Genomic DNA, 57671 nt, shown 5'->3' on the forward strand with positions numbered 1-57671 from the left:
GTCAGTGGACCGGGTTCCGGCGGCTTGCGCGGCGCGTTCGGATCGGGCGGGGACTGCGGCGTGTCGCGCGCCTCGCGCGTCTCCTCCTTGGGCGGCGGCGGGGGCGGACGCCACAGGCGGAAACAGTCGGTGAAGGTGGCTTCCTTGCAGGCTTTCAGCAGCTCCTTCGGGTCCGGCGCCACGACCAGCGGGCTGAACGGGGCGGGCGGAAACGCCGCGGGCTCCGGCGGCAGAGGGTCTTCCGGTGCGACCGGCGGCTCCTCCACGAATCCCGGTGGCAACACCCGCTCGGCGGCGGTGGCGGCGGTGCCCGCGAAGGCCAGAAACGCCAGGGACAGGAGAGCGATCGGGACGCGCAAGGGAATCCGGAAAAAGAAAGCGGGCCGAGCGTCCATTATGGCGCCCTGCCCGCTGCATAGCCACGGACAAATCCTTGCCCCGGCACACCCGCCTCCGTCAGGAGCGCGGCAGGCTGTCGCTCGGGGTGGCGTGCAGCGCCCAAGCGGCCAGTTCGGACCGCAGGGCGGCAATCTTGCTGCTTTCCGTCGGGTTGGTTTCCTTGCGCCAGGCGTCGCTGATGATTTCCAGAAGACGGGCGCGGCCGGCGTTGTCGCGCGACAGCTCCTGGATGCGCAGCACCGCGGCACCGGGCGACAACTGCTCCTGCCGGGCGACCAGGGTCACCTGATCGGCCAGGAAGGCGGTGATCGAAAAGTGTGTTGGATCGGTCTGCAAACGCATAGGCGGGCCTCCTCCCGGGGATAACCCATCGGCTCCCCATGTCGAATATCGGGGGCGCGTTGGGAAAAGGCTACACCTCGGACGTCGTAGGCCGGGTCTGAAATCGGGCGCGTCATGTCGTCGCATGTGCACGAACGAATTATGACGCGCCCAACTCCTTTATGGCGAAAGATCAGCCGTGCACGAACCGTTTCTCGAAACGGGCCAGATCCGCCGGGTCGATGGCCACCTGGATGTGGGCCTGGACCTCGTCGTCCCGCCGTTCCAACACCTCACCTTTTTCATAGAGCCACGCGAGCGCCGCCCCGTCCCCCAACTCCACGGACAGGTCCACCACATGGCGGTGGGCGTTCATCCGCTGGTCGAGCAGCCGGTCGAGATCGGCGATCCCCGCCCCCGACAGGGCGGACACCGCCACGGCGCGCGGGTTGCGGGCCGTCTGGGCCAGGATCGCCTCGCGGGATTCCTCGTCGAGCGCGTCGATCTTGTTCAGCACCTCGATCACGCGGTCGTCGGCGTCCGGGTCGATGCCCATGTCGCTCATGACCTCGTGCACGTCGGCCTTCTGGGCCTCGCTGTCCTGGTGGGAGACGTCGCGGACGTGCAGGATGATGTCGGCGGCGTCGACCTCCTCCAGCGTGGCGCGGAAGGCGGCGACGAGGCCGTGCGGCAGGTCGGAGATGAAACCCACCGTGTCCGACAGGATCACCTTGCGGCCGGACGGCAGGGTCACCTGACGCATCGTCGGGTCCAGCGTGGCGAACAGCAGGTCCTTGGCGAAGACGTCGGCGTTGGCCAGCCGGTTGAACAGCGTCGACTTGCCGGCGTTGGTGTAGCCGACCAGAGCCACCACCGGGTACGGCACCTTGGCGCGGGCCTTGCGGTGCAAGCCGCGGGTGCGGCGGACCTCCTCCAGCTCCTTCTTGATCTTGACGATGCGGTCGCCGATCAGGCGGCGGTCCATCTCAAGCTGGGATTCGCCGGGACCGCCGAGGAAGCCGAAGCCGCCGCGCTGGCGTTCCAGGTGGGTCCAGGAACGGACGAGGCGCGATTTCTGGTAGGTCAGGGCAGCCAGCTCGACCTGGAGCATGCCTTCGCGCGTGCGGGCGCGGGCGCCGAAGATCTCCAGGATCAGGCCGGTGCGGTCGATGACCTTGACCTTGAGGGCTTTTTCCAGATTGCGCTGCTGCACCGGCGACAGCGCGTGGTCGAGGATGACGAGGGACGCCTCCGTCTCCTCCACGATCTGGGCAAAATGCTCCACCGTCCCCGACCCGAGTAGGATCGAAGGCTGCGGGCGGTTCACCCGCGCGCATTCGGCGTGCACGACCTCCAGATCGATGGCGCGGGCAAGGCCCACCGCCTCGTCCAGGCAGGATTCGGGATGGCGCAGGACCCCGTCCGCCTCATTGCGGAGGACGGGGTGGACCACGATGGCGCGGCCGGAGGCATCAGGCGTCCGGCCGTTGCCATTGGTCGAAAAATCAGACGTTTTCACCTTCCTTGGGCGGCTCGAAAAGTTGGATCGGATGCGCGGGCATCACGGTGGAGATGGCGTGCTTGTAGACGAGCTGCGAATGCGCATCGCGCCGCAGCAGTACCGAGAAGTTGTCGAACCAGGTGATGATTCCCTGAAGTTTAACACCGTTCACGAGGAACACGGTCACGGGAGTCTTGTTCTTGCGGACGTGGTTGAGGAACACGTCCTGCACATTTTGGCTTTTTTCAGACATTTTATGTCGCCCCCTTCTTCAGTGTTTTTTGGGGCCCCTTGTTGGAAGCCCGCCCCCTGCAGCGATAAGGTCATGGTTGGTCGCAACCGTCTCGACTACTGGTCATCCGATATGGTGTCACCACCGCTGCCCACCAAGCCGCACAATGCATGGCACGTGTCGTACCGATGGGCCGGAGGGAAGCGGGTGAAGCCGCTGCCCTCGCCCGCCCCTATTAGCACCGGGACCATTCCCGCGCCATGGGCACATTCCATGTCGATGTCGGCGTCCCCCACGAACCAGACGTCCGGGCCCGGCGGAATGTTCGCCGGTTCCAGAGCCATCAGCACCGGCGCGCTGTGCGGCTTGTCGAATTCGGCGTCATGGGCACCGACCAGACGGCCGAAAAATCCGGTCCAGCCCAGCGCGTCGGCTTCCGCCCGCAGGAAACGGCCGGTCTTGTTCGACACCACCGCCTGATAGATCCCGCGCTCGGCGAAGCCGCGCAGCAGGGATTCCGCGCCTGGCAGGGGCCGGAGATGCTCCAGGTGATGCGCCTCGAAATAGGCGTAGAAAAGGTCGCGCGCGTCGGTCCAGCGCTCGCCGAAGATGCGGGGGAAACTGTCGCGCAGCGACTGCTTGATGCGCTCCCGCGCCTCCTCCTCGGTCCAGGCCGGATGGCCGAAGGTGACCAGGGCGTGGTTCAGCGCGGCGCGCACGGTGCCCCAGTTGTCGACCAGCGTGTTGTCCCAGTCGTAGAGGACGGCGCGCGGCAGAACGGGCAGACGGTCGATGACGGCGGCGGCGGCGTCGCTCATGACGGCACCCCGGCGGCCACGTAATCGAGATAGGCCTGCCGCAGCATCCGGGTGACCGGCCCCGGCCTGCCCTCGCCCACCGGCTTGCCGTCGATGCGGGTCACCGGCAGAGCGAAGGTGCCGGCCGAGGACACGAAGGCCTCGCGGGCGGCGAGCGCCTCCGCCACCGTGAAGCTGCGCTCCTCCACCGGGATGCCGCGCTCCCCGGCCAGCCGCAGGAGCGACTGGCGGGTGATGCCGTTGAGGATCTTTTGCGACGGGGCGCGGGTCACCAGCACGCCGTCCTGCGTGACGATCCAGGCGTTGGAGGAGGAGCCCTCCGTCACCGTGCCGTCCTCGTCGACCAGCCACGCCTCGTAGGCGCCCGATTCGGCGGCCTGCTGCTTGGCCAGCACCGGGGCGAGCAGGCCGACCGTCTTGATGTCGCACCGGCCCCAACGGATGTCGGGCGCCGTGACCACGGCCACGCCCTTCTCAAGCTGCTCCGGCTTGGCGAAGGCGCTAACCCGCTTGACGGTCATCACCAGGGTCGAGGGGACGTTCGCCGGGAACTTGAAGTCACGCGGGGCGGCGCCGCGGGTGACCTGGAGGTACAGCGACCCGTTGCGGACGCCGTTCCGCCGCACCAGTTCGTGGGCGATCATCGTGACGACGCGCGGGGCCGCCGGCCAGTCCATGCGCAGCTCCGACAGGCTGCGGCCCAGACGCTCCATATGGCCGTCCAGGTCCGCGAAGCGCCCGTCGAGGAGGGTGACCACCTCATAGACGCCGTCGGCGAACTGGAAGCCGCGGTCTTCCACATGAACCGCCGCCTGCCGGTGCGGCAGGTAACGGCCGTTGACGTATGCCCATCGAGCCATGGAGGTTCTTTTTGTTGGTGCCAAAAACGATACGGGAGGCGATCAGAAGAATTCAAGCCGGACGGCGAACATCTTTTCCACCTTTTTCACCTGACCGGCGGTGGCCAGGATGATGACGCGGTCCTTTGGACGGATCACCGTGGCCGGGCGCGGGATGATGACCTCGTCGCCGCGCACGATCGCTCCGACGATGACCCCGGAGGGCAGCTTCACCTCGCGCAGCGGTGTGTTCACCACCGCGGAGGTTTCCAGCGCCTCCGCCTCGATGACCTCGGCGAAGCCGTCGCGCAGGCTGTGCACCGCACGGATGCGGCCGCGCCGGACGTGCTGGAGGATGTTCGACACGGTGATGGCGCGCGGGCTGACCACCGCGTCGATCCCCAGCGGCGACACCAGCGAGGTGTAGGACGCCTTGTTGATCAGTGTGATGGCGCGCTTCGCCCCGTGCCGCTTGGCGAGCAGCGAGGAGAGGATGTTGCCCTCGTCGTCGTTGGTCACGGCGACCACCGTCTCGGTGGCGCGGACGTTGGCCTCCTCCAGGATTTCCGGGTCCAGCCCGTCGCCGTGCAGCACCATGGTGCGCGACAGGCGCTGCGCCACGAACTGGGCGCGGCTGCGGTTCATCTCGATGATGCGGGCGGTGACCTGGGGGTGCTTCGCCTCCAGCTCCTCCGCCAGACAGAGCCCGATGTTGCCGCCGCCCAGGATGATGATGCGGCGGGCCTCCACCTCCTCGTGGCCGAAGGCGGCCATGGCGCGGTTCAGATGGCGGTTGTCGCAGGCGAAATAGACCTCGTCGCCGGGCAGCATCTGGTCGTCGCCACCGGGGATGAAGGAGCGGTCGTTGCGGATGATCGCCACCACCTCCAGCCCGAGGTCGGGGAACAGGCCGGTCAATTGGCGCAGCGGCGTGTGCAGCACCGGGCAGGTTTCGGTGCAGAGCACGCCGACGACGCGGACCTTGCCGTCCGCCAGCGGGATCATGTCGAAGGCGCCCGGCACCTGGAGCCGGCGGGCGATGGCCCGCGCCACCGCGATCTCCGGCGAGATGATGACATCGATCGGCATGTGGTCGCGGCTGAACAGGTCCGCCCAGATCGGCTTCAGATAGCTCTGGTTGCGCACGCGGGCGATCTTGGTCGGCACCTTGAACAGGGCGTGCGCGACCTCGCAGGCGACCATGTTGATCTCGTCGATCTGGGTGACCGCGATGATCATGTCGGTCTCGCCCGCCCCCGCCGCCTCCAGCACGTCGGGGTGCGACGCGTGGCCGACCATGGCCTGCACGTCGAGCGTGTCGCTGATCCGCTGGATGAGTTCCGGCGAATGGTCGATCACCGTGACGTTGTTGCCCTCGGACGCCAGATAGCGCGCGATGTTCGAGCCGACCTGCCCGGCTCCGCAAACGATGACCTTCACGGCCTTTGCACCCTTCCCCGCCCATTTTCCAGGCACTTAGGACAGGGACCTTATCATTTTGCGGCAGGACGCACCAACTCTATGTTCGCGAAGGGAAATACGGGCCAACCTGCCGACGTCGACCGGAAGAGGGATGATGGGTGCGCCCTGCCCCATCACCCTCCCCCCGTCGGTCACCGCGCGGCGGAGACCCGTCTGCCGGGCTTGGCGTCAGCTGTTGTCGATCGTGTAATAGAACTGCGTGACGACGCCTTCCGGAGCACCGTCCTTGCGGGTGTCGAAGTTGAAGTCCTGCGACCGGCCGTCGATGTTGACCGATCCCTGGACGTGGGCCGGCCCGCTGAAGTTCACACCGATCAGAAGAAGCTGATTCACGCCGGGCTGGAGATTGCCGGTCAGCACGACCTGTTCGTTGATCGATTCGCCACCGCCAATGCGGTTGTAAACCTGAGCGCCGTTCAGATAAGCAACAAGCTGGTTGTCGGTGTAATTGACCGTCAGGACAGCAGTGGTCGCCATATTGTGATTCCTCCTCATAAAAGAAAATTGTGTTTGTTGTTAAGCGCGCTCACGAGATAATAAATATTTAGGCAATTACCTTCAATCAACGCCAAAAGCGTTACTCGGTATTTCACAAAATATATAAATACAATGGTATTTAACGTTCGCTTGAGTAAAGCAGGATGGTTCATCAAGAGGCATCGGGAATGATGGACTTATCGAAACACAATTCCAGACGACGCATCCATGACACACGCTGACAGGCACCGCTTCCCGACAAAATAAAAGCAGGCTCCCATGCCGCCCGCGTTCGGGACATGCTCGGGAAGCCTGCTTCAGGAGAAAAGACGGCGCCTCGTGCTGGACGATGTGCTGGGAAAGTCTACTCGACGAACAGCTTGCCCTTCTCGCTGCCGTGCACGCCAAGCGACTTCAGCTTCCGGTGCAAGGCGGAACGCTCCATACCCACGAAGGAGGCGGTGCGGGAGATGTTGCCGCCGAAGCGCGTCACCTGGGCCAGCAGATACTCGCGCTCGAACACTTCGCGGGCCTCGCGGAGCGGCAGGCCCATGATCTCGCCACCCTTGTCCCATTTCAGGACCGTGGGGGTGATGGCGCCGATTTCCGGCGGGAGCTGGTCGGCGCGGATCGGCTCCTTGGGGTCGCCCTGCGCCATGATGAGCAGCCAATCCACCACATTGCGCAGCTGGCGCACGTTGCCCGGCCAGTCGTAGGCCTGAAGCGCGGCCATGGCGTCCTCACCGAAGTCGCGGGCCGGCAGTCCGGCGGCCTCAGCCGAGCGCTGCATGAAGTGGCGGGCCAGCAACGGGATGTCCTCGCGCCGCTCGGCCAGCGAGGGCACGCGGATCGGCACCACGGCGAGACGATAGAACAGGTCCTGACGGAAGCGGCCCTGGTCGATCTCCGCCTGGAGGTCGCGGTTGGAGGTGGCGACGACGCGCACATCGACCTCGACCCGCTGGCCGCCGCCGACCCGCTCGAACACCTGCTCCTGCAGGGCGCGAACGATCTTGCCCTGGGTCTCCAGCGGCATGTCGGCCACCTCGTCGAGCAGCAGCGTGCCGCCGTGCGCCTGCTCGAAGGTGCCGATCTTGCGCCCGCCTCCGTCCACCCCGGCCTCGGTCCCGAACAGCTCCATCTCCAGCCGGTCGGGGCGCATGGTGGCGCAGTTCAGCCCGACGAAGGGACCGCCGGCGCGGCGCGACCGGGCGTGAATCAGCCGGGCCACCACCTCCTTGCCGGAACCGGCGGGGCCGGTGACGAGGACGCGGCTGCCGGTCGGCGCCACCTTCTCGATGCTCTGGCGGACGTGGTTGACGGCGGCGGACCGGCCGATCAGTTCGACCTCGCCGCCGGCCCGCAGCTTCAGCTCCTCGTTCTCGCGCTTCAGCCGGGCGGCCTCGATGGCGCGGTCCACCATCAGCAGCAGCCGGTCGGCCTTGAAGGGCTTTTCGATGAAGTCGTAGGCGCCGATCTTGATGGCCGAAACCGCGGTCTCGATGTTGCCGTGGCCCGAGATCATGATGACCGGCAGGTTCCGGTGGTCGCGCATCAGCTGTTCGAGGATCTGAAGCCCGTCAAGTCGGCTGCCCTGCAGCCAGATGTCCAGAACCACGAGGCTCGGACGGCGCGCGGAGACCTGGGCGAACGCCTGATCGGCGTCGGCGGCCTCGCGCGTCTTCATGCCTTCGTCGTTCAGGATGCCGGCGATCAGCATCCGGATGTCCGCTTCGTCGTCGACGATCAGAATGTCATGCGCCATGGGCTGCGTGCCTCTTCTCTTCACCGGTCTCCGCCGGCGTACCGACGCCGCCAGGGGCGTCGCCCGCGGCCGTTCCGGAACTGGTGGACGTGTTGGGGATGACCAGACCGACGCGCGCCCCGCCGCCTTCGCGGTCCTCCAGGGTCAGCACGCCGCCATGGTCCTCCATGATCTTCTTGACGATCGCGAGCCCCAGCCCCGTGCCTTTCGCACGCGTCGTCACGTAGGGTTCGGTCAGCCGGTCGCGCTCCTCGGTCGGCAGGCCCTTGCCGTTGTCCTCGATGATCATGGCAATGCGCTCGGCATCGGCCTCGACCCGGATGGCGACATGGCCGGGCGGCAGCTCCGCGCCGTCGGCGGGCGGCGGGCGGCCTTCGATGGCGTCCGCGGCGTTCTGCAGCAGGTTGGTCAGCGCCTGGCTGATCTGGCGGCTGTCGCAGGGCACGGTCAGCGGCCCCTGCGGAAGCGCCATATCGAACTTGATCTTGCCGGCGTGCGCGCTGGATTGCAGGAACACCGCCTGCCGGACGAGATCGTTGAGGTTGCAGGGCTTCATCACCGGCTGCGGCATGCGCGCGAAGGCGGAGAACTCGTCCACCATGCGCCGGATGTCGTCCACCTGACGGACGATGGTGTCCGTGCACATGGTGAAGACCTCGGTGTCGCTGGTGATCTCCTTCAGATACTTGCGGCGCAGCCGTTCGGCGGAGAGCTGGATCGGCGTCAGCGGATTCTTGATCTCGTGGGCGATGCGGCGGGCGACGTCGGCCCAGGCCGCCTTGCGCTGGGCGGAGACCAGCTCGGTGATGTCGTCGAAGGTCACGACGTAGCCGCGGATCTCCCCGCTGCCCCGCCCCTCGGTGGAGATGCGGACGAGCAGGGTCAGCGGCGTCGTGCCGGGGCGGCGGATCTGGATCTGGTCCTGCACCACCCGGCCCGGACGGCCCGGCGCGTGGTCCAGAAGCTCCCCCATCTCGGGGGACAGCTCGGCCAGCCTCATCCCGATCAGGCTTTCCGCGTCCTCGACGCCGAGAAGGCGCGCGGCCGAGAAGTTGGGAAGGGTGATGCGCCCTTCGGCGTTCAAGCCGATCACGCCCGCCGACACGCCGCCCAGCACGGTCTCGGTGAAGCGGCGGCGCTCGTCGATCAGGCGGTTGGCCGAAAGAAGCTCGTGCCGCTGGCTTTCGATCTCCGTCGTCATGCGGTTGAAGGCGCGCGACAGCAGGCCAAGCTCGTCCTCGCCGGGCGGTTCGGTCACCCGGACGGTCAGGTCGCCGGCGCGCACCCGTTCCGCCGCGCCGATCAGGGCGCTGATCGGCCGCGCCAGCCGTGTCGCAAAGATCAGCCCCGCCCACACCGCCGCCAGCAGAAGCAGCAGGGCGACGACCAGGAAGATCAGAGTGAAGGTGATCTGCAGGCTGCCGCGCTGGCTTTCCAGCGCCCCGAACTCCCGCACCGCCCCTTCCGCCGAGGCCATGTGCGAGAGCACGCGCGGCTCCACCATGCGCCCGACATAGAGATAGGTGTCGGCGAAGCGGTCGAGGCGGACCAGCGCGCGGACGCGGTCGTCGTTCTCGCTGACGATCATCGCCACCTCGCCGCGGCGGGCGGTGGCGAGCTTGTCGTCGGGGATCGGGTCGAACTCCAGAGCGAAGGTGTAGCCGGAGCGCGCGACGATGGCGCCGGTCGTTCCGTTGAAGACGATGGCCTCGGACAGGGCGCGCAGCATCGCCTGGGTGGCGACCACCTGCTCGAACCGCTCCGGGTCGCTGGCGAGGCGCGCCGCCTCCTGGTTCAGGTCGTTCGCCATGGCGAGCGCGTCGGCGCGGATGTTCTGCTGGTGCTCGTGCAGATAGGCGCTGGCGACCGCCAGCGATTCGTTCACCGCCGTGCGCACCCGCTCGCTGAACCAGGACTGCACGCCGACATAGAAGAAGACGGTGGAGAAGATGGCCATGATGATGGCCGGCGCGACGGCGAGCAGGCTGAACACCGCGACCAGCCGCACATGCATCTGCGACCCGGCGAGGCCGCGCCGCCGCCCGATCCACAGATAGACGATCCGCCGCGCGATCAGCACGCCGAGCAGGAGCAGCAGCGCCAGATCGAGGGTCAGCAGCCACGTGACGGTGCGCGGGTTGGTTTCCCCGAAGGGCGCGCTCTCCGTCAGCGCCGTGTAGGTCGCGAAGCCCGCCACCAGGGCCGCCAGCGACAGCGCGAAGGCAAGCCGCTTCGCCAACCCGACCCGGGTTGCCCAGCGAAGGAACTGCTGCCAAAGCGGCGTGACGGGTTCAGGGGGTATGGGCGACATCAATCCGGCAACCAGTCTGTTGCCAGAATGATACACGAGCTGTTGCCGTCATGCCAAGCGGCAACCCCTCTGCCTTTCGCACAGTCCCTAAGGAACATCGCGAACGGCAGAGGCGCCAAAAGCCTGTCGCAAAAACAACACGCTGTGGGGCGTGAGCGACGCCCGGCCGCCCCGCCGGCCGCCGGATCACTTCAGCCCGCGCACCACCTGGATGTCGAGGTCGCGGATCTTCTTGCGCAGCGTGTTGCGGTTGAGGCCGAGAAGCTGCGCCGCCTTGATCTGGTTGCCCCGCGTCGCCGAGAGGCTGAGCGAGATCAGCGGCCGCTCCACCTCGCGCAGCACCCGGTCGTACAGGCCGTTCGACGGCATGCCGTCCTTGTGCGCAGCGAAATAGTCCTTGAGGTGGCGCTCCACGGCGGCGGACAGGCCCTCGCCCTGCGGTTCCTCCACCGGCTGGGCGGCGGGGGTGGTGTCGGCAAGCTCCGCCTCCACCACGTCGAGCCCGATGACCTCCTGCGAATAGAGCGCGGCGAGGCGGCGGACGAGATTCTCCAGCTCGCGCACGTTGCCCGGCCAGCGGTAGCGCTTCAACCGGTCCATGGCGGGCTGGTCGATGCTCTTCACCGGCAGTCCCTGCGCCGAGCACTGGTTCAGGAAGTGGCGGACCAGAAGCGGCACGTCCTCCGTACGTTCGCGCAGCGGCGGCAGGCGGATGGGGACGACGCACAGGCGGTAGAACAGATCCTCGCGGAACAGGCCCTGGCGGATCAGGGTGCGCAGGTCGCGGTGGGTCGCGGCGACGATGCGTACGTCCGTCTTGATGGGTGTACGTCCGCCGACGGTGGTGTACTCGCCCTCCTGCAGCACGCGCAGCAGACGGGTCTGCGCCTCCAGCGGCATGTCGCCGATCTCGTCGAGGAACAGGGTGCCGCCCTGCGCCTGCTCGAAGCGGCCGGTCGAGCGGTTGGTGGCCCCGGTGAAGGCGCCCTTCTCGTGGCCGAACAGCTCGGACTCGATCAGTTCGCGCGGGATGGCCGCCATGTTGATGGCGACGAAGGGGCCGTTGCGCCGCTTGCCGTAGTCGTGAAGCGCGCGCGCCACCAGCTCCTTGCCGGTGCCCGACTCGCCGGTGATGGTCACCGTCAGGTCGGTGCCCATCAAACGGGCAAGGACGCGGTAGATCTCCTGCATGGCCGGCGAGCGGCCGATGAGGGGAAGCTGCTCGTCCGCCTCGCCGGCGTCGGCGGGCAGCGCCGCTGGCGGCGTGTTGGAGTTCAGCGCCCGCTCGACGACCGAGACCAGCTCCTTCAAGTCGAAGGGCTTGGGCAGGTATTCGAAGGCGCCGCGCTCCGCCGCCTTCACGGCGGTGATCAGCGTGTTCTGCGCGCTCATCACGATGATGCGCAGGTCGGGCCGGATCTTCTTGATCCGCGGAATCAGGTCCAGCCCGTTCTCGTCGGGCATCACCACGTCGGTGATGATGAGGTCGCCCTGCCCGTCCGCCACCCAGCGCCAGAGCGTGGAGGCGTTGCCGGTGGTGCGCACCTCGTGGCCGAGGCGGGCGAGCGCCTGGGTCAGAACGGTGCGGATGGCGCGGTCGTCGTCCGCAACCAGGATCGTGGCTGCACTCATCCGATGGCCCCTCGGATGCCTCTGGCCGGTGCAGGATCGCCGCTCATCTGCGCTTCATCGAACATGGGTAGCGAGACCTTGAAGACGGTGCGGCGCGGCTGGCTGTCAAATTCGATGACGCCGCCGTGGTCGCCGACGATTTTGGCTACCAATGCAAGCCCCAGGCCAGTCCCATTGACCTTGGTGGTAATGAAGGCATCGAACAGGTTCGAACGCAGGTCATCGGGTATGCCGTCCCCATTATCCTGAACGGACACCAGCAACGGCAGTTGCAGGCGGGTGTCGCCGCCGGGCAGGGCCATGCGGACGCCGTGCTGATAAGATGTGCTGAGTATGATCTCGCCGCCCGATTCCGGTGCAGCTTCTGCCGCATTTTTAATCAGGTTGAGGAAAATCTGGATGAGCTGGTCGCGGTTGCCATAGACCGGCGGCAGCGACGGGTCGTAACGCTCGATGAAGCGGATCTTCCGGGCGAAGCCGCTCTGGGCCACCTTGCGGACATGCTCCAGAACGGTGTGGATGTTCACCGCGCTGCGCTCCAGCGGGCGCTGGTCGGAGAAGACCTCCATCCGGTTGACCAGCGCGACGATGCGGTCGGCCTCGTCGCAGATCAGCCGGGTCAGCACCCGGTCGGACTCGCTGCAGTTCTCTTCCAGAAGCTGCGCCGCGCCGCGGATGCCCGACAGCGGGTTCTTCACCTCGTGCCCCAGCATCGACGCCATGGCGGTGACCGAGCGGGCGGCGTTGCGGTGGGTCAGGGAGTTGTCGATCTTGCGGGCCAGCGTGCGCTCGTTGACCGTCAGCAGCACATGGTCGGCCGGCTCGCCCAGCGCGGTGACCCGCACGGTGACGTGGTGCGGGCCGATGCGCGGCGTGTCGATGACGACGCCCTCCTGCGAGGCGCGGTGGCGGCCCTGCTGCACCTGCTCGATCAACTGGCTGACCGGGCTGTTGGGCGGCAGCAGTTCGGCCAGCGGCATGCCTTCCATCATGGCGGCGGACAGGCCGAAGAACTCCTGCGCCTCCAGATTCACATAGCGGATGTCGCCGGAGCCGTCGACGACCAGGACCGGGTCGGGGAGCGCGTTCAGCATGACGGACGGATCGATGCAGGGGCGGACGGGGCGGTAGGAACTGGAGGGCGCACGGGGCCGCGCCGGGCGGCGGGGCAGTGGCGCAGCGGCAGATGCACGGGCCATCAGGCAGCCATCCTTTCGATCGCCGGGGCGTAGAAGTCGCGGATGAAGCCGCGCACTCGTTCGGGATCGGACATGCGGTTGACCTCCGAGCGGAATTCGGCGGAGTCGCGCAGGCCCGTTGAGTACCAGGAGATGTGTTTGCGGGCGACGCGCAGCCCGCCTTCGACGCCGTAATGGGTCAGCATGGCGTCGTAATGCTCCAGCAGCGTGTCGAGCTGCTCGTGGAGCGGCGGGTCGGGCAACCGCTCGCCGGTGCGGATGTAGTGCATCACCTGGGCGGGGAACCAGGGGCGGCCGTAGGCGCCGCGTCCGATCATCACCCCGTCGGCGCCGGACTCGGCGAGCGCGCGGTCCACGGCGTCGAAGGAGGTGATGTCGCCGTTGACCACCACCGGGATCGACACCGCCTCCTTCACGGAGCGGATGAAGGACCAGTCGGCGGTGCCGTTGTAGAACTGCTCGCGGGTGCGGCCGTGGACGGTGACCAGCTTGATCCCGCATTCCTCGGCGATGCGGGCGAGACGGGGCGCGTTGAGGCTGCTGTCGTCCCACCCCTTGCGCATCTTCAGCGTCACCGGGATCGAGACCGCCTTCGCCGTGGCCTCCAGGATGCGGGCGGCGAGCGCCTCGTCGCGCATCAGGGAGGAGCCGGCGTGGCCGTTGACCACCTTCTTCACCGGACAGCCGAAGTTGATGTCGATGATGGCCGCCCCGCGGTCCTCGTTCAGCTTCGCCGCCTCGGCCATCACCTCGGGCTCGCAGCCGGCGAGTTGGACCGCCATGGGGAACTGCTCCGGCTCGCACTCGACCATGCGCAGCGTCTGGCGGTTCTCGCGGATCATCGCCTGGCTCGCGACCATCTCGGAGACGACCAGTCCGCAGCCCGACTGCTTCACCAGCCGCCGGAACGGCAGATCGGTGACGCCGGACATGGGGGCGAGGATCACCGGACCCTCAAGCGAGATGGTGCCGATTTGAATGGCCATGTTCACCTGCCCACATGATGGGCACATTAGCGATATGATGAGAATTTGTGCACGGTAGCACAGCGTTTCGGCATGTTGCAAGTGCACATCCCGCGAACGCCGCGCTGGCTGTCATGCGTCGGGGTTAGCCGAGCAGGACGTCGGTGACGAACTTGACGCCCGGATAGGCGAGGGTCAGCAGCAGATAGGCGATCAGCACGAGACGCGCGGCCATCCGCCCGCGCACACCGGTGCGGGCGTGGGCCAGCAGCAACCCGCCGATGACGACGAAGCTGGCGACGGACAGAAGCGTCTTGTGGTCGGCGCGCAGCAGCGCGCCGGTTTCGTAATAGAGCACCGCCATTCCCGTGGCGAGACCGGCCCCCAGAACCGCCTCCGACGCGCCGAGAAGATGGAGCTGCATCCGCTCGCTTTCCGCCACCGGGGGCAGGAAACGGGTCAGCGGCGTCGGACGTTTCGACTTCAGCGCCCGTTGCTGGAGGAAGGCGGCGAGCGACGCCACGGCGGCCATGGTCAGCAGCGCGTAGGTGATGACCGACACGGCGATGTGCAGGTCGATCCAGATGCCCGGCGCGCCGCCGCGCAGCACCGGCGCCGGGGCCTGCTGGGCCAGGGTCGCGAAGGCGCCGACGGTCAGCAGATAGGGCAGCAGCAGCGGGGACAGCCGCCACGCCGACCGGGTCAGCGCGCTCATCGCCATGAACAGCAGCATGCAGGCGGCGATGGTGATCCACAGCGCGGTGGACAGGCCGGTGTGCCAGCGTCCCGCCACCTGGGTCAGCGCCCAGGCCGCCGGCCCGGCGAAGCCCAGAGCCAGGGCGCCCCAGAAATAGGCGGACCGCCCATCCGCCCCCTGCCCCGCGATCCGGTGGTACGGGTAGATGGACGCCGGCAGCAGAGCCATCAGCGCGGTCAGGCTGTAGACGATGTTCTGCGACATGCGGCGGACCCGTGCCCTTCCCTCTGCGGAAACCCAAAGTCGCTGTTGGACCCAAAGTCGCTGTTGGACAAGTCTCTGAAGCTCTTGGCGGAACGCCGGTGAGCGGCTAGGCTCGGCTGCGTCCGGCCGCCATGACGTAAGCGTCACGCGGACGGCCCGTCAAGCGCGGATACCATAGCCCAAACGGCACGGATACGTCCCATGTCTTCCTGTATCGCGCTGATCGTCGCCGCCGGAAGCGGCCAGCGTTTCGGCGCCGAGCGGCCCAAGCAGTATCTCGATCTGGCCGGCCAGTCCGTTCTGCGCCGCACGGTCGAGGCCTTCCGGCGCCACCCCAAGGTGAGCGCGGTGCGCGTCGTCATCAATCCCGCCTTTCGCGATCTCTACGATGCGGCCGTCGCGGGGCTGGACCTGCCCGAACCGGTGGTCGGCGGGGCGTCCCGCCAGGATTCGGTGCGCAACGGGCTGGAGGCGTTGGCCGACTCGGCGCCGGGCCTCGTGCTGATCCACGACGCGGCCCGCCCGCTGATCGACGCCGGCACCATCGACGCGGTGATCGCGGCGCTCGACACCCACCCTGCGGCGCTGGCCGCCGTTCCGGTCGCCGACACGCTGAAACGCGGCGAGGACGGGCTGGTGGCCGGAACGGTGGACCGCAGCGGCCTGTGGCGCGCCCAGACCCCGCAGGGCTTCCGCTTTCCCGACATCCTGGCCGCGCACCGCGCGGCCGCCGGGCTGGAGCTGACCGACGACGCGGCGGTCGCCGAACGCGCCAGGCTGCCGGTCGCGCTGGTGCCCGCCAGGGAGGAGAATTTCAAGGTGACCACCCCCGACGACCTGACCCGCGCGACCCGCGCGCTCGATTCCGCCCTGTCCGACATCCGCACCGGTTCGGGCTTCGACGTGCACCGTTTCGCCGAGGGCGACCACGTCACGCTCTGCGGCGTGCGGGTGCCGCACACGCAGCGGCTGGACGGCCATTCGGACGCCGACGTCGGGCTGCACGCGCTGACCGACGCCATCCTGGGCGCGCTGTGCGCCGGGGACATCGGCAGCCATTTCCCGCCCAGCGACCCGCAATGGCGCGGCGCCGACAGCGCGCTGTTCCTGAAACACGCGGCGGAGCTGGTGACGGACCGCGGCGGGCGGATCGCCCATGTGGACGTGACGATCATCTGCGAGCGCCCGAAGGTCGGCCCGCACCGCGAGGCGATGACCGCGCGCGTTGCCGACATCCTGGGCATGCCGGTGGACCGGGTCAGCGTGAAGGCGACGACGACGGAGCGGCTGGGCTTCACCGGGCGCGGCGAGGGCATCGCGGCGCAGGCGATGGCGACGGTCCGTCTGCCGGGATAGCATGAGCGTTCCCTAGCCCTCTCCCGCGATGGGAGAGGGGCTGGTTCTGGCACGACGACGAAAGGGACCCGCATGTTTCCCGATCACATCCGCGAACTCGCCGCCAAGCTGCTCGCGGAATACGAACTGGCCGGCTACACCCTGGCGACCGCCGAATCCTGCACGGGCGGCCTGATCGCGGGGGCGCTGACCGACATCGCGGGCTCGTCCAAGGTCGTGGACCGGGGCTTCGTCACCTACTCCAACGTCGCCAAGTCCGAGATGCTCGGCGTGCCGCCCAGCCTGATCTACGCCCACGGCGCGGTCAGCCCGGAGGTGGCGGTGGCGATGGCGGTGGGTGCCCTGGCGAAGTCGAAGGCCGACGTGACGGTGGCGGTCACCGGAGTCGCCGGGCCCGGCGGGGGAACGCCGGAAAAGCCGGTGGGGCGCGTCTACATCGCCACGGCGGTCCGCCGCGGCGCCGCCAAGCACAAGGAATACACCTTCCCCGGCGACCGCGAGGCGGTGCGCCTCGCGACCGTGCAGACCGCGCTGGAGCGGCTGCGCACCGCCCGCCCCGAGACCGGGATTCGCTGAGGGAAGACCGGCCTCAGGCGGTCCGCGCCGTGGCGGGCCGGGTGGCGCCGTTGCCGTAGAGCTGGTTGGCGCGGGTCTCGAAGGCCTGCACCATCCGGCGCACCGCCTCGTTGAACAGCACGCCCATGATCTTCTGCAGCATCTTCGAGCGGAACTCGAAGTCCACGTAGAAATCCACGCAGACGCCGCCCTCGTGCGGGGTGAAGATCCAGTGGTTGTTGAGGTACTGGAACGGCCCCTCGGTGTACTGGACGTTGATGCGGCGGTTCGCCTCGTCCAGCTCCACGCGCGAGGTGAAGCGTTCGCGGACCATCTTAAAGCCGATGACAAGGTCCGCGAACATCACGTCGCCTTCACGGCGGCGGATGCGGGCGGCGAGGCACCAGGGCAGGAATTCCGGGTACTTCTCCACATCGGCGACCAGCCGGTACATCTGCTCCGGCGTGTAGGGAAGAACCTTCTTTTCCGCGTGCGTCGGCATACCCGCTCCGTTTCTCTTTCGGCCGCCTCTCGGCCCGCCGCCCTTCAGCCCGCCGCCTTTCAGCCGGCCGTTGCCGCGAGCTTGCGGAGGCGAGCCTCCCGCAGCTTCGCGAAATCCGCCCCCGCGTGATAGCTGGAGCGGGTCAGCGGCGTCGAAGCCACCATCAGGAAACCCTTGCCGCGGCCAAGTGTTGCGTAGCTCTGGAATTCTTCCGGAGTCACGAACCGGTCCACCGCCGCGTGCTTGGGCGTCGGCTGGAGGTACTGGCCGATCGTCATGAAGTCAACATCGGCGGCGCGCAGGTCGTCCATCACCTGCCCGACCTCCTCCTTCGTCTCGCCCAGCCCGACCATGATTCCGGACTTGGTGAACATGGACGGGTCCAGCTCCTTCACCCGCGCCAGCAATTGCAGCGAGGTGAAGTAACGGGCGCCCGGACGGATCGTCGGGTAGAGGCGCGGCGCGGTTTCCAGATTGTGGTTGAAGACGTCGGGCTTCGCCTCGACCACCACCTCCACCGCACCCTTCTTCTTCTGGAAGTCGGGGGTCAGGATCTCGATGGTGGTGTCGGGCGACGCGGCGCGGATGGCGCGGATGGTCCGGGCGAAATGCTCCGCCCCGCCGTCCTCCAGGTCGTCACGGTCGACGGAGGTGACGACGACGTGGCTCAGCTTCAGTTGGGCCACCGCCTCCCCCACATTGTCCGGCTCATGCGGGTCGAGCTGGTCCGGTCGCCCGGTGCCGACGTTGCAGAAGGCGCAGCCGCGGGTGCAGACGGAGCCGAGGATCATGAAGGTCGCGTGCTTGTGCTTCCAGCACTCCCCGATGTTCGGGCAGGCGGCCTCCTCGCACACGGTGTTGAGCTTGAGCCCGCGCATGAGGCTGCGCGTCTCGTTGTATTCCTGGCTGGTCGGCGCCTTGACGCGAATCCAGCCCGGTTTGCGCTGGATCGGGTTGTCGGGCTTGTGGGCCTTTTCGGGATGGCGAAGCTTCTCGGGGTGATCGGCCACGGTCATGGTCTGAAGTGCTCCCACGGGCTGCCCGGTGGCAGCGCCGATGCTGAACGGTAACGCGCCGCCGACCGCGCAAGGGGCGACGCAGGGAAACGGCGCAAGGCCGGCGGACACGGTCCCGCCGGATAGGCCGGAATGACCGACCGGTCAAGTCTGATTATCGGCCGCGACGAAACAACACCGCCAAAAGGATGACGACGTCGGAAACGTTGCTCCCCCGCCCCGGAGGGCGAGGGAGGAAACGACCGCCAGTCAGACTCGCCACTTAGAAGTGGATGGCCCGGCCATAGGCATCAAGCACCGACTCGTGCATCATTTCCGACAGGGTCGGATGCGGGAACACCGTCTGCATCAGCTCCTGCTCGGTGGTCTCCATGGTCTTGGCGACCGTGTAGCCCTGGATCAGCTCCGTCACCTCGGCGCCGACCATGTGGGCACCCAGCAGCTCGCCGGTCTTGGCGTCGAACACGGTCTTCACCATGCCGTCCGCCTCGCCCAGAGCGATGGCCTTGCCGTTGCCGATGAAGGGGAAGCGGCCGACGCGGACCTCGTAGCCCGCCTCCTTCGCCTTCTTCTCGGTCAGACCGACCGACGCGATCTGCGGGTGCGAGTAGGTGCAGCCCGGAATGTTGCGGACGTCCAGCGCGTGCGGGTGCTTGCCGGCGATGTGCTCGACGGCGATGACGCCCTCGTGGCTGGCCTTGTGGGCAAGCCAGGGAGCCCCCGTCACGTCGCCGATGGCGTAGACGCCCGGCTCGTCGGTCTGGCAGTTGGCGTTGGTCTTGATGTGGCCGCGGTCGGTCTGGACCTTGGTGTTCTCCAGGCCCAGATTCTCCGTATTCGGCGAAATGCCGACGGCGAGGATCACGCGGTCGACGGTGATGTCCTCGGTCTTGCCGTTGGCCTCCACCGCCACCGTCACGCTGTCGGCCCCCTTGCGCAGGTTGCCGGCCTTGCCGTTGGTGATGATGCGCATGCCCTGCTTTTCGAACTGCTTGCGGGCGAAGGCCGAGATTTCCTCGTCCTCGACCGGCAGGATGCGGTCCATCACCTCGACCACCGTCACCTTGGCGCCCAGCTCGTTGTAGAAGCTGGCGAACTCGATGCCGATGGCGCCGGAGCCGATGACCAGCAGCGACTTCGGCGTCGTGTTCGGGGTCATCGCCTTGCGGTAGGTCCAGACGAGGTTGCCGTCGTCCTCCAGACCCGGCAGGGTGCGGGCGCGGGCGCCCGTGGCGATGATGATGTTCTTCGCCCCGAAGGTGCCGACCGCCGCGCCGCCCTTGGTCACGGCCACCTGCCCCTTGCCGAGCAGCTTGGCCTCGCCCTCGATGACGGCGACCTTGTTCTTCTTCAGCAGGTGCTTGACGCCGCCGTTGAGCTGCCCCGCCACCTTGCGGGACCGCTGAACGACCTTGTCCAGGTCGAAGGACGGGTTCTGGATGACCAGCCCGTACTCCGAGGCGTGCTTGGCGTTGCGCAGCACCTCGGCGGAGCGCAGGAGCGCCTTGGTCGGGATGCAGCCCCAGTTGAGGCAGATGCCGCCGAGGTTCTCACGCTCCACCACCGCGGTGCTGAGGCCGAGCTGGGCGGCGCGGATCGCCGCCACGTAGCCGCCCGGACCGCCGCCGATGACGATGAGGTCGTAGTTCATGTCAGCCATGGTCAGCGCCCCCTTACAGCAGCATGCTCAGCGGGTCCTCGATCAGCTTCTTGAAAGCCGCGAGGAATTCCGCACCCTGCGCGCCGTCGGCGACGCGGTGGTCCACGGTGACCGAGACGGTCATCACGGTGGCGATGGCGAGCGCGCCGTTCTTCACGACCGGACGTTGCTCACCGGCGCCGACCGCCATGATGCAGGCCTGCGGCGGGTTGATGATCGCCGCGAACTCCCGGATGCCGTACATGCCGAGGTTGGAGATCGAGAAGGTGCCGCCCTGGTACTCCTCCGGCTTCAGCTTGCCGTCGCGGGCGCGCTCCGCCAGACCCTTCATCTCGTTGGAGATTTCGGCCAGCCCCTTGGTCTCCGCCTTCTTGACGATGGGCGTGATCAGGCCGGTCGGGGTGGCCACGGCGACCGAGATGTCGACGTGATCGTAACGGAGGATGGCTTCCTCCGACCAGGCAGCGTTGATGTTCGGGAACTTCTTCAGCGTCAGCGCGGCGGCGCGGATGATGAAGTCGTTGACCGACAGCTTGTAGTCCTTGGAGCGGGCGTTCAGGTCGGAGCGGACCTTCAGCAGCGCGTCCAGCTCGCAGTCGATGGCCAGGAAGTAATCCGGCACCGTCTGCTGCACCTCGGTCAGACGACGCGAGATCGTCTTGCGCATGGAGCTGTTCGGCTGCGCCTTGTAGCGCATGCCCAGCTTGTCCGACAGGTCCTTGGCGTCGATGCCCGCGGCCTTCGGGGCCGCCCCGGCGGCCGGCGCAGCCGCCGGGGCGGCGGCGGGAGCCGGAGCGGCGGCCTGCGGAGCGGCGGCCTTGGCGGTGCCGCCAGCCTTCGCGGCCTCGATGTCGGCCTTGACGATGCGGCCGTTCGGGCCGGTGCCCTTGACGGCTTTCAGGTCGAGACCGGCCTGCTCGGCCAGACGGCGGGCCAGCGGGCTGGCGAACACGCGGCCACCGCCCTGGGCGGCGGGCGCCGGAGCGGCCGCGGCCTGCGGAGCCGGAGCAGCGGCCGGAGCCGGAGCGGAGGCCGCCTGGGCCTGGGCCGGGGCCGGGGCCGGGGCGGGAGCGGCGGCCTTGGCGAGCGCGCTGTCGTCCTCGCCCTCTTCCAGCAGCACGGCGATCGGGGTGTTCACCGCGACGCCCTGGGTGCCGGCCTGCACGAGGATCTTGCCGAGACGGCCTTCGTCGGCCGCCTCGACTTCCATGGTGGCCTTGTCGGTTTCGATCTCGGCGATCACGTCGCCGGACTTCACCGCGTCGCCTTCCTTCTTCAGCCACTTGGCGAGGTTGCCCTCGGTCATGGTCGGAGAGAGGGCGGGCATGAGAATCTGGATGGTCATTCGCTCGCCCTCCTTACTTGCGGTAGCAGGCCTTCTTCGCCGCTTCCGCGATGCGGTCGGGCGAAGGAAGGACGAGCTTTTCCAGGTTCGCCGCGTACGGCATCGGCACGTCGAGGCCGGTCACGCGGATCACCGGGGCGTCCAGATAATCGAACGCCTGCTCCATCATCAGGGCCGACAGCTCGGCGCCGATGCCGCAGGTTGGCCAGGCCTCCTCGACGGTGACGAGGCGGTTGGTCTTCTTGACGGAGTTGACGATCGTCTCGGTGTCGAGCGGACGGATCGTGCGCAGGTCGATGACCTCGGCGCTGATCCCGTCCTTCTCCAGCAGATCGGCGGCGGCAAGCGCGTAGCTGACCATCAGCGAGTGGGCGGTGATCGTCACGTCCGTGCCGGCGCGGCGGATCTTGGCGCGGCCGATCGGAACGATGAAGTCCTCGCTCTCCGGCACCTCGAAGGACTGGCCGTAGAGGATCTCGTTCTCGAGGAAGATGACCGGGTTCGGATCGCGGATCGCCGACTTCATCAGGCCCTTGAAGTCCGACGCGCTGTAGGGCGCGACGACCTTCAGGCCGGGCACGCTGGCGTACCAGGGGGTGAAGTCCTGGCTGTGCTGCGCGGCGACGCGGGCGGCCGCGCCGTTCGGGCCGCGGAACACGATCGGGCAGCCCATCTGGCCGCCGGACATGTACAGCGTCTTGGCGGCGGAGTTCACGATGTGGTCGATCGCCTGCATCGCGAAGTTGAAGGTCATGAACTCGACGATCGGGCGCAGGCCGCGGAAGGCCGCACCAACGCCCAGGCCGGCGAAGCCGATCTCGGTGATCGGCGTGTCGATGACGCGGTCGGCGCCGAACTCCTGGAGCAGGCCCTGCGACACCTTGTAGGCGCCCTGATACTGCGCGACCTCCTCACCCATCAGGAAGACGGTCGGGTCGCGGCGCATCTCTTCGGCCATGGCGTCGCGCAGCGCTTCGCGGACGGTCTTCTTCACCGTCTTGTCGAAGAACTTGTCCTCGTCCGAGGCCGGCGGCGCGGCGGCCGGGCCGCTGGCCGGACCGACCGGCAGGGTGGCCGGGGCGTGGGCGCCCGTGTCCTTCACCACCGGCTCGGCGGCGACCTTCGGGGCCGGCGTCGGGGAGCCGGACACGGCGTCGGTCACGCTCTCGCCCTCGCCGAGGATCACGGCGATGGGGGTGTTCACGGCGACGTTCTCGGTGCCCTCGGCGACCAGGATCTTGCCGATGCGGCCTTCGTCGACCGCCTCGACCTCCATGGTCGCCTTGTCGGTCTCGATCTCGGCGAGCACGTCGCCGGACTTGACCTCGTCACCTTCTTTTTTGACCCATTTCGCCAGCTTGCCCTCGGTCATGGTGGGCGACAGCGCCGGCATCAGCACTTCGATCGGCATTCCTCAACCTCCGGCGGCGCGGGTTCACCGGGAGGCGATGCCTCCGGCCCTCGGCGCCGCTCCTGCTTATCGTTGTCGTCAGGCTTCGACCAGGACGTCCGTCCACAGCTCCGCCGGATCGGGCTCGGGGCTCTGCTGCGCGAATTCGGCAGCCTCGGTCACCACGGCCTTGACCTCGCGGTCGATTTCCTTGAGCTGGTCCTCGGTCACGTAAGCGCCTTCCAGCAGGACGCGCTTCAGGTTGTCGATCGGATCGGACTCGCTCCGCATCTTCTCGACCTCCTCCTTGGTCCGGTACTTGGCCGGGTCGGACATCGAGTGGCCGCGGTAGCGGTAGGTCTTCATCTCGAGGATGACCGGGCCGTTGCCGGCGCGGATGTACTCCACCCACTTGTCGGCGGCCTCGCGGACCTCGAGGACGTCCATGCCGTTGACCTGATGGCCGGGAATGCCGTAGGCCGCGCCGCGCTGGTGCAGCTCGCCCGCCGAGGCGCGCTCCTGCGAGGTGCCCATGGCGTACTTGTTGTTCTCGATCACGTAGAGCACCGGCAGCTTCCACAGAGCCGCCATGTTGAAGCTCTCGTAAACCTGGCCCTGGTTGATGGCGCCGTCGCCGCAATAGACCGCGGACAGGCCGTCATCCTTGTTGTACTTGTGCGAGAAGGCGAGGCCGGTGCCCAGCGGGACCTGCGCGCCGACGATGCCGTGGCCGCCGTAGAAGTTCTTCTCGCGGCTGAACATGTGCATCGAGCCGCCCTTGCCCTTGGAGTAGCCTCCACGGCGGCCGGTCAGCTCGGCCATCACGCCCTTGGGGTCCATGCCGCAGGCCAGCATGTGGCCATGGTCACGGTAGCTGGTGATGACGTCGTCGTTGTCCTTCAGCGCGGCCTGGATGCCGACCACAACGGCTTCCTGGCCGATGTAGAGGTGGCAGAAACCGCCGATGAGGCCCATGCCGTAGAGCTGGCCCGCCTTCTCCTCGAAGCGGCGGATCAGAAGCATCTCGCGATAGTACTTGATCAGGTCCTCGGTCGAAGCGGCCTGCTTCGAAGCGGAGTCAGTCTGCGCCTTCGGACGGCGTCGTGACGCGGCCATGTTTCCTCCCCAGGGTTTATGCAGCGACGGCAAGCGAACAGCCAGGGCTGCAGCACGTTGCGAGGGTACATCCCACTTATGAGGGTGCATCCCCCTCGCACCGGAAGCGGATGCGGGGCGCACAGTACACGACAAGCGCACGAGACGCAAATATCTGTTTTTAAACGCGAAATTCGGCGTTAACCGGCTTTCGGTTAATTCACTGATATGACCTACTTCTCAGCGCTAGCATCACCTTCGGCCTGGGCCGGGGGGAGTGCGATTATGACGTCGCGGGCCCCTGAAAGGTTCAACATCGTGCGCGCACGCTCGTCCAGCATGTCGCGGTCCAGGTGGTCGCTGCGCATCAGTTGCGCGCGGCGGTCCATCCGCTCGCGCTCGGCCTTCACCTGATCCAGGACGGATTCCGCCGTGGCGATCTCCGCCTTCAGGTGGTTCATGGCGAGCAGCCCGCGGTCCCCCTGGACGGCGTAATAGACGAAGTAGGCGACGACGCAGGAGCCGATGGCCGGCCCGATGGCCTGGCGAAGGGCGCTTTTGGCGGCGCGTTTCAGCGAGTCGGTGAGGTTCTGGAGCATGGTCATGGCGGTATGATGGAATCATACGCGATTCCTTCGGTCAAACGGAAAAGAAGCAATCCGAAAGAATTCACCGCGCCATGCTCTTGGCAGCGCCGAGTAATAGGCGGTTTACACCCCCAAAGGAGAGGGACACAGTGCGCAACCTTCGAAAGAAGGCGGGCTGCGCTTCACTCCGGCGGGACCTCGCGCGGGCGGCGGTCCTCACCGATGGCGACGTAGGTGAAGACGCCCTCGGTCACCTTGATCGCCTCCCCCGCGCTGCGCTGGCGGCGCACCCAGGTCTCGACCCGCACGCGGATGGAGGTTCGGCCGACCTTGGTGACGTGCGCGAAGCAGCTCACCTCGTCGCCGACATAGACCGGCTTGTGGAAGGTCATCGCCTCGATCCCCACCGTCGCCACGCGCCCGCCCGCCCGGCGCAGGGCGGCGACCCCGCCGGCCAGATCCATCTGGGACAGCAGCCAGCCGCCGAAGATGTCGCCGTTGGGGTTGGTGTCCGCCGGCATGGCGATGGTGCGCAGCGCCGGGCCGCCTTCCATATCGGGCTGGGCTAGGTTCTGATCGGTGGATGTGCCGTCGCTCATCGTGCTTCCGCCCTCGTCCGTTCTGGGGTCGAAAAAGCGCATCACAAAATATGGTGCGGGGAGTATATAGGAGCCACCGCATGCGCTTGCGCAGCCCTGACGAAATTCCTATAACTGGGGCCATGAGCGATCTTTTCGAGAACACGGCGCGCAAGGCCGAGAGCTATTCCGCCCAGGATATCGAGGTTCTGGAAGGGCTTGAGCCCGTCCGCCGGCGCCCCGGCATGTACATCGGCGGCACCGACGACCGGGCGCTGCACCATCTGGTGGCCGAGGTTCTGGACAACGCCATGGACGAGGCGGTGGCCGGCCACGCCAGCCGCATCGACCTGGAGCTGACCGCCGACGGCACGGTGGTGGTGCGCGACAACGGGCGCGGCATCCCGATCGACGACCACCCCAAGTACCCGGGCAAGTCGGCGCTGGAGGTCATCCTCACCACCCTGCATTCGGGCGGAAAGTTCTCCAACAAGGTCTACCAGACCTCCGGCGGCCTGCACGGCGTCGGCCTGTCGGTGGTGAACGCCCTGTCCGACCGGCTGATCGTCGAGGTGGCGCGCGACCGCCAGCTCTACGTGCAGCACTACAGCCGCGGCCTGCCCCAGGGACCGCTGACCCGCCAGGGCGCGGCCAATCGCCGCGGCACGACCATCCGTTTCCACGCCGACCCCGAAATCTTCGGCGAGGCCGCCCATTTCGAGCCGCACCGGCTGTACCGGCTGGCGCGCTCCAAGGCCTACCTGTACCGGGGCGTCGAGATCCGCTGGAGCTGCGACCCGGCGCTGCTGTCGCCCGACAGCACCACCCCGGCGCAGGAGACGCTGCATTTCCCCGGCGGTCTGCTCGACTATCTGAACGCCGCCTTGAAGGAACGCCGGACGCTGACCCGCCTGCCCTTTTCGGGCGCGCTGGACTTTCCGAACCAGCAGGGCCGCGTGGAGTGGGCCATCGCCTGGCCGGAGGATGACGAGGGCTTCTCGCACACCTACTGCAACACGGTGCCCACCCCGCAGGGCGGCACCCACGAGGCCGGCCTGCGCGCCGCGCTGACCCGCGGCCTGAAGGGCTACGGCGAGCTGACCAGCAACAAGCGCGCCGCCCAGGTCACCGCGGACGACGTGGTGGGCGACGCCTGCATCCTGCTGTCGGTCTTCATCCGCGAGCCGCATTTCCAGGGCCAGACCAAGGAGAAGCTGGTGACGGCGGAAGCCCACCGGCTGGTCGAGGCGGCGATCAAGGATCACTTCGACCACTGGCTGTCCGGCGACCCGTCCTCCTCCAAGGCCCTCCTGGAACGGCTGATCGAGAAGGCGGAGGAGCGCGCCAAGCGCAAGCAGTCCAAGGAGTTGGGACGGAAGTCCGCGACCCGCCGCCTGCGCCTGCCCGGCAAGCTGGCCGATTGTTCGCGCAACTCGCCGGAGGGAACGGAGATCTTCCTGGTCGAGGGCGATTCGGCGGGCGGCTCGGCCAAGCAGGCGCGCAACCGCGAGACCCAGGCCATCCTGCCGCTGCGCGGCAAGATCCTGAACGTCGCCTCGGCCTCCTCCGACAAGATGAAGGCGAACCAGGAGCTGAACGACCTCACCCAGGCGCTCGGCTGCGGGGTGGGCAAGGACTTCTCAAGCGACAAGCTGCGCTACGAGCGGGTCATCATCATGACCGACGCCGACGTGGACGGCGCGCACATCGCCTCGCTGCTGATGACCTTCTTCTACCGGGAGATGGGCGGGCTGATCCAGAACGGGCACCTGTATCTGGCCCTGCCGCCGCTCTACCGCATCAGCCACGGCGCCAAGTCGGTCTACGCCCGCGACGACGCGCACAAGGACCAGCTCATGAACAAGACCTTCAAGGGCAAGAAGGTGGAGATCAGCCGGTTCAAGGGCCTGGGCGAGATGATGCCGGCCCAGCTCCGCGAGACGACCATGGACCCGGCCAAGCGCACGCTGCTGCGCGTCGTCGTGCCCAACAGCGCCGACCCCGAGCAGGCGGAGGACGTCAAGGCCACGAAGACCCGCGTCGAGGAGCTGATGGGCCGCCGCCCGGAACTGCGCTTCCAGTTCATCCAGGAAAACGCGAAGTTCGTCCGGGTCGACGACATCGACGTGTGACGCCGAACGCCGCCGGGATGCGCGGTCGGCGGACCGGCGGCTCTTCCGGAGGCTCTTGCGGAGACTTGGGCTTGCCGGTGCCGGAACGGCGCCCCATGCTTGTTTGCCCCTGTCCACTCAGCAGCCCAGGCGAGCCATGACCTTCCTGCCCCGTGCCAGCGTTCTCGCCCTCTGCGCGATGGCGGCGGCCTGCACCAACGAACGCGTGGTGGCCGACCTGCCCGTCCCCGCCTACACGCTGAGCGAGGTGTCCTACGCGGCCTCCGACCGCGACCTGCGCGTGGTGATCCTCGGCAACCCCTTCGGCATGGACCCACAGACCTTCGGTCCGCTGGTGACCGCCAACATGCAGAACCGCATTTCCGGCGTGCGCACCAACTTCACCACCACGCCGAACCAGACGGCGCGGCCGGATTACCGGGTCGTCCTGGCCTTCAATCCCGCCGAGACCACCCTGAACTCGTACCTGTGCAGCGGCCAGCCCCTGCGCACCAGCCCGCCCGGCGGCCCCATCGTCGTCCAGGGGGCCTTCTGCCGGGGCGGCGGAACGCTGTCCTCGGCGACCGGCTGGCTCGACCGTCCGCAGGGACCGAACGACCCCGATTTCCGGTCGCTCATCAGCGACATGACCTTCGCCCTTTTTCCGGCCCGCCGCGCCGACCTGGACGGCTGCGGCGGGGGTCCTGACTGCTGATCCGCAAGCCCGCGTTCAGGCGTAGAGCAACCACTGCCGCAGCAGGGCGGTGACCGCCTGGGGCCGCTCCATGGCCGACAGGTGGCCGCAATCCTCGATCAGGGCGAGGCGGGCGCCGGGGATGCCCTCGGCGATCTCCTCGTGCAGCGCGGGGGGCGTGATGGCGTCCTGCCGCCCGCACAGCACCAGCGTCGGGCAGGCGATGCTCCCAAGGCCGGGCCGGCTGTCCGGACGGTTCATGATGGCGGTCTGCTGGCGCGCGTAGCCGTCCGGCCCGACCCGTTGCGCCTGGGCCTGCACCGAGTCGACGAGAGCGGCTTCGCCCGTCCGGTCGGGATGGACGAGGCGCGGCATCCCGGCGGCCACCACCTGCCGCAGCCGCCCCTGCCCGACCAGCCGCACGGCGTCCTGGCGCGTCGCCGTCTGCTCCGGCGTGTCCGGGCGGGCGCTGGTGTCGAGCAGGGCGAGCTTCGCCACCCGCTCCGGCGCCTGCCGCAGAATCTCGAAAGCGACGTACCCGCCCATCGACAGGCCGGCGAGGGCGAACCGCCCGGGCGCGCCCGCCAGCACGGCGGCAGCGAGGGCGCCCACGGAGTCATGACCGGTCAGATCGCCGACGGTCGGATCCGCCACATCGGCGAGATGGTTGGTCTGGTGTTCCCACAGCGCCGCGTCCAGCGGCATGCCGGGCAGCAGGATCAGGGGAATCCGGTCGCTCATTCCTTGTCCTTCCCGAAAAGTCAGCGGATCAGGTCCAGCACCGCCTTGAAGGCGGGGATGTCAGAACGCTCCATCCACTCGAACAGAACCATCTCCGTGCTGACGATGGTCGCCCCGGCGGCTCGCATGCGGGCGATGCCAAGCTCCGCGTTGAGGGGCGTGCGCGACGACACGGCGTCGGCCACCAGCACCACCTCGAACCCCAGATAGACCAGCGACAGCGCCGTCTGCATCACGCAGACATGGGCCTCCGACCCGCACAGAACGACCTGCCGGCGGCCGAGCCGATCCAGCCGATCCAGGAAGGCCGGCTCCCGCGCGGCGGAGAAGCTGATCTTCTCCACCACCCCGTCCGGCGGCAGCAGGGCGCGCAGGGAGGCGGCGGTCGGGCCGAGGCCCTTGGGATACTGCTCGGTGGCGAAGGCGGGCACGCCGAGCAGCGCGGCGCCCTTCAACAGCGTCGCGGCGTTGCGCTCCACCCGCGCGGACTCGGCGATCGACGGCATCAGCTTTTCCTGGATATCGACCACCACCAGGACGGAACTTGCGGAGGACAGGTGCATCGGAGGGCTGCCTTTTTTCTTGGTCCGGTCCGGGCGGGGACGAGGCCGAAACCGGCCTTTCCGCCGCCGCGGACCCCGGAATTCCGCGGTTTTCGCGGCCTTTTCACAGCCTAGCCGAGCGGGCGCGGATCGCCAAGCGGCCCATCCGGAGCCGCGCGATGCGCGATTTCATCACAAGGTCTATTGACAGCGCCCTTTGACTTCATATTCTGCCGCACCATCTACTCGTCGGGCCGTATCGGCACGATTTTCGCACTCCAGACAGAAACAGGTTGGATGCTCTTTTCGGAACTTGGGCTTGGACCTGACGTCCTGCGGGCAATCGAGGACAAAGGTTACACCCAGCCGACGCCAATTCAGGAACAGGCCATTCCCTGGGTCCTGCAAGGCCGCGACGTGCTCGGCTGCGCGCAAACCGGCACCGGGAAGACGGCCAGCTTCACCTTGCCGATGATCAGCATTCTGGCGTCGGGCCGGGCCCGGGCGCGCATGCCCCGGTCGCTCATCCTGGAGCCGACTCGCGAGCTGGCGGCCCAGGTCGCCGAGAGCTTCGAGACCTACGGCAAGCACCACAAGCTCAGCATGGCGCTCCTGATCGGCGGCGAAACCTTCACCGAGCAGGTGAAGCGGCTGGACCGCGGGGTGGACGTTCTGATCGCGACGCCGGGCCGTCTGATCGACCTGTTCGAGCGCGGCAACATCATGCTCAACGACATCAAGGTCTTCGTCATCGACGAGGCGGACCGGATGCTCGACATGGGCTTCATCCCGGACATCGAGCGGATCGTCAGCAAGCTGCCCAAGCTGCGGCAGACGCTGTTCTTCTCCGCGACCATGCCGCCGGAGATCCGCCGCCTGGCCGACGCCTTCCTGTCGAACCCGAAGGAAGTGACCGTCGCCCCGCCGGCCTCGCCGTCGGAGACGGTGACCCAGGCCATGGTGCTGGTGCACGAGGAGGACAAGCGCAAGGCGCTGCGCCACCTGCTGCGCACCGAGGACGTCAAGAACGCCTTCATCTTCTGCAACCGCAAGCGCGACGTCGCCATCCTGCAGAAGTCGCTGGAGAGCCACGGCTTCAACGCCGGCGCGCTGCACGGCGACATGGTGCAGTCGAAGCGGATGGAGACGCTGGAGGCCTTCAAGAAGGGCGAGATCACGCTGCTCGTCTGCTCCGACGTGGCGGCGCGTGGCCTGGACGTTCAGGGGCTCAGCCACGTCTTCAATTTCGACGTGCCGATCAGCGCCGAAGACTATGTCCACCGCATCGGACGCACCGGCCGGGCCGGTCGCTCGGGACGCGCCTTCACGCTCGCCAGCCCGCTGGACGGCAAGCAGGTGTCGGCCATTGGTCGTCTCATCAAGCGGGAGATTCCGTTGATCGCCATTGACGGCCTCGAGTCGGCCGAGTTCCTCAGCGAGGACGAGGCGCGCCGTGGCCGCAGCCGTGGCCGTGGCAAGGACAAGGAGCGCGGCGACCGCGCGCCGCGCGAGCAGCGCGCCGAGCGCCCGGACCGCGAGGAGCGGGCGCCCCGCGAGGAGCGTCAACCGCGCGAGGAACGGCCAAGCCGCGAGGAGCGCCCGGTCCGCGAAGAGCGTCAGCCCCGTGAGGAGCGCCAGCCTCGTGAGGAGCGTCAGCCGCGCGAATCGCTGGCCGCCGCCGAGAGCCGCCGCCAGCAGGAGCCGCGTCGCGATCGTGACCGCGATCGCCGCCGCCGCCGCGACGAGGACGAGGACGACACACCGGTGATCGGCTTCGGCGATCACATGCCGGCCTTCATGCTCCGCTCCGCGCGGCGCCCCGCCCCGGCCGAGTCCGCCGAGCAATCCTCGCAGGAGGGCTGACCGCCATGCAGACCATCTTCGTCATGGTCAAGTGCGAGCTGGGCAAGGCCTACCAGGTGGCGGATCAGGCCGTTCAGGACATCGAGCAGGTGTCGGAGGTCCACTCGATCTCCGGCCAGTACGACCTGCTGATGAAGTGCTATCTGCCCCAGGATCTGGACATCGGCCGATTCGTGACCGAAAACATCCAGACCCTGACCGGGGTGCGCGACACCTTCACCCTCATCGCCTACAAGGCGTTCGCCTGAGGGTCGGAGAGCGGTCGGACGCCTCGGAAAAGGCTCGAACCAGGGACCGTCCGCCTGTCGCGGACGGTCCCTTTTTTCATGATTCATCCGGTCGGCAACAGACGTCGGACAATTCGCGAGACAGGCCGCGAAACCGTTGACTTGGCCGGTTGGTTACCTCAAACGTTCCGCATGTCCCAGCTCCCGTCCCGACATGCCCGGCGCGCCCGCGCCACCAGCCCGAAGATGCACCGCCCGTTGGACCGCCGGTCGCTGGTCCTGCGATCCGGCATCGTCGCCCTGATGGCCGCCTGCGGCATCGTCCTGGCCGATCTGGCCGACGCGCAGCAGCCTCCCCCTCCGGCCGCGCCGGCGAACGCCGCGCCGCCCGCCGGGGCGGACCAGGGCGGACGGCTGGAGGTCGTCGTTCCATCGCCGGGACCATCCAACGGAAAGCCGCAGGACCCTCCGGTCCTTCTGGGAGCGGACACGGTCACCTTCGACGAGGCGAACAGCCTCGTGACGGCGTCGGGCAACGTGGAGCTGTCGCAGGGCGCGCGGACGGTCCATGCCGACACGATCACCTACAACCAGAAGACCAAGGTGGTGATCGCCTCCGGCAACGTCCGTCTGGTCGAGCCTTCGGGCGACATCCTGTTTTCCAACTACGCGGAACTGACCGACGACATGCGCGACGCGTTCGTCGAGAACGTCCGCGTGCTGATGACCGACAACAGCCGCATGGCCGGCACCGAGGGCGAGCGGCGCGGCGGACGGCTGATCCGCCTGAACCGGGCCGTCTACAGCCCCTGCGACCTGTGCAAGTCCGATCCCACCCGCGCCCCCGTCTGGCAGATCCGCGCGGCCCGCGTGGTGCAGGACAACGAGGAGCACGAGGTCCGCTATCGCGACGCCGTCATGGAAATGTTCGGCGTCCCCTTCTTCTACACCCCCTACCTGTCCCACCCCGATCCCACGGTGGACCGGCGCTCGGGCTTCCTCACGCCGAGCTTCCGGAACAATTCCGAACTCGGTTTCGGCGCCATCACCCACTATTACTGGGACATCGCACCGGATCAGGACGCCACCTTCGACTTCGGCGGCTACTCGAACCAGGGCCTGTTTCTGGGCGGCCAGTACCGCAAGCGCTTCGAGAACGGGCGGCTTCAGCTCGACGTGTCGGGCACGCAGGGCGAGATTCCCAACGGCACGCTGAAGGGCGCCGACGACCGGCGCTTGCGCGGGCACGCCTTCGCCAGCGGCCTTTTCGACATCGACGAAACGTGGCGCTGGGGCTTCAACCTGAAGCGGGCGAGCGACGAACTGTACCTGCGCCGCTACTTCAACATCCGTGACGAGGTTCTGACCAGCCGCGCCTTTGTCGAAGGCTTCAACGGGCGCAACTACGCGGCGGTCAACGCCTACAGCTTCCAGGACCTGCGCTGGGGCAACACGGTGCAGGAGCCCTACGTTCTGCCCGAGGCGCGCTACAACGCCCTTGGCGAACCCGGCAGCCTGCTGGGCGGGCGCTGGTCGCTCGACAGCAGCCTGCTTGCCATCGCCCGGCCGGGCAGCGGCGGCCCGGACACCCAGCGCGTCGCCATGCAACCCGGTTGGCAGCGCGACATCTACTCCAACCTCGGTTTCGTCACCACGATCGAGGGCAGCGTTCTGCTGGCCGGTTACACCGCCCAACGGTTCGATCCGAACGATCCGGCCAGCACCGGCAACGACAGCGTCCAGCGCCTGCGTTTCTTCCCGCAGGCCACGACCACGGTCCGCTATCCCTTCGTCCGCTATGGCGAGAACAACTTCCAGACCATCGAGCCCATCGGGCAGGTCAGCGTGTCGCCGAAGGTGGACAACAATCCGGCCTTCCCGAACGAGGACAGCCTCGACGTCGAGTTCGACGAGGTCAACCTGTTGATGCCCAACCGTTTCACCGGCATCGATCGTCTGGACGGCGGCCTGCGCGCCACCTATGGCCTGCGCACGACCTTTCAAGGCTACAAGACGGGGTCGGCAAGCCTGTTCGTCGGCCAGAGCTTCCGGGCCGACGATACGGAGAATTTCCGCGGCGGATCGGGTCTCGACAAGAAGTCGTCGGATTACGTCGGTCGCCTCGACCTGCGCCCGGCGGACTGGCTGGACGTGAATTACGGCTTCCGCATCGATCACGACACGCTGAAGCCGCGCCGCCATTCGGTCAACGCCTCGGCCGGCGTGCCGCTGCTGCGCGTTTCCGGCACCTACACTTATGTCGACCAGACGGAAAACCCCTACGTCGTCGAGCGGAACGAGGTGGAGCAGGCGGGCATCTCGGTGTCGTCGCAATTCTCGGACCATTGGTCGATCGGCGTGTCCCATTCCCAGGCTTTCCGCCCCGATGCGGGACCGCGCTCCAGCACCGGCATCCTCCGCTATCAGGACGAATGCCTGATCTTCGAAACCATCGCCCAGCGCGACTACACCGTCATTCAGAACGGCGAGCAGGAAGGGAACACCATCTTTTTCCGCTTCGTGTTCAAGAATGTGGGCGAGTTCCGCACGCCGGGCATCAGCGCCGGCTTCCTTGGTCCGTCCGGAGCCGGCAACTGACCGGAGGCGGCGCCTCCGGCCAAGGTCAAGGGGTTGCATCGGGCGGCCGATCTGGGTAGCCATAGCCCCCTCCTCTTCCGCTCGGGTTTGCTGCACATGGCCTTGGGACGCTACGACTACGAACGCCGTTATCGCCGCCGCTTCTGGGCCGGCTTCGCGAAGTTCGGCCTGTTCGCCGCCGTTCTCCTCGGCGTTGGTCTGTTCGCCTACCAGATGGGCATCGAGCAGTTGAAGGGCCGCGACGTCACGCTGCGGGAGGAGATTTCCACCCTGTCGCGCCAGAAGGCGGAGCTCGAGCTGCTCGCCAGCCAGATGCAGCACGCCGCCCGCACGGCGGAGGCCCGCGCCGGGGAGTTGGAGGCGCGGCTTCAGCGCGAGGTTCCCTCGGGCGATCTCGCGCGGCTGACCGGGCTGGTGTCGGAGCGGCTGAAGGGCGGCATGGACCCCAACCGCCTCGCCTTCGTGATCGCCCAGGTCCAGGCGGTGCGCAACTGCCAGCCGGCGGAAACCAAACGCTTCGCCCTGGCCACCCCGCTTCTGAAATCGGGGAACCGCAGCACCAGCTTCAACAACGGCGCGGTGACCGTCAGCGGCGAGGGCCAGTCCTCGCGCAACGCCCAGGGCAACGCGGAGAGCTGGTTCGATCCGGCCCAGCCGGTGACCATCAAGATTGCCGGCATGGGCGGCAAGGAGACCGTCGCCAAGGGCGTCCTGCCTTTGCATCAGACGGTGGTGATCGACAACACCGAGTACCGTTTCACCTTCGCGCCCGGCGCCCGCTCCTTCGTGGACGTGACCGCCGACCGCTGCCCCTTTCCTTAATCCTCGTCAGGGACCATGAAGGGGCGGGGTGGCTTGCCCGCGATGTGGATGTCCCACATCGTCGCATAGGCGCGCTCCAGGGCGCGGGCCAAGCGGTCGGTGTCGAACAGCGGCGCACGCCTCCCCTCAGCCATGAGGCGCGCTTTCAGCCGGGCGGTTCCGCCCGGATCGCCAGCCAGTCGCAACGCCGCGGCTTCATAATCGGCAAGTGACCGCACGGCCAGTTCGGGCAGCCCGGCGGCCCGCAGCAGGCTCGTCCCGACGCGGGACGCGAAGCCCTCCCCCATCACCGTCAGCACCGGCACGCCCGCCCACAGCGCGTCGCTGGCCGTGGTGTGGGCGCCGACCGGTGTGGTGTCGAGGAAGAGGTCGGCCAGACGGTAGCGCGCCAGATGCTCCGCCGGGGGGCGCCGGGGAGCGAAGACCAGCCGGTCGGCCGCCACTCCCCGGCGGACGGCCTCCCGCCGCAGGGCCGCGCTCGCCTCCGGATGGCTGTCGAGCAGCCACAGCACGCTGCCCGGCACCGCGCGCAGCAGGCGGCACCACAGGTCGAACAGGCCCGGCGTGATCTTGTAGGCGGCGTTGAAGCAGCAGAAGACCACGCCCTGCTCCGGCAGGCCGCAGGCCGCACGGGACGGGGTCGGACCGATCGGCCGGCTTCGGTCGTTGGGCTGGTAGCAGACCGGAAGCTGAACGATCCGCTCGGCGTAGAAAGGCTGGTGATCGAACGGGGTGACCAGCGGGTCGCCGATCACGTAATCGATGAAGCCGGCGCCCATCGTCCCCGGATAGCCCAGCCATTGCGCCTGCACCGGGGCGGGCCGATGGGCGGCGATCTCCGGCCGGGCCTGCTGGGTATAGCCCTTGAGGTCCACCAGGATGTCCACCCCGTCCGCCCGGATGCGCGCCGCGGCGTCGGCGTGGGAGTGGGCGGCGAGGTCCACGAAACGGTCGAAGGCGGCGGTCAGCCGGCGCCGCATCGGGCCACCGTCGTCAGGGCCATAGCTGTAGCCGACAACCTCGACCCGCTTCCGGCCATGACGCTCGATCAGCTCCGCGATGAGGGCGGCGGTGGCGTGCTCGTGATAGTCGGCGGACAGATAACCGATGCGCAACCGGCCGCGCGGGCCGGAGTCGCGGCGGGCGGGCATGGCGGCGATGCCCTGCGTTCGCCAATCCGCGTAACTGCGGGCGCAGGCCAGTTCCGCCGCCGGGCCGGCGCCCTCGCCGAGGAAGATCCAGGGATGGACCTGCCGCGTCGCGCCGCCGCGCACCAGGGCGGCCAATTGCGCCGAGCGCTCCGCCAGCCCGTCCCAGCGGCAGAGGTGCCGCATCTGCTGGACGAGTTGGGCAAGCACGCCGCCCGCGTCGGGCAGGCCAAGCGCCAGGGCGCGCCTGAAGGCCGGGAGGCTGTCCGCCAGACGCCCCCCCTCCTTGACCACCAGCCCGAGATTGGCGTGGGCCTCGGCCAGATCGGGGCGCAGCGCCAGGGCGTTGCGGTAACAGCCGGCGGCGGCGTCCACCCGCCCCAACGCCTGCACCACCGCGCCGAGGTTGAGCCAGCCGGGAACCAGGGTGGGGTCGAGCGACACGGCACGGCGCAACGCCGTCTCCGCCGCCTCCCGGCGCCCCAGCGCACGCAGCAGGACGCCCTGGTTGCAGGGGGCCGGGGCGAAGCGCGGCATCAGCCGCGCGGCCTCGCCGTAGGCTGCCGCCGCCTCCGCGGTACGGCCCTGCGCCTGGAGCGTCAGACCCAGATTGAAATGGTTGCCGCCGAAATCCGGCAGCCAGGACAGGGCGGCACGATGATGCGCCTCGGCTTCGGCCACCCGTCCCTGCCGCCGCAACGCCTCGCCGAAGGCGGAACGGGCCACCGCCTCCTCCGGCGTGCCGGGCTCGCCCAGCGCGTCGAGCGCGCCGAACAGCCCGGCCAGCGCCGTGGAATCGCCGGGCGCGGCGGCCAGGGACGCGCGGTACGCCCCGATCCGGGCGCGGAGGTCGGCGGTCATCGGCGCCGGTGGCTTACTTGCGGACCCAGCGCCCACCCGACAGCACATACTGGCCGGCGGGAGTCCGCTCGATCAGCTGCTTTCCGGCCAGGGCCTGGACCTGATCCACCGAGGTGCCGTTGCTTCCCGCGATCTCGCGGTAGCGGGCGATGCGCTGGGCGTTGACCTGTTCGGCGAGCTGGGCCGCGGCGGCCGGCGCGCCGGGGACCGCCCCGACCAGCCCGTCCGGCCGTTCGCCGATCTGCCCGGCGGCCTTGGCGGCGCCCAGGGCGTCCTGGGCCGGCGCCATCGCCGGAGCCGACAGGGCGAGCGCCAGGACCAGCCCGGCGGCGGCAAACATGCGCTTCATGGCTTCTTCCCTCCCTTCGCGCCGCCCAGGCTGTCCTGGGACGGCGGCAGGCCGAACAGGGCCGGATCGTCCGCGATGGCCTTTTCCAGGTCGCGCTCCACCTTCACGCGGACTTCCTGTTCGATCCGGATGTTCAGGTTGATCTCGATGGGCTTGTCGGGCGCCTCGACCTTGACGGTCGGGGTGCAGGCGGCCAACCCGGCCGCCAACCCGGCGATCAGTGCGGCGGTCGGGACGCGCCGGCTTCGAACCGTGTGTCTCATGGGTTCTTTCGTTGAAACTCCGTCATGCGGTCGCGCACCGTCTCGGGAATGCGGTAGGTGTCCAGGCTCTGCCGCAGGATCCGGTCGAGCGCGCCGCTCACCTTAAGGTTAAGCGCGACCGGATAGCCATCGTAGAATGCCGGGTTCGAGCCGCGGATGGCGATGCCGACCGCCAGCTCGCCGCCGGCCTGCCCATCCACGGTGGCGCTCAGCGTGTCGTAGCGGAAGTCGGTCAGTGCACCCATCAGCAGGGCCGTCGGGCTCCCCTCCTCCCCCTTCAGGAAGCCGGGCGGATTCTCCGGGTCGTAGCGCAGCGTGCCGGGAGCGTCGGCCTCCAGCAGCCCGCCGTCCAGATGGACGGAGTCGGCACCGATGCGCACCGGCAGGCGCCCGCTGACCGTTCCGCTGGCCTCCAGCCCGTCCACCGCGACCATCGCCAGCATCGGGCCGAGATGCACGCGCTCCGCCCGCAGCGTGACCGTCCCCCGCGGCGCCGCCGGGTCGATGGCGAAGGGGTCCGCCCGCAGCACACCGCCGGCCCAATGCCATTCGGCGCGCTCCACGCTCAGCCGCCCCTTCGTCCCGTAGCCGAAGCGGACGGTGCCGTCGGTCAGCGGCAGCCCGACGTCGAGCAGCTTCACCGCCAGCGTCTGTCCGGGCGCGACCACCGGCGGGAACAGGCTGGGAAGCGACAGCACGCCGTTGATCCCGCTGGCCGCCACCGGCCCGAATTTCCCGGCAAGATCGGCGAGCAGCAGGTCGCCCTGGGCCTTCAGCGCCGCACCGTCCCAGGTGAGTCGGGCCTTGGCGGTCAGGGTGCCCACCGTCTCGGCGATGGTGCCGGCGCCCGTCCAGTGGGTCAGGACCGGCAGGCCCCCGGCCGGGGCGGTCAACGTTGCCTGCCCGCGGTGGGTCGCGCCGTCGCGGATCATGGTCAGGCGCAGCGTCCCCCCGGCCGTGCCCCGTGGTGTCGCCAGCGTCACCGCGGCGTCGTCGAGCTGGATGGTGTCGATGGGAACCACGAGGCGCCCGCCGTCCGCCGCGCCCCCGTTGCCGCTCGCCCCGGCGGACCCGGTCAACGGATAGCCGGCGATGCGCAGGCTGCCGTCCTTGGCCACGTCCAGCCTCAGGCGGACGTCCGCAAGCTCCAGGCGTTCGATTCGCCCCTCCAGAAGGGCGTCCGTCGGATGACGGATGGTGAGGATTCCGCCCACCGCCCCCTGACGGTCCAGGCGGAGGACGGCGCGGGTCCGCTCCAGCGACAGGTCGGTCACCGTCACGGCGGCGTCCGGGAAGCCGGCGCGGCGCAGCGCCTGCGTGGCGGCGGTGCCGGCCAGATCGCTCCGGTGCTGGACGGCGAGGGCGACCGCGCCACCGATCAGCGCCAGCTTTACCAGCACCAGCCATCGTCTCAACCGCCGCACGCCTTGCTGCCGCACGCCCCACCCCTCGCCATCCAAAAGTGCCATCGGTCTCTTTCGGGTATGAACACCCGAAAGGCAGTCTATCGTCCATCGTGGGCGGGATGCGACCGCGCCGCGTTGGGACAACGAAGAGGCGGCGGCGGAAGAGGGTTCCGACCGCGCCGATGAAGGCAGCCCCGCAGGGCGTCTTTGCATCGGCGCCGGTTTCCCCTATGGTCGCGTCCGCGGAATCGGCACATCGGAGTGTTTCGCATGTTGCGGTGGACGCGCATTCTCATGGCGGCACTGTTCGCCACATTCATCTTCGCTCAGGGGGAGGCCAAGGCCTTGGATCCGGAAAACACCCTCTATCTCGACCTCAAGGACGGCCGCGTGGTCATCGAACTGCGCCCCGACTTGGCACCGAACCACGTCGCCCGCATCAAGGAACTGACCCGTCAGGGCTTCTACAACGGCGTCGTCTTCCACCGCGTGATCGACGGCTTCATGGCCCAGACCGGCGACCCGACCGGCACCGGCACCGGCGGTTCCGGCAAGAAGCTGAAGGCCGAGTTCAGCAACGAGCCGCACGTCCGCGGCACGCTGTCGATGGCCCGCACGCCGGACCCGGACAGCGCCGACAGCCAGTTCTTCATCTGCTTCGCCCCGGCCGCGTTCCTGGACAAGCAGTACACCGTCTGGGGCAAGGTCGTCGAAGGCATGGAATTCGTCGACAAGATCAAGAAGGGCAGCCAGTCCCGCAACGGTCAGGTCAGCGACCCGGACAAGATCGTCAAGATGCAGGTTGCCGCCGACGCCAAGTAACGGCGTCGGAAGGATCGCCCGTCACGGCGATTCTGTTTCGGTGATCCCAACCGGGTGATCCTGACGGCGACTGGGGCGGTGAAACCGCGCACCGCCCCGTTTCCGGTCGCACGCCCTCTGGCGCTGTTCAGGCGCTCAGGGCCCGTTCATCGCCGCGGTCAGCGCCACCAGGAGGTCCCGCATGCTGCGGGGACGGTCCTGCCAGCGCATCGACAACCCGCTCAGCAGAACCTTTTCGAATCCCGCCGGCACCGTGGCGCCGCCTTCGGCCAGCCGGGGCACCCGGTCGTTCATGAAGCGGCTGGTGGCGTCGGGCGGCGTCTTGCCGGTCAGCGCGTAATAGGCGGTGGCGCACAGCGCGTAGACGTCCGTCCAAGGCCCCTGCTTGCCGTCCGGCGCGTATTGTTCGGGCGGGGCGTAGCCCGGCTTCAGGATCACCGTCAGGTCGGCGCTCTTTCCCGCGGCGTGGCGCGCGGCGCCGAAATCCAGCAGTTTGCGCTCGCCGCCGCTCGTCAGGAAAATGTTGTCGGGGCTGATGTCGCGGTGGATCAGTCCCTGCTCGTGCACGGCGTGCAGCGCCTTGATGATCGGCGACAGGAGGATCAGCGCCTGGCGCGCCGCGATCCGTCCCCCGCTTTCGGCGACGTGCCGCTTCAGGGTCCGTCCGTCGAGCAGTTCCATCACGAGATAGGCGGTCTCGTTCTCCTCGAAGAAGTCCTGGACGCTGACGATCTCCTTCACCTCCCGCAGGCGGGCGAGCATGCGCGCCTCCTCCAGGAATTTCGCCAGCCCGGCCGAGAAGCCTCGCGCGTGCTCGTCGGAAAAGGGAGCAACCCCCAATGATCCGGCGGCGCGGGACACCAGATTGGCCGGATAGAACTCCTTCACCGCGACCTTGATCTGAAGCCGCTCGTCCCAACCGAGATAGGTGGCGCCGAATCCTCCCTGCCCCAGGATGCGGCCGACGAGATAGCGACTCAACAGCCGCGTTCCCGGAAGCAGATGAATGCCAGCCCGGTTCTGGACACGGACCGGGTAGCCGCAATCCCGGCACGCCTCGCGCGGAGCCTTCGGAACGAAGCAGGCCGGGCACAGGCCCGGCGCGGCGGCGACTGGAGCCTCCACCGTCACCGCGGCGAGGCTGACCGGAGGGGCGAGGCCGCGGACCGGTGGCGCCACCACGGTCGGCAGCGCCGTCGCGCCGCAAGGTTCGAAGGACGCCCCCGCCCCACCCCGCGCGGCCGGTGGAGATGGTTTTGCCGAGGGCAGCGGCATCTGGCTCAGCCGGTCCAGCAACTCGTAGAGGCGGCGGACCTCCGCCTGGGCGATGTCGTCGCCCTGGGCGCCGGCCAGTTCGGCCTGGAACGGCGGCTGGCGGACGGTCTCCACGATGTGCTGGCGCAGGACCGACAGCGCCGCGTCGTCGCCGACCAGACCGGAACAGGCCAGTTCCGCCAGCCGGATGATCCGGCGGCGCGGCAGCGGTTCGATCTGGCGCAGGCGCTGGACCAGCCGGCCCCGCCGGACAAACTCGTCGACCACCGAAGCCGCGCGGGCGGTGATCCGCTCCCGGTCGTGCTCCGCCAGGGCGGAACCGCGGATGGCCTCCACCGCTCCGGTCAGGGCCTGCCGCACCAGCGCCGTGTCGGGCGTCTGGAGCACCATGTTCTCCACCAGCAACTCATTCTTCAGCGCGGCGTCCAGCGCGTCGACGACCTCGCCCAAGTGCCGTTCCGCTGCGGGCACCGCGGAGACGGCCGTCAGATAATGGATTCGGCAGATCAGGTCCGGCTGGGTTTCGCTGAGACCGACGATGGACCGGCGGTAGGCGCTTGCCCCGCCCTGCTCCAGCCGGCGGGAGTAACGGACGGTCAGGGCATCGGCCATGGCGGCGCCGCCGGTCAGGCCCGCCGGCGACAGCAGATGGCCCGTCAACGTCCGCAACAGCTCCGCCTCCTGTTCCGCGGTGCCGCGCCCGAGCGGCTGCGGCGCGCGGAGCTGGCGCCGGATGCGCTCCAGCACCATGGCGCGGGCGGCGGGCAGACGGCCCTGGCGGAACAGGCCGTTGAGAACGCCCAGCCGGTTCGGCCCGAACGCCTCCATCGGCAAGCGCCCGAACAAAAGGTTGCACAGCGTGACCAACGGCGACCCGCCGGCCGGTGTGCCGCCGAACAGCTCCTGGGTCGCGGCGGGCGAGGCCAGCACGTCGCCGATCATCCCGTCCAGCGCCGCGGACAGGGCATCCTGCCGTTCCGCCGGGAAAAGCTGAATCAGCGCATCGAGCTTCGACGTCCAGGTCCGGCATTCCTCCAGTTCCAGTGAGATCGCGACGCGCAGGTCGAATCCGGCGTCCCCGGTCGGCGACTTTCCCGCCGCGCTGCGCAGGATGGACTCGATGAGGCCACGCCCCCGAGCCAGCCCGGAGAGGGCGGTCTGGGCCGCCCGCGCCTTCGCCACGGTTTCGGAAACCGCGTTGTCGAGCGCGCGGCGGCGGGCCTTCGCCTCCTGTCCGGGAAGCCGGGCCTGCACCGTCGCGATCCGGCCCAGAGCGGACTCCATCAGCGTTGCCTTGGCCTGGAGCGCCTTCAGGTGACGGCTGTTGTGGATCAATTCCGTCGGAGTCAGCACGAGGCCGTCGAGATGCTGGCGCAGGACGACGCCGATGACCATCCGCGCCGGCCCGTCATGGTGATCGGCAAGCGTGTGGCACAGCACCGCCTCGTCGAGCGCGCCGGCGGGGCCGGGCGCCCCTGCGGAGGCGGATGTCCTGGAGGCGGGCATTGACACGGTCGGCCTTTGGGCGGGATCGGCGCGGCGCGCGGATGGCATGAGGGGCGCGTCATAATCCGGCCGATCCGGTAAACAGCCGGTATACGACGGGCAAAATGGCTGATCGGTCCGGTTGCGCAACGCGTCGCGCTGTTTGCGCAAAGGTGTTGCAAGGGGGCATCGGGAACAGCCGGCGGCACACTTTTGCGCGCAGCCCCGCCCTTCCCTTCCCCTGCGGGCTGTGCGATACCCGGACGATACCGGCGCCCAACCACCGCCGGCAGGAGGTCCGGATGCGGCAGGTCGAGTTGGACCAGGGAATCGGCGCTCACACCCTTACCCACACTCTTACATTGAATCGCAGCGCTGCGAACGGCTCTCTGGAGTGCACGCTGTGTCCGGGGCGTGGCGGTGTCGTGGCAAGCCTCGCCTGGAGCGGCGCGAACGGCACCGTCGATCTGCTTCGCCCGGCCTCCGACCGGGCGCTGCGCCATGGCTCGGCCACCGACATGGGGTGCTTTCCGCTGGTGCCCTTCTCCAACCGCATCGCCGGAGGGGAATTCACTTTCGACGGGCGGCGGGTGCGGCTTCCGCTCGACGGGGACGGCAACCCGCATGTCATCCACGGTCATGGCTGGCGCGCCGACTGGACGGTCGAGGACGCCAGCGCCTCGGCCGCGCGCATGGTCTTCCGCCACCGCGCCGACGCCTGGCCCTGGCGCTACCGCGCGACGCAGACCGTGGTGCTGGAGGAGGACGGGGCCAGCCTGACCCTCTCCCTGGTCAACGAGGACGACACGCCGATGCCCGCCGGAATCGGGCTGCACCCCTATTTCCCGAAGCCGCCGGGCACGCGGCTGACCGCCCGCGTCGGCGGCGTCTGGCTGAACGGCCCGACGATCCTTCCCGTGGAACGCGTCGCGGTGCCGCCCGGCTGGGCCTTCACGGATGGGGTCGTCATGGACCGGACCGTCCTGGACAACGGATTCACCGGCTGGGATGGCGTGGCGGCGCTGGACTGGCCCACGCTCGGCCGGCGGCTGTCGATCGAGACGGAGGGACCGTTCGGCCATCTCATCGTCTACGCGCCGCCGGATGCGGACTATCTCTGCGTCGAGCCGGTCTCCCACATGACCGACGCCGTCAACCGCCCGGAGGAGCCCGGCAACGGTCTGCGCCGTCTGGAGCCGGGCGAGGAGCTGAGCGGCACCATGCGCCTGCGCCTGGAAACGCTCATCCACTTGTGATGAGAACCGCTTTTGGGATTTTACCTACGAGGCATCTCCCTAAGACCTTTTGCCCTCGACAATGGTCTTCCGGCCACCGGTCGGTGCCGTCGTGGCAGGAGGGCGCAGGTATTGCTCTCGGAATGAGGACAGGTCCATCGCGCAATAAGAGGACGCCACGATCGTCAGCGATGCGACCTCGACACAAGCGCCGACCGGCTGGTGAAATGGCTCCGAGCTGACGCGGTCAAACTGGTTTATGTTGCCTGCGCCGTCTTTGACCGAATAGCGGAAGCGGAACGACCGTTGGGCTTCACGATCCATTGATGATCCGATCACAGCGCCCAGCAAGGACGCGCCCAAATGGCTGGTCGCGGAGTAATTTATGCTTGGCCCTCTGAAGGCACTGTCGACGTACATTGCCGACCCGAGAGATCCACCAAGCGCGGAACCGCCAATCGTGCCGGGCGTCGATTCATCCACTCCCTGCACATTGAGGATTATAGCGTAATTCGCCAGTTCGCTGACATTCACGTCATAGCGATCACGCACGGTATCTCGCTCGCCATCGGTCAAAGCAAACCAGACAACGGTGCTGACGGTTAGCACAGGACGCGTGCCCGGCGGCGGCGCCGTCGCTGGCGCGGTGCCTGCACCAGCGCCGGACGGAACTGCGGCAACCTGCGGAGGCGGGGAATATCGGCTCGAGACCGCAGGACCCGTTACGACCCCGTCGGCACAGGCGGCGCAGACCATGGTAGCCAGCAAGGCGGCGCGGTAGAGCATTGTCTTCCTCACGCTTTCTTGAGCAGTGGAGAGGCCAGTTTCACAAACTCCGTGGCGGTGGCCCGGCGCGCCTCGCGTTCAGCGTCCTCTGCCGAGCCATAACCCCAGGTGTTCCATCGAAAGGCGTGAGCAGCCGGCTCTATGACGCCGATCAAGTCGGCCTGAGGAGACAACATCTTCACGCGCAGACTGACCACCGAGTGCCATCGTGGCGCCGAAAAATACGTTCTGAACTCATTGACTTCGACGATGAATTTGTACTTTTTGCCACCTGATGCCGGAACTGAAGACAGGACGGAAGCGAGGTCCAGCCAAACGACATTTAGAGCATTCGACGCCGTGCGATCCTGTCGCAGATCAACGACTTCAAAATCCACGTCGTTGACCGACACGTTGTCGATTTGAACACCTTCCATGCTTTGCTGGGTCGGTCGCGTATCACTGTACGCGCAGCCTGTGATCGACAACACAGCCAGAGCCAGAACGGCGCGCGCCCATAAACCAGACACGCCTTTAATTTCCTTGCGATGCCCTTCGCCGGAATTTTCTAAAGTCCCCACTCCGATCTCCACTCGCGCTATGCCAACAAAGTCGCCTCAGGTGGCCACCTGCACGAGTATCGCAATGTCAGTTTGATCGAGTCCAGAGCAAGCTTTTCCGGGCTGCCCCTTTCAGACCGCTTCCAGCAGGTCATCGACGCTTGAAGCGGTAGAAGTCTGCCAACATGCCTCACGACCGACAAGCATCGGTGTGCTACGCATCATTTTGCCGAGCGCCTTCATGGCCGCAACGTCTCAAACTAGCGTTCGAGCGCTGAAAACGCCTAAAAAAATGCATTCCGGTTGTTGCAAGGGTCAAGTCTGCCCCTTGTTTTCACCACCGTTGGCCGCCGGGTAGTTGGACGTTTAGCGGCACCGCACGAAGGTGGCGCCGAAAGCCGGCGGGTCCAGCGTCAGGAACAGCCGGTCCAGCCGCGGCGCCTCGGCGGCATCCAGGCGCAGCACACCTTCCGGCAACCCCTCTTCCCCGCCGAAGGCCAAACCCTCCGCCAGATCGCCCTCGCCGGGCGCCAGCGGGCCTTCCAGCGGGAAGGCCGGGATGCGCGGGTCGTGCAGGCTGAACCCGCCGTCGCCGGTGATCTCCAGATAGGAGGTCCGGCAATCGTCGATGGGCGTCCGGGTGGCCGGATCGGCCTTGGCCCAGCGACCGGTCAGGGCCGGCAGGTCCACCGTGCGCTTTGCCGGTGCCGACCTGGTCTGGCCTTGGCCGATGGGCTGAACCGGGCGTTGCGGGGCGGACGCGGTGACGGTCAGAGGCTCGTCCGCCACCGGGGCCCGGCGGGCGGCCAGTTCCGTCTCCAACGCCTTGGTGCGCTCGGCCATCTGGCGGGTCAGACAGGCCGCGCGGTCCTTACTCTTCTTCGGGTCGGCCAGATCGGCCTCCGCCACCGGACAGGCGGCGTCCCGCCGCTGGACCCACGCGCGCTGGCCGGCGGCGACCGCCTCCTCCCCGGCCTTCCCGGCCTCGTCGGACAGTGTGCGAAGCGCCGACTCGAGCTTATCGGCGGCGGCGGCGATCGACGCGTCGCGACACAGAAGAAGCGCCATCGGCGCATCGCCGGCGCAGTCCACGGGCTTGGCGGCCTCCCCGCTGGTGTCCGCCGCCAGGGCCGTACCGGCCATCAGCATGCCCGCCAGAAGAATCGCTGCCCGCATCGCCCACATCCCTTACGCCGGAAACGCTTCCAGGACGGCCTTCACCTGCCGCTGGAAATCCTGGTCGCTGCGATAGCGCGTCAGGACCGTCTTGTCACGCTGAACGAGGAAAAAGATGTCCTCCCGGCTGGGCAGCGAACGCGGGTTGGGCTTGTCCAGCAGTTCCCCGTTCCAGCCGATCCGCGCCATGAAGTAGACGGCACGCGAATTCAGCATAAAAAGCTTGTTGTCTGGCGCCATTTTCTCCCGTCGCAGCAGCGCGTAGAGGTAATAGTTGCGCCCGTGGAAGTAGTTGACATAAATTGCCTGCAATGCGGCAAAGCGCTCGTCGGGGCTGGTGTATTTCTTGATCTGCCGCTCCAGCTTGAATCCGGCAAAAAAATACTCTCTGGCCTCGTTTTCGAAGGAGAATGCGGAGCCACGGATCTGGGTGAGCTGTTCCCCATACTTGCGCAGAACGCGCCCCATCAGCAGTTCGAGGAACCGGCGTTCCGCCGCGAAATCGTCGCGACTCTGCTGAATCAATTCGAAGACGTGGCGCAGATGATAAGGGTGCCGGACCATGATGACCGGAACGCTCGACGCCGGGCGTTTGTCCGCTCCCCGCCTCTCGCCCAGCATGGTCGCCGCCGGCGAGACCGAGGCGATCACCGACGAGATCGTGTCCTGGATCTTCCAGCGCCGCTTCACCTGCGCCGATTGCCTGCCGATGTGGAAACGCGCCAGACGGCGCTGCCAGCGGCTGCGCCATGTCTCCTTCGGCGCCTTGTGGGTCGGCAGGTTGCCGACGACCAAGGGGTTGCCGAGGACATCCGGCGGCGGCGGCAGCGGGTTGAAGTTGAAATATTTCCCCGTGACGACGCCGCGCGTGGAACCGCCGGGCGCTCCATCGCCCCCCATAGCATCGCCACCCATCGACAGGCCCGCCAGCGTCGCCATTTCCGATGCACACCCTGCCTGCGTCGCTCCCTGCCGGCGGACGGTGCCGGCGGACAGGGATCGGGTCTTTATAAAGCGGGCCGGGCGGTGATGAAAGACGCAACCGGTCCACTCTGACACTGCATGTTTTTTGTGCAACCAGTTCGTGCCGCGTTTGCGAAGGCGCTCTGGTCTGCGCGAACTCTTCGATGGTACTATGCCCTTGTCCGTGCGGCGGAGAGCCGCAGGGGACCGGCCAGCGCAGACAACGGGTGGAACTTCATGGCGATCCACGTCGCTCTCAACCACAAGACCGTCTACCGTTACGACCGATTGGTCAATCTGGGGCCACAGATCGTCCGGCTCCGCCCGGCTCCCCACTGCCGCACCCCGATCCTCAGCTATTCGCTGCGCGTCACCCCGAAGCATCATTTCCTGAACTGGCAGCAGGACCCGCAGTCCAACTATCAGGCCCGCTTCGTCTTTCCGGAAAAGACCCGGGAGTTCGTCATCGAGGTCGATCTCGTCGCCGAGATCGCGGCGATCAACCCCTTCGATTTCTTTCTGGAGGAGAAGGCCCAGACCATTCCCTTCGCCTACGAGCCCTGGCTGGAGCGCGAGCTGCGCCCCTACCTGGAGGTGGAGGAGCCGGGGCCGCTGCTGGCCGACTACATGACCGGCATTTCGCGGGAGCCGGCGCCGTCCATCAACTTCCTGGTGGACGTCAACCAACGGCTTCAGAAGGACATCGGCTACGTCATCCGCCTGGAGCCCGGCATCCAGACCTGCGAGGAGACGCTGGGCAAGCGCACCGGCTCCTGCCGCGATTCGGCGTGGCTGCTGGTGCAGATCCTGCGCCACCTGGGCCTCGCCGCCCGGTTCGTCTCCGGCTACCTGATCCAGCTCACCGCCGACCAGAAGGCGCTCGACGGCCCGTCCGGTCCCGAGGAGGACTTCACCGACCTGCACGCCTGGACCGAGGTGTTCCTGCCCGGCGCCGGCTGGGTCGGGCTGGACCCCACCTCCGGCCTGCTGGCCGGCGAGGGGCACATCCCGCTGGCCTGCACGCCCGACGCCTCCTCCGCCGCCCCCATCTCCGGCCTGATCGACGAGTGCGAGGTGGAGTTCGGGCATGAGATGTCGGTCACCCGCATCTACGAGGCGCCGCGCGTCACCAAGCCCTACACCCCCCGGCAGTGGGCGGAGATCGAGGCGCTGGGCCACCGCATCGACGAGGAGCTGAGCGCCGGCGACGTGCGCCTGACCATGGGCGGCGAGCCGACCTTCGTGTCGATCGACGACATGGACGGGGCGGAGTGGAACACCACCGCGCTCGGACCCAACAAGCGCAAGATGGCCGCCGACCTCGTGCACCGGCTGGCCAACCGCTTCGCGCCGGGCGGGCTGCTGCATTTCGGCCAGGGCAAATGGTATCCCGGCGAATCGCTGCCGCGCTGGGCGATGACCGTCTACTGGCGCCGCGACGGCGAGGCGCTGTGGGCGAACAGCGACCTGCTGGCCCGCGAGGACACCGACTACGGCCACACCGCGGAGGACGCCGGCGCCTTCCTGGTCACGCTGGCCAAGAAGCTGGGGCTCGACCCGGCGCTGGTGCTCGCCGCCTACGAGGACCCCTGGCACTATCTGCGCCGCGAATCGCTGCTGCCGGTGAACGTCGATCCGCTGGACAGCAAGCTGGAGGACAAGGAGGAGCGGGCGCGCCTCGCCCATGTCTTCACCCGTGGCCTCAACGAGCCGGTGGGCTTCGCCCTGCCGATCAACCGCAAGATGACCCAGCAGGGGCCGGTGTGGCTGTCCAGCGCCTGGCCGCTGCGCCAGGAACGGCTGCTGCTGATGCCGGGCGACAGCCCGGTCGGCTACCGCCTGCCGCTCGGCTCGCTGCCCTGGGTGTCGCCGCAGGACTATCCCTATTCCTGGGAGACCGACCCGTTCGAGGAGCGGGCGCCGCTGCCGCCGAACCGGGTGCCGCTGCGCCAGCACGCCCTGCGCGAGGAGGCCGAACGCCACGACTCCTCCCGACGGAACGAGCGCGTCCAGCGCGCCATGGCCGAAGTGCGCAGCGAGATGCCGGAGCACGGCAAGTCGGCGTGGTGGGTGGTCCGCACCGCCCTGACCTGCGAGGCGCGCAACGGCCGCATCCACCTGTTCCTGCCGCCGATGAACACGCTGGAGGACTATCTGGCGATGCTGGCGGAGATCGAGGCGACGGCGCTCGAGCTGGACATGCCGGTGGTGATCGAGGGCTACCAGCCGCCGAAGGACCCGCGCCTGAACTCGCTGGCCGTCACCCCCGACCCCGGCGTGATCGAGGTGAACATCCACCCCTCGCACAACTGGGAGGAGCTGGTCCGCAACACGCAGGAGCTTTACGAGGATGCCCGCCAATCGCGGCTGGGTGCGGAGAAGTTCATGATCGACGGGCGCCACTGCGGCACCGGCGGCGGCAACCATGTGGTGATGGGCGGCGCCACCGCGGCGGACAGCCCCTTCCTGCGGCGGCCCGACACGCTGCGCAGCCTGATCACCTTCTGGCAGAACCACCCGTCGCTGTCCTACGCCTTCTCCGGCCTGTTCATCGGGCCGACCAGCCAGGCGCCGCGCGTGGACGAGGCCCGCGACGACGCGCTCTACGAGCTGGAAATCGCCTTCAACCAGATCGACAAGGCCGCCGCGACGGGCGATTGCCCGCCCTGGATGGTCGACCGCGTCCTGCGCAACCTGCTGACCGACGTTCAGGGCAACACCCACCGGGCGGAGTTCTGCATCGACAAGCTGTACTCCCCGGACAGCTCCACCGGGCGTCTCGGGCTGGTCGAGTTCCGAGCCTTCGAGATGCCGCCCCACGCGGAGATGAGCCTGACCCAGCAGCTTCTGCTGCGCGCCCTGGTCGCGCGCTTCTGGAAGGCCCCCTACAAGGGCAAGCTGGTGCGCTGGGGGACGGAGCTGCACGACCGCTTCATGCTGCCCTACTTCGTGCAGCAGGATCTGGCGGACGTCATCGCCGATCTGCGCGACCACGGCTATCCCATCGAGGAGCGCTGGTTCGACCCGCACATGAACTTCCGCTTCCCGGTCTACGGCCACGTCAACCAGCGCGGCATCGCGCTGGAGCTGCGCATGGCGCTGGAGCCCTGGAACGTCCTGGGCGAGGAGCCGGGCGGCGGCGGCACCGTGCGCTACGTCGACAGCTCGGTCGAGCGGGTTCAGGTGCGGGTCACCGGCCTGACCGATGCGCGTTACGCCATCACCTGCAACGGCCGCCGCGTGCCGCTGATCCCCACCGGGACGGAGGGCGAGTTCGTGGCCGGCGTGCGGTACCGGGCGTGGCAGCCGCCCTCCTGCCTGCACCCGACCATTCCGGTGCACACGCCGCTGGTCTTCGACATCCTGGACCTGTGGGCGGGCCGCTCCATCGGCGGCTGCACCTACCATGTCATGCATCCGGGCGGGCGCAACTATGACACCTTCCCGGTCAACGCCAACGAGGCGGAGGGGCGGCGCCTCGCCCGCTTCTTCCCCTTCGGCCACACGCCCGGCCCGATGGACACCCCGGCGGAGGAGCGCAACCCGCAGTTCCCCATGACCCTGGACCTGCGGCGGGGCTGACCGGTTCCTGCCCGCCCCCCGGCCGGAATACGCCTTTCGGCCGGGGGGCGCCGATGCGCCGCTTGCATCGGCGGGACCGGACGTTCACACTTGCTGCGCATTGCACCGCCGTGAACGTACGATCCGAACCTTGGCCGACCGCGATTCTCCCTTTCTTGACCCCAGCGCGCCCCCTCCACCGGGGCTGCGTCCGGTGCCGTTCCTTCAGGGGTCGCTGTTCGGCGAGGCCGACGCCATGGGCTACGGCCGTGGCGAGGTCTATGACGAGATGGTCACCGGGCAGGGCCGCCTGCGCCCGCACTGGCAGACCTTCATGGGCACGCTGGGCCCCCTCGACCCGGAGCTGATGGCCGAACGGTGGGAGGAGGCGCGGCGCCTGCTCCACCAGAACGGCGTCACCTACAACATCTACGGCGACCCCAAGGGGATGGAGCGCCCCTGGCCGCTCGACATGGTGCCGCTGCTGATCCCCTCCCACGAGTGGAAGGCGGTCGAATCGGGTCTGATCCAGCGCGCCACGCTGCTGAACGCGGTGCTGGCCGACATCTACGGGCCGCAGACCCTGACGCGCAGCGGCCGGCTGTCCCCGGCGGTGATCCACGCCGACCCCGGATTCCGCCGCGCCGTGCACGGCATTCCGGTGCCCAACGACATCCACCTGCATTTCTACGCGGCGGACCTCGCCCGCGCGCCGGACGGGCGCTGGTGGGTGTTGTCAGACCGCACCCAGGCGCCGAGCGGCAGCGGCTACGCGCTGGAGAACCGGGCGGTGCTGGCGAAGGTCCTGCCGGACAGCTTCCGCCATTGCCAGGTGGAGCATCTGTCGCCCTTCTTCGACGCGTACAAGGAAACGCTGCTGTCGCTGAGCCCGCGCCGCGACCAGCCGCGGATCGTCCTTCTGACACCCGGCCCCTACAACGAAACCTATTTCGAGCACGTCTATCTGGCCCGCTACCTCGGCATCACGCTGGTGGAGGGGGCCGACCTGACCGTGCGCGACCGTCAGGTCTATCTGAAGACCCTGTCGGGGCTGGAGCCGGTGGACGTCATCCTGCGCCGCCTGGACGCCGACTTCGCCGACCCGCTGGAGCTGCGCGCCGACAGTTCGCTGGGCGTCGCCGGGCTGATCGAGGCGGTGCGCGCCGGCAACGTGGTGGTGGCGAACGCGCTCGGCTCCGGCTTCATGGAATCCATGGCGGTCAAGCCGTCGCTGCCCATGCTCTGCCGTCATCTGCTGGGCGAAGAGTTGAAGATGCCGGGCGTCGCCGTCTGGTGGTGCGGCAACGACGACGAGCGCGCCTACGTCATCGAACATCTGGACGGGCTGGTGGTGAAGCCGGCCTTCCCGTCCCTGTCCTTCGAGCCGATCTTCGGCGCCGACCTGTCGTCGGCGGACCGCGCCGCGCTGGTCGAACGCATCAAGGCCCGCCCCTGGTGCTACGTCGCGCAGGAGCGTCTGGCCCTGTCCACCGCGCCGGTCTGGCAGGGCGGGCGGCTGCAGCCGCGCCCGCTGGTGCTGCGCGTCTTCCTCTGCGCCCGCCCGGACGGCAGCTACACCGTCATGCCCGGCGGGCTCACCCGCGTGTCCACCGAATCCGGCAAGCTGGTCGTCTCCATGCAGCGGGGCGGCGGCAGCAAGGACACCTGGATCCTGTCCGGGCGCCGCGCCGAGGCCACTCCGGCGACGCCCCGCCCCCAGCCGGCGCAGGAGCCGCAGCCGACGCCCAAGGCGGCCTCCGCCGACCTGCCCAGCCGGGTGGCCGACAGCCTCTATTGGCTGGGCCGCTACGCGGAGCGGTCGGAGGGAACGGTGCGCCTGCTGCGCTCCACCCACTCCCGCCTGACCGACGGCAACGTGCCGGGCGCGTCGCTGCAGCTCCGTCCCTTGCTTCATCTGATGGCCTGGGAGGGCATGATCCCCTGGGACCTGACACGGGTCACGTCGCTTGGCGGCGGGCGGGCGCTGCGCGCGGCGCTCTACAGCTCCGTGGTCGACCCGGACCACCCCAACAGCCTGCGCGCCCAGGTGCAGCGGGTGCACCGCACCGCCTATTCGGTGCGCGACCGCCTGTCGCTCGACATGTGGCGGGTGGTCACGATGCTGGAGCGGCAGAGCCAGCCGCCGGCGCACAAGCTCGACGCCGCCGCCATGCTGCTGCGGCTGGACGACCTGATGACCAGCCTCGCCGCCATCGCCGGGCTGGAGCAGGAGAGCATGACGCGCGGCCAGGGCTGGCGCTTCCTCGACATCGGGCGCCGCATCGAGCGGGCGCTGCACATCATTTCCGTGATGCGCGGCACCCAGATCCACGCGCTCGACCGCCAGGACGAGCCCGTCCAGGTGGCGACGCTGAGCGTGCTGCTGGAGTTGGGGGAGAGCGTGATGACCTACCGGTCGCGCTACCTGACCAGCGTGCGCCGCCGCCCGGTGCTGGAACTGCTGCTGGCCGACGAGTCCAACCCGCGCGCCCTGGATTTCCAGCTCGCGGCGCTGGAGCGGCATGTCGCCGCCCTGCCCACCGGCTCGCAGGCCGTTCCCGGCGATACCGCGGCCTCGGCCCGCTCGATCCTCGGCGCCGCCCGCGCCTCGCTCCGCGCCTCGGACGCGCTGGACTCCGGCGCCACCCTGCACACGCTGCTCGACTCGCTCGCCCTGTCGCTGCCCGAAATTTCCAACCTCCTGACCCACGCCTATTTCAGCCATGCCTTTGCCCGACCGGCCTGACCTCTCCCCGACCGTGGCCGGCGCGGCCCCCGCTGACGATCACTCCGGCGACGGATTCGGCGTGCGCTTCCGCGTGCGCCACACGACCCGCTACGACTACGCCGAGGACGTGTCGGTGTCGCACCATCTGCTGCACCTGACCGCCCGTCCGCACCCGCGCCAGCGCGTCCACCGCGGCGCGCTGACCATCCTGCCGGCGCCGGCGGTGCAGTCGTCCCACACCGACTATTTCGGCAACACCGTCACCTACGTCGCGATGCAGGAGCCGCACCGGCACCTGGTCGTCACCGCGGAGAGCGAAGTGGAGGTCGGCCCGCCCCCGGCGCTGGACGCCGCCCTCACCCCATCCTGGGAGCATGTGCGGGATTCGCTGGGCGGCCTGAGCGGCCCGGACGACGGGGCGGAGGTGGTCCAGTACCGCTTCGACAGCACGCTGGCGGCGGCCAGCCCGACGCTGCACGACTACGCCGTCCAGTCCTTCACGCCCGGCCGACCGGCGGCGGAGGCCGCGCTGGACCTGATGCGGCGCATCCACGACGACTTCACCTTCGATCCGGCCGCGACGACGATCGCCACCCCGCTGGCCGAGGTGATGCGGCACCGCCGCGGCGTCTGCCAGGACTTCGCCCACATCGTGGTCGGCTGCGTGCGCGCCGTTGGGCTGCCGGCCCGCTACGTCTCCGGCTATCTGCGCACCCTGCCCCCGCCGGGCCGGCCGCGTCTGGTCGGCGCCGACGTCAGCCACGCCTGGGCCTCCGTCTGGTGCGGCGCCGAGGCCGGTTGGATCGACGTCTGCCCGACCAACGCGCGGCGCGCCGACCAGGACTTCATCACCATCGCCTGGGGCCGCGACTACGACGACGTCAGCCCCGCCCGCGGCGTTCTGATGGGGGCCGCCGGCCATACCCTGTCCGTCAGCGTCGATGTCGAGCCGTTGGAGGAGAACGGGGCGCCCTGATGGCCTCTCTAACCCTCTCCCCTCCGGGGAGAGGGTGGCCCGAAGGGCCGGTGAGGGGGTTGCGCTTCTACCGGACGCACCGCCACGCACATCCCCCTCACCCTAACCCTCTCCCCAGAGGGGAGAGGGGATTTGCAATGCCCCCGATGTCGGCGGTCACTCCGCCGGCTGCGGGTGCGCGCCCGTGGGCGGATGGCCCGTCGGATGGCCGGCGGAGCCGTCCACCGCCGGGAGGGGCTTCTTCCTGGCGATGTAGCTGTAGACCGTCGGCACCACGAACAGGGTCAGGAAGGTGCCCAGCAGCATGCCGCCGACGATCACCGCGCCGATGGCCTGCCGGCTCTCCGCGCCCGCCCCGTGGGCGTTGGCGAGCGGCACGGCGCCCAGCACCATGGCGCCGGTGGTCATCAGGATCGGGCGCAGGCGCAGCACGGCGGCCTCCTCCACCGCCTTGCGGATGTCCACCCCCTCGCGCTGGAGCTGGTTGGCGAACTCCACGATCAGGATGCCGTGCTTGGTGATAAGGCCGACGAGCGTCACCAAGCCGATCTGGCTGTAGACGTTCATCGTCCCGCCGGTGAAATGCAGGGCGGCCAGCGCGCCGGTCATCGACAGCGGCACCGTCAGCATGATCACGAAGGGGTCGATGAAGCTCTCGAACTGCGCCGCCAGCACCAGATAGATGAAGGCCAGCGCCAGGACGAAGACGAAGTACAGGCCGGTCGCCGATTCGCGGAACTCGCGGCTCTGCCCCGCATAGTCGGTCTGGGCGGTGGCCGGCAGCACCCGGTTCGCAACATCCTGGAGGTAGCCCAGCGCCTCGCCCAGCGAGGTGCCCGGCGCCAGGGTGGCGGTGATGGTGACGGAGCGCAGCTTGTTGAAGTGATTCAGCTCCTTGGGCGCCACCCGCTCCTCGATGCGGACGAGGTTGGCGAGCGAGATCATCGCCCCGGCGCTGGTGGCGACCCCCGCCTCCGCCGCCGCGGTGGGCGTGCCGCGGACATAGATGGAGGCGATGTCGTCCGGGTTGCGGCGGTCGAGGTCGCCGACCTGGACCACCACGTCGTACTGCTTGCCCTCCTTCTTGAAGCGCGTGACCTGCCGCCCGCCCAGAAGGGTTTCCAGCGTGCGCCCCACCGTCTCCACATCCACCCCGAGGTCGGCGGCCTTGTCGCGGTCGATGGTGATGCGCAGTTCCGGCTTGTTCAGCTTCAGGTCGGTGTCGAGGTTGGTCAGCCCGGGGAACTTCCGCGCCTCCGCCATCAGCCCGTCGACCATCTTCTGCAGCTCGTCGTAGGGCAGCGAGCTTTGGATGACGAAGTTGACCGGCTTGTCCACCGGGCTCTGGCCCAGCGAGGGCGGATTGGTGACGAAGGCGAGGATGCCGGGGATGCCGAACATCTTGGGGAAGAGCTGGGCGGTGATCGCCTGCTGCTTCACGTCGCGCTCATCCCAGTCGATCAGGCGGACGAAGGAGATGCCCTGGTTGACCACCGGGAAGCCGACCACGACGAAGAACTTCTCGACGATGGGGATCTGGCGGAACAGGTCCTCCATCCGCTTGGCGTAACTTTCCGTGTAGTCGAGCGTCGAGCCCTCCGGCGCGATGGCGATGCCGACGATGGTGCCGCGGTCCTCGACCGGCGCCAGCTCCGACTTGAGCCCGGTGAACAGCGTGTAGCTGAGCCCGGCCACCACCGCGCCGACCAGCAGCACCAGCGGACGCGCCTTCAGCGACAGGCGCAGGACAGCGCGATAGCCGTTGGTCAGCCCGTTCAGAAGCCGCTCGATGGCGTTGTAGAGCGCGTTGTGCTTGGTCTGGTGCTTCAGCAGCTTGGAGCACATCATCGGTGACAGCGTCAGGGCGACGAAGCCCGAGACGATCACCGCCCCCGCGAGCGTCAGCGCGAACTCGGAGAAGAGGCGGCCGGTGCGCCCGGTCATGAAACCGATGGGCGCGTAGACCGCGGCCAGCGTGATCGTCATCGCGATGACCGCGAAGCCGATCTCCTTCGACCCCTGCAGGGCCGCCTGGAAGGGCGGCACGCCCTCCTCGATGTGGCGGTAGATGTTCTCCAGCATCACGATGGCGTCGTCGACGACGAGGCCGATGGCCAGCACCATGGACAGCAGGGTCAGCGTGTTGACCGAGAAGCCGAAGGCGTACATCAGCGCGAAGCCGCCGATCAGCGACACCGGGATGGTCACCAGCGGCACCAGCGTGGCGCGGAAGCTGCGCAGGAACACGAAGATGACCAGCACGACCAGGACGATGGCCTCGAAGATCGTGCTGAACACCGCGTCGATGGACTTGGCGATGAAGACGGAGCTGTCATAGCCGACATCCACCCCCATGCCCTCCGGCAGCGCGGCGCGGATCTTCGGCAGCGCCTCGTTCACCGCCTTGGACACATCCAGCGGGTTGGCGGTGGACTGCTTGACCACGCCGATGGCGACGGCGCCGCGCCCGTTGAAGCGGGCGCTGACCCGCTCGTCCCGCGCGCCCAGCTCGGCGCGGCCGACATCCTTCAGCCGGACCAGATAGCCGCCATCGTCGCGCAGGATGATGCGGTCGAACTCCTCCGGCGTGCGCAGGTCGGTCTCCGAGACGACGGTGAACTCCCGCGCCTTGCTCTCGACGCGGCCCGCCGGAATCTCGACGTTCTGCTTGCGCAGCGCGTTCTCCACGTCCTGCGGAGTGACCCGGTAGGCGGCCATGCGCTGCGGGTCGAGCCAGAGACGCATGGCGAAGCGCCGCTCGCCGAAGATTCGCACCTGGGCGACGCCGGGCAGGTTCTGCAAGCGGTCCTTGACGTAGCGGTCGGCGAAGTCCGTCACGTCCAGCGGCGAATGGCGGTCGGAGGAGAAGGCCAGATAGATGATCGGCTGGGCGTCGGCCTCCACCTTCGCGATGACCGGCTCGTCGATCTCGTTGGGAAGCTGGGCGCGCACGCGGCCGACGCGGTCGCGCACGTCGCTGGCCGCTGTATCCACGTTGCGGTCCAGCCGGAAGCGCAGGGTGATCTGGCTCTTCTCCGCGCGGCTGATCGAGGACATCACGTCAATGCCCTCGATGCCCGACAGCGAGTCCTCCAGAATCTGGGTGACCTGGCTTTCGATGATCTCGGCCGACGCGCCCTTGTAGGTGGTCTCGACCGTGACGACGGGCTCGTCGATCTTCGGATATTCGCGCACCGACAGGCGCTGGTACGACACGATGCCGATCAGCATGAGCGCGAGGCTCATGACCGTCGCCAGGACGGGCCGGCGGATGGAGATGTCGGAGAGGACCATCGGCTCAGCTCCCAGCCGGCTTTTCGTTGGCCGGCTTGTTGTTGACCACCACCACCGGGGCGCCGTCGCGGATCTTCAACTGGCCGGCGGTCACCACCACGTCGCCGGGCTGCAGGCCGGCGGTGATCTCCACCTCGGCGTTGCGGCGCTCGCCCAGCGTGACGGTGGTCTGCACCGCCTTGCCATCCACCACCTTGAAGACGAACTGTTTGTTGCCGAA

47 protein-coding genes and 1 pseudogene (1 of these 48 running past the window's edge) are annotated in these 57671 nt (G+C 68.3%); 13 read left to right on the plus strand and 35 right to left on the minus strand.

Going from position 1 to position 57671, the window contains the following annotated elements; all coding sequences use genetic code 11:
- The 14 genes and pseudogenes from DXK32_RS20160 to DXK32_RS20225 all read right to left on the minus strand — a co-directional run.
- Window positions 1-359: pseudogene (locus DXK32_RS20160) on the minus strand (hypothetical protein); the annotation flags it as partial.
- 97 nt (window positions 360-456) lie between these two features.
- Window positions 457-741, minus strand: coding sequence for a hypothetical protein (locus DXK32_RS20165; RefSeq protein ID WP_035675976.1), 285 nt, complete (start codon window positions 739-741; stop codon window positions 457-459).
- 172 nt (window positions 742-913) lie between these two features.
- Window positions 914-2173: a GTPase HflX gene (gene hflX / locus DXK32_RS20170; RefSeq protein ID WP_114860140.1), complete on the minus strand. Its 1260-nt coding sequence runs from the start codon at window positions 2171-2173 to the stop codon at window positions 914-916.
- Window positions 2174-2225: 52 nt separating this feature from the next.
- Window positions 2226-2474 (minus strand): RNA chaperone Hfq, encoded by a 249-nt coding sequence (hfq, locus tag DXK32_RS20175; RefSeq protein WP_035675971.1) that lies wholly within the window; start codon window positions 2472-2474, stop codon window positions 2226-2228.
- Window positions 2475-2569: 95 nt separating this feature from the next.
- A complete protein-coding gene (locus DXK32_RS20180; protein WP_114860141.1) occupies window positions 2570-3271 on the minus strand; it encodes an HAD family hydrolase in 702 nt (233 codons plus the stop codon).
- Window positions 3268-4131 carry a D-amino-acid transaminase gene (locus DXK32_RS20185; RefSeq protein ID WP_114860142.1) on the minus strand — a complete coding sequence of 288 codons (864 nt, stop codon included), beginning with the start codon at window positions 4129-4131 and terminating at the stop codon, window positions 3268-3270. The genes DXK32_RS20180 and DXK32_RS20185 overlap by 4 nt, the downstream gene beginning before the upstream one ends.
- Window positions 4132-4173: 42 nt before the next feature.
- On the minus strand, window positions 4174-5550 hold the full coding sequence (gene trkA / locus DXK32_RS20190) for a Trk system potassium transporter TrkA (RefSeq protein WP_114860143.1): 1377 nt from the start codon (window positions 5548-5550) through the stop codon (window positions 4174-4176).
- Between the two features lie 210 nt (window positions 5551-5760).
- Window positions 5761-6069 (minus strand): hypothetical protein, encoded by a 309-nt coding sequence (locus DXK32_RS20195; RefSeq protein ID WP_114860144.1) that lies wholly within the window; start codon window positions 6067-6069, stop codon window positions 5761-5763.
- A gap of 364 nt (window positions 6070-6433) precedes the next feature.
- Window positions 6434-7834, minus strand: a complete 1401-nt coding sequence (locus DXK32_RS20200) for a sigma-54-dependent transcriptional regulator (protein ID WP_114860145.1) — start codon at window positions 7832-7834, stop codon at window positions 6434-6436.
- Complete coding sequence (locus DXK32_RS20205) at window positions 7824-10145, minus strand: sensor histidine kinase (RefSeq protein WP_114860146.1); 2322 nt, start codon at window positions 10143-10145, stop codon at window positions 7824-7826. Before DXK32_RS20205 ends, DXK32_RS20200 begins: the two co-directional genes overlap by 11 nt.
- A gap of 186 nt (window positions 10146-10331) precedes the next feature.
- Window positions 10332-11777, minus strand: coding sequence for a nitrogen regulation protein NR(I) (gene ntrC, locus DXK32_RS20210; protein ID WP_014197046.1), 1446 nt, complete (start codon window positions 11775-11777; stop codon window positions 10332-10334).
- Window positions 11774-12976, minus strand: a complete 1203-nt coding sequence (locus tag DXK32_RS20215) for a two-component system sensor histidine kinase NtrB (protein WP_114860147.1) — start codon at window positions 12974-12976, stop codon at window positions 11774-11776. The genes ntrC and DXK32_RS20215 overlap by 4 nt, the downstream gene beginning before the upstream one ends.
- Window positions 12976-13962, minus strand: coding sequence for a tRNA dihydrouridine synthase DusB (gene dusB / locus DXK32_RS20220; RefSeq protein ID WP_114860148.1), 987 nt, complete (start codon window positions 13960-13962; stop codon window positions 12976-12978). The genes DXK32_RS20215 and dusB overlap by 1 nt, the downstream gene beginning before the upstream one ends.
- Before the next feature lie 124 nt (window positions 13963-14086).
- Window positions 14087-14902: a cytochrome C assembly family protein gene (locus DXK32_RS20225; protein WP_114860149.1), complete on the minus strand. Its 816-nt coding sequence runs from the start codon at window positions 14900-14902 to the stop codon at window positions 14087-14089.
- A 201-nt stretch (window positions 14903-15103) separates the two neighbouring features.
- Between DXK32_RS20225 and DXK32_RS20230 the strand changes: the two genes are divergently transcribed.
- Both DXK32_RS20230 and DXK32_RS20235 read left to right on the plus strand, forming a co-directional pair.
- The gene (locus DXK32_RS20230; RefSeq protein ID WP_114860150.1) at window positions 15104-16258 is read left to right on the plus strand and encodes a bifunctional 2-C-methyl-D-erythritol 4-phosphate cytidylyltransferase/2-C-methyl-D-erythritol 2,4-cyclodiphosphate synthase; all 1155 of its coding nucleotides are present in this window, start codon (window positions 15104-15106) and stop codon (window positions 16256-16258) included.
- Between the two features lie 72 nt (window positions 16259-16330).
- Window positions 16331-16834: a CinA family protein gene (locus tag DXK32_RS20235; protein WP_103039123.1), complete on the plus strand. Its 504-nt coding sequence runs from the start codon at window positions 16331-16333 to the stop codon at window positions 16832-16834.
- A 13-nt stretch (window positions 16835-16847) separates the two neighbouring features.
- Here DXK32_RS20235 and DXK32_RS20240 read toward each other — a convergent pair whose 3' ends face one another.
- From DXK32_RS20240 to DXK32_RS20275, 8 genes are all read right to left on the minus strand, one after another.
- Complete coding sequence (locus DXK32_RS20240; RefSeq protein ID WP_114860151.1) at window positions 16848-17315, minus strand: type II toxin-antitoxin system RatA family toxin; 468 nt, start codon at window positions 17313-17315, stop codon at window positions 16848-16850.
- A 59-nt stretch (window positions 17316-17374) separates the two neighbouring features.
- On the minus strand, window positions 17375-18331 hold the full coding sequence (gene lipA / locus DXK32_RS20245) for a lipoyl synthase (RefSeq protein ID WP_114860152.1): 957 nt from the start codon (window positions 18329-18331) through the stop codon (window positions 17375-17377).
- Between the two features lie 262 nt (window positions 18332-18593).
- The gene (gene lpdA, locus DXK32_RS20250; RefSeq protein ID WP_114860153.1) at window positions 18594-19991 is read right to left on the minus strand and encodes a dihydrolipoyl dehydrogenase; all 1398 of its coding nucleotides are present in this window, start codon (window positions 19989-19991) and stop codon (window positions 18594-18596) included.
- 13 nt (window positions 19992-20004) lie between these two features.
- Entirely contained in the window at window positions 20005-21336 is a 1332-nt protein-coding gene (locus tag DXK32_RS20255; RefSeq protein ID WP_114860154.1) for a pyruvate dehydrogenase complex dihydrolipoamide acetyltransferase, read from the minus strand.
- A gap of 13 nt (window positions 21337-21349) precedes the next feature.
- Entirely contained in the window at window positions 21350-22747 is a 1398-nt protein-coding gene (locus tag DXK32_RS20260; RefSeq protein WP_114860155.1) for a pyruvate dehydrogenase complex E1 component subunit beta, read from the minus strand.
- Between the two features lie 78 nt (window positions 22748-22825).
- Window positions 22826-23842: a pyruvate dehydrogenase (acetyl-transferring) E1 component subunit alpha gene (gene pdhA, locus DXK32_RS20265; RefSeq protein ID WP_014198781.1), complete on the minus strand. Its 1017-nt coding sequence runs from the start codon at window positions 23840-23842 to the stop codon at window positions 22826-22828.
- Window positions 23843-24054: 212 nt separating this feature from the next.
- Window positions 24055-24426, minus strand: a complete 372-nt coding sequence (locus tag DXK32_RS20270; RefSeq protein ID WP_205215776.1) for an FtsB family cell division protein — start codon at window positions 24424-24426, stop codon at window positions 24055-24057.
- A 164-nt stretch (window positions 24427-24590) separates the two neighbouring features.
- Window positions 24591-25007, minus strand: coding sequence for an acyl-CoA thioesterase (locus DXK32_RS20275; protein WP_205215777.1), 417 nt, complete (start codon window positions 25005-25007; stop codon window positions 24591-24593).
- A 122-nt stretch (window positions 25008-25129) separates the two neighbouring features.
- Between DXK32_RS20275 and parE the strand changes: the two genes are divergently transcribed.
- Complete coding sequence (gene parE, locus DXK32_RS20280; RefSeq protein ID WP_114860156.1) at window positions 25130-27118, plus strand: DNA topoisomerase IV subunit B; 1989 nt, start codon at window positions 25130-25132, stop codon at window positions 27116-27118.
- 136 nt (window positions 27119-27254) lie between these two features.
- A complete protein-coding gene (locus DXK32_RS20285; protein WP_114860157.1) occupies window positions 27255-27812 on the plus strand; it encodes a hypothetical protein in 558 nt (185 codons plus the stop codon).
- Window positions 27813-27827: 15 nt separating this feature from the next.
- On the opposite strand, the gene DXK32_RS20290 is transcribed toward DXK32_RS20285, so the two are convergent.
- On the minus strand, window positions 27828-28532 hold the full coding sequence (locus tag DXK32_RS20290) for an alpha/beta fold hydrolase (protein WP_114860158.1): 705 nt from the start codon (window positions 28530-28532) through the stop codon (window positions 27828-27830).
- Window positions 28533-28552: 20 nt separating this feature from the next.
- Window positions 28553-29095 (minus strand): hydrolase, encoded by a 543-nt coding sequence (locus DXK32_RS20295; RefSeq protein WP_114860159.1) that lies wholly within the window; start codon window positions 29093-29095, stop codon window positions 28553-28555.
- Between the two features lie 276 nt (window positions 29096-29371).
- On the opposite strand from DXK32_RS20295, the gene DXK32_RS20300 reads away from it, so the two are divergent.
- The 4 genes from DXK32_RS20300 (at window position 29372) to DXK32_RS20315 (ending at window position 34584) form a co-directional block, all read left to right on the plus strand.
- Window positions 29372-30937 carry a DEAD/DEAH box helicase gene (locus DXK32_RS20300; RefSeq protein WP_114860160.1) on the plus strand — a complete coding sequence of 522 codons (1566 nt, stop codon included), beginning with the start codon at window positions 29372-29374 and terminating at the stop codon, window positions 30935-30937.
- 5 nt (window positions 30938-30942) lie between these two features.
- A complete protein-coding gene (locus DXK32_RS20305) occupies window positions 30943-31185 on the plus strand; it encodes an Lrp/AsnC ligand binding domain-containing protein (RefSeq protein WP_014198771.1) in 243 nt (80 codons plus the stop codon).
- A 171-nt stretch (window positions 31186-31356) separates the two neighbouring features.
- A complete protein-coding gene (locus DXK32_RS20310; RefSeq protein ID WP_114860161.1) occupies window positions 31357-33762 on the plus strand; it encodes an LPS-assembly protein LptD in 2406 nt (801 codons plus the stop codon).
- Window positions 33763-33858: 96 nt separating this feature from the next.
- Complete coding sequence (locus DXK32_RS20315) at window positions 33859-34584, plus strand: hypothetical protein (protein WP_114860162.1); 726 nt, start codon at window positions 33859-33861, stop codon at window positions 34582-34584.
- Here the strand turns inward: DXK32_RS20315 and DXK32_RS20320 are convergent.
- Genes DXK32_RS20320 through DXK32_RS20335 form a run of 4 tightly spaced genes read right to left on the minus strand, consistent with a single transcriptional unit; the run spans window position 34581 to window position 38674 of the window.
- Window positions 34581-36593, minus strand: a complete 2013-nt coding sequence (locus tag DXK32_RS20320; protein ID WP_114860163.1) for a tetratricopeptide repeat protein — start codon at window positions 36591-36593, stop codon at window positions 34581-34583. The two genes, DXK32_RS20315 and DXK32_RS20320, sit on opposite strands and share 4 nt — an antisense overlap.
- Window positions 36594-36606: 13 nt before the next feature.
- Window positions 36607-36942, minus strand: a complete 336-nt coding sequence (locus tag DXK32_RS20325; RefSeq protein WP_114860164.1) for a YdbL family protein — start codon at window positions 36940-36942, stop codon at window positions 36607-36609.
- Entirely contained in the window at window positions 36939-37205 is a 267-nt protein-coding gene (locus DXK32_RS20330; protein WP_114860165.1) for a YnbE family lipoprotein, read from the minus strand. The genes DXK32_RS20325 and DXK32_RS20330 overlap by 4 nt, the downstream gene beginning before the upstream one ends.
- Window positions 37202-38674: a YdbH domain-containing protein gene (locus DXK32_RS20335; RefSeq protein ID WP_247877249.1), complete on the minus strand. Its 1473-nt coding sequence runs from the start codon at window positions 38672-38674 to the stop codon at window positions 37202-37204. Before DXK32_RS20335 ends, DXK32_RS20330 begins: the two co-directional genes overlap by 4 nt.
- A gap of 231 nt (window positions 38675-38905) precedes the next feature.
- Between DXK32_RS20335 and DXK32_RS20340 the strand changes: the two genes are divergently transcribed.
- Window positions 38906-39433: a peptidylprolyl isomerase gene (locus DXK32_RS20340; RefSeq protein ID WP_051658393.1), complete on the plus strand. Its 528-nt coding sequence runs from the start codon at window positions 38906-38908 to the stop codon at window positions 39431-39433.
- 135 nt (window positions 39434-39568) lie between these two features.
- On the opposite strand, the gene DXK32_RS20345 is transcribed toward DXK32_RS20340, so the two are convergent.
- A complete protein-coding gene (locus DXK32_RS20345; RefSeq protein ID WP_114860166.1) occupies window positions 39569-42214 on the minus strand; it encodes a serine/threonine-protein kinase in 2646 nt (881 codons plus the stop codon).
- Between the two features lie 341 nt (window positions 42215-42555).
- On the opposite strand from DXK32_RS20345, the gene DXK32_RS20350 reads away from it, so the two are divergent.
- Window positions 42556-43449: an aldose 1-epimerase gene (locus DXK32_RS20350; protein WP_282184595.1), complete on the plus strand. Its 894-nt coding sequence runs from the start codon at window positions 42556-42558 to the stop codon at window positions 43447-43449.
- Window positions 43450-43488: 39 nt separating this feature from the next.
- Here DXK32_RS20350 and DXK32_RS32275 read toward each other — a convergent pair whose 3' ends face one another.
- From DXK32_RS32275 to DXK32_RS20360, 4 genes are all read right to left on the minus strand, one after another.
- A complete protein-coding gene (locus DXK32_RS32275) occupies window positions 43489-44214 on the minus strand; it encodes a hypothetical protein (protein WP_162801276.1) in 726 nt (241 codons plus the stop codon).
- 8 nt (window positions 44215-44222) lie between these two features.
- The gene (locus DXK32_RS32280; RefSeq protein ID WP_162801278.1) at window positions 44223-44786 is read right to left on the minus strand and encodes a hypothetical protein; all 564 of its coding nucleotides are present in this window, start codon (window positions 44784-44786) and stop codon (window positions 44223-44225) included.
- 333 nt (window positions 44787-45119) lie between these two features.
- Window positions 45120-45929, minus strand: a complete 810-nt coding sequence (locus tag DXK32_RS20355; RefSeq protein ID WP_114860175.1) for a lysozyme inhibitor LprI family protein — start codon at window positions 45927-45929, stop codon at window positions 45120-45122.
- A gap of 12 nt (window positions 45930-45941) precedes the next feature.
- Complete coding sequence (locus tag DXK32_RS20360; RefSeq protein WP_114860168.1) at window positions 45942-46868, minus strand: hypothetical protein; 927 nt, start codon at window positions 46866-46868, stop codon at window positions 45942-45944.
- Between the two features lie 261 nt (window positions 46869-47129).
- On the opposite strand from DXK32_RS20360, the gene DXK32_RS20365 reads away from it, so the two are divergent.
- From DXK32_RS20365 to DXK32_RS20375, 3 genes are all read left to right on the plus strand, one after another.
- On the plus strand, window positions 47130-50474 hold the full coding sequence (locus DXK32_RS20365) for a DUF2126 domain-containing protein (RefSeq protein ID WP_114860169.1): 3345 nt from the start codon (window positions 47130-47132) through the stop codon (window positions 50472-50474).
- 193 nt (window positions 50475-50667) lie between these two features.
- Window positions 50668-53199 (plus strand): circularly permuted type 2 ATP-grasp protein, encoded by a 2532-nt coding sequence (locus DXK32_RS20370; protein WP_114860170.1) that lies wholly within the window; start codon window positions 50668-50670, stop codon window positions 53197-53199.
- Entirely contained in the window at window positions 53177-54157 is a 981-nt protein-coding gene (locus DXK32_RS20375; RefSeq protein WP_247877251.1) for a transglutaminase family protein, read from the plus strand. Before DXK32_RS20370 ends, DXK32_RS20375 begins: the two co-directional genes overlap by 23 nt.
- A gap of 156 nt (window positions 54158-54313) precedes the next feature.
- On the opposite strand, the gene DXK32_RS20380 is transcribed toward DXK32_RS20375, so the two are convergent.
- Both DXK32_RS20380 and DXK32_RS20385 read right to left on the minus strand, forming a co-directional pair.
- On the minus strand, window positions 54314-57451 hold the full coding sequence (locus DXK32_RS20380) for an efflux RND transporter permease subunit (protein WP_114860171.1): 3138 nt from the start codon (window positions 57449-57451) through the stop codon (window positions 54314-54316).
- A gap of 4 nt (window positions 57452-57455) precedes the next feature.
- A protein-coding gene (locus DXK32_RS20385) for an efflux RND transporter periplasmic adaptor subunit (protein ID WP_114860172.1) crosses the window boundary here: on the minus strand, window positions 57456-57671 show its 3' portion. 933 nt of this gene lie beyond the right edge of the window; the window shows 216 of its 1149 coding nt (coding positions 934-1149); its start codon lies beyond the right edge, outside the window — the gene reads right to left on this strand; it ends in the stop codon at window positions 57456-57458.

It is taken from the genome of Azospirillum brasilense (assembly GCF_003349955.1).
In the GTDB taxonomy this organism is placed as follows: domain Bacteria; phylum Pseudomonadota; class Alphaproteobacteria; order Azospirillales; family Azospirillaceae; genus Azospirillum; species Azospirillum brasilense_B.

What these genes read in the sequence shown, in the direction of transcription:
- DXK32_RS20340 (WP_051658393.1), top strand. Translation starts at nt 38,906, where the DNA reads ATGGCGGCACTGTTCGCCACATTCATCTTCGCTCAGGGGGAGGCCAAG.
- DXK32_RS20355 (WP_114860175.1), bottom strand. Translation starts at nt 45,929, where the DNA reads ATGCGGGCAGCGATTCTTCTGGCGGGCATGCTGATGGCCGGTACGGCC.
- lipA (WP_114860152.1), bottom strand. Translation starts at nt 18,331, where the DNA reads ATGACCGTGGCCGATCACCCCGAGAAGCTTCGCCATCCCGAAAAGGCC.
- ntrC (WP_014197046.1), bottom strand. Translation starts at nt 11,777, where the DNA reads ATGAGTGCAGCCACGATCCTGGTTGCGGACGACGACCGCGCCATCCGC.
- DXK32_RS20365 (WP_114860169.1), top strand. Translation starts at nt 47,130, where the DNA reads ATGGCGATCCACGTCGCTCTCAACCACAAGACCGTCTACCGTTACGAC.
- DXK32_RS20345 (WP_114860166.1), bottom strand. Translation starts at nt 42,214, where the DNA reads ATGCCCGCCTCCAGGACATCCGCCTCCGCAGGGGCGCCCGGCCCCGCC.
- DXK32_RS20270 (WP_205215776.1), bottom strand. Translation starts at nt 24,426, where the DNA reads ATGACCATGCTCCAGAACCTCACCGACTCGCTGAAACGCGCCGCCAAA.
- DXK32_RS20180 (WP_114860141.1), bottom strand. Translation starts at nt 3,271, where the DNA reads ATGAGCGACGCCGCCGCCGCCGTCATCGACCGTCTGCCCGTTCTGCCG.
- DXK32_RS20360 (WP_114860168.1), bottom strand. Translation starts at nt 46,868, where the DNA reads ATGGCGACGCTGGCGGGCCTGTCGATGGGTGGCGATGCTATGGGGGGC.
- DXK32_RS20290 (WP_114860158.1), bottom strand. Translation starts at nt 28,532, where the DNA reads ATGAGCGACCGGATTCCCCTGATCCTGCTGCCCGGCATGCCGCTGGAC.
- DXK32_RS20215 (WP_114860147.1), bottom strand. Translation starts at nt 12,976, where the DNA reads ATGGCCCGTGCATCTGCCGCTGCGCCACTGCCCCGCCGCCCGGCGCGG.
- DXK32_RS20195 (WP_114860144.1), bottom strand. Translation starts at nt 6,069, where the DNA reads ATGGCGACCACTGCTGTCCTGACGGTCAATTACACCGACAACCAGCTT.
- pdhA (WP_014198781.1), bottom strand. Translation starts at nt 23,842, where the DNA reads ATGGCCGCGTCACGACGCCGTCCGAAGGCGCAGACTGACTCCGCTTCG.
- DXK32_RS20315 (WP_114860162.1), top strand. Translation starts at nt 33,859, where the DNA reads ATGGCCTTGGGACGCTACGACTACGAACGCCGTTATCGCCGCCGCTTC.
- DXK32_RS20330 (WP_114860165.1), bottom strand. Translation starts at nt 37,205, where the DNA reads ATGAGACACACGGTTCGAAGCCGGCGCGTCCCGACCGCCGCACTGATC.
- parE (WP_114860156.1), top strand. Translation starts at nt 25,130, where the DNA reads ATGAGCGATCTTTTCGAGAACACGGCGCGCAAGGCCGAGAGCTATTCC.
- DXK32_RS20380 (WP_114860171.1), bottom strand. Translation starts at nt 57,451, where the DNA reads ATGGTCCTCTCCGACATCTCCATCCGCCGGCCCGTCCTGGCGACGGTC.
- DXK32_RS20295 (WP_114860159.1), bottom strand. Translation starts at nt 29,095, where the DNA reads ATGCACCTGTCCTCCGCAAGTTCCGTCCTGGTGGTGGTCGATATCCAG.
- DXK32_RS20375 (WP_247877251.1), top strand. Translation starts at nt 53,177, where the DNA reads ATGCCTTTGCCCGACCGGCCTGACCTCTCCCCGACCGTGGCCGGCGCG.
- DXK32_RS20230 (WP_114860150.1), top strand. Translation starts at nt 15,104, where the DNA reads ATGTCTTCCTGTATCGCGCTGATCGTCGCCGCCGGAAGCGGCCAGCGT.
- DXK32_RS20185 (WP_114860142.1), bottom strand. Translation starts at nt 4,131, where the DNA reads ATGGCTCGATGGGCATACGTCAACGGCCGTTACCTGCCGCACCGGCAG.
- DXK32_RS20335 (WP_247877249.1), bottom strand. Translation starts at nt 38,674, where the DNA reads ATGGCACTTTTGGATGGCGAGGGGTGGGGCGTGCGGCAGCAAGGCGTG.
- DXK32_RS20200 (WP_114860145.1), bottom strand. Translation starts at nt 7,834, where the DNA reads ATGGCGCATGACATTCTGATCGTCGACGACGAAGCGGACATCCGGATG.
- DXK32_RS20205 (WP_114860146.1), bottom strand. Translation starts at nt 10,145, where the DNA reads ATGTCGCCCATACCCCCTGAACCCGTCACGCCGCTTTGGCAGCAGTTC.
- DXK32_RS32275 (WP_162801276.1), bottom strand. Translation starts at nt 44,214, where the DNA reads ATGCTCTACCGCGCCGCCTTGCTGGCTACCATGGTCTGCGCCGCCTGT.
- DXK32_RS20240 (WP_114860151.1), bottom strand. Translation starts at nt 17,315, where the DNA reads ATGCCGACGCACGCGGAAAAGAAGGTTCTTCCCTACACGCCGGAGCAG.
- DXK32_RS20275 (WP_205215777.1), bottom strand. Translation starts at nt 25,007, where the DNA reads ATGAGCGACGGCACATCCACCGATCAGAACCTAGCCCAGCCCGATATG.
- DXK32_RS20325 (WP_114860164.1), bottom strand. Translation starts at nt 36,942, where the DNA reads ATGAAGCGCATGTTTGCCGCCGCCGGGCTGGTCCTGGCGCTCGCCCTG.
- DXK32_RS20310 (WP_114860161.1), top strand. Translation starts at nt 31,357, where the DNA reads ATGTCCCAGCTCCCGTCCCGACATGCCCGGCGCGCCCGCGCCACCAGC.
- DXK32_RS20305 (WP_014198771.1), top strand. Translation starts at nt 30,943, where the DNA reads ATGCAGACCATCTTCGTCATGGTCAAGTGCGAGCTGGGCAAGGCCTAC.
- DXK32_RS20235 (WP_103039123.1), top strand. Translation starts at nt 16,331, where the DNA reads ATGTTTCCCGATCACATCCGCGAACTCGCCGCCAAGCTGCTCGCGGAA.
- dusB (WP_114860148.1), bottom strand. Translation starts at nt 13,962, where the DNA reads ATGGCCATTCAAATCGGCACCATCTCGCTTGAGGGTCCGGTGATCCTC.
- hfq (WP_035675971.1), bottom strand. Translation starts at nt 2,474, where the DNA reads ATGTCTGAAAAAAGCCAAAATGTGCAGGACGTGTTCCTCAACCACGTC.
- lpdA (WP_114860153.1), bottom strand. Translation starts at nt 19,991, where the DNA reads ATGGCTGACATGAACTACGACCTCATCGTCATCGGCGGCGGTCCGGGC.
- DXK32_RS20285 (WP_114860157.1), top strand. Translation starts at nt 27,255, where the DNA reads ATGACCTTCCTGCCCCGTGCCAGCGTTCTCGCCCTCTGCGCGATGGCG.
- DXK32_RS20300 (WP_114860160.1), top strand. Translation starts at nt 29,372, where the DNA reads ATGCTCTTTTCGGAACTTGGGCTTGGACCTGACGTCCTGCGGGCAATC.
- DXK32_RS20225 (WP_114860149.1), bottom strand. Translation starts at nt 14,902, where the DNA reads ATGTCGCAGAACATCGTCTACAGCCTGACCGCGCTGATGGCTCTGCTG.
- DXK32_RS20260 (WP_114860155.1), bottom strand. Translation starts at nt 22,747, where the DNA reads ATGCCGATCGAAGTGCTGATGCCGGCGCTGTCGCCCACCATGACCGAG.
- DXK32_RS20165 (WP_035675976.1), bottom strand. Translation starts at nt 741, where the DNA reads ATGCGTTTGCAGACCGATCCAACACACTTTTCGATCACCGCCTTCCTG.
- DXK32_RS20320 (WP_114860163.1), bottom strand. Translation starts at nt 36,593, where the DNA reads ATGACCGCCGACCTCCGCGCCCGGATCGGGGCGTACCGCGCGTCCCTG.
- DXK32_RS20255 (WP_114860154.1), bottom strand. Translation starts at nt 21,336, where the DNA reads ATGACCATCCAGATTCTCATGCCCGCCCTCTCTCCGACCATGACCGAG.